At 46.3% G+C, this 57,671-nt stretch carries 48 protein-coding genes and 5 tRNA genes (2 of these 53 cut by a window edge); 15 read left to right on the plus strand and 38 right to left on the minus strand.

What is annotated here, in order from left to right; genetic code table 11:
- The 12 genes from CSH92_RS04145 to CSH92_RS04200 all read right to left on the minus strand — a co-directional run.
- A protein-coding gene (locus tag CSH92_RS04145; RefSeq protein WP_100656368.1) for a PilC/PilY family type IV pilus protein crosses the window boundary here: on the minus strand, positions 1-3,854 show its 5' portion. 238 nt of this gene lie to the left of the window's left edge; 3,854 of the gene's 4,092 nt are visible here — the first part of the coding sequence; it begins with the start codon at positions 3,852-3,854; the stop codon falls past the left edge of the window.
- A 16-nt stretch (positions 3,855-3,870) separates the two neighbouring features.
- Positions 3,871-4,434 carry a PilX N-terminal domain-containing pilus assembly protein gene (locus CSH92_RS04150; protein ID WP_100656369.1) on the minus strand — a complete coding sequence of 188 codons (564 nt, stop codon included), beginning with the start codon at positions 4,432-4,434 and terminating at the stop codon, positions 3,871-3,873.
- Positions 4,431-5,288, minus strand: a complete 858-nt coding sequence (locus CSH92_RS04155) for a PilW family protein (protein WP_100656370.1) — start codon at positions 5,286-5,288, stop codon at positions 4,431-4,433. Before CSH92_RS04155 ends, CSH92_RS04150 begins: the two co-directional genes overlap by 4 nt.
- A complete protein-coding gene (pilV, locus tag CSH92_RS04160) occupies positions 5,285-5,920 on the minus strand; it encodes a type IV pilus modification protein PilV (RefSeq protein WP_240612731.1) in 636 nt (211 codons plus the stop codon). Before pilV ends, CSH92_RS04155 begins: the two co-directional genes overlap by 4 nt.
- A gap of 173 nt (positions 5,921-6,093) precedes the next feature.
- Entirely contained in the window at positions 6,094-7,038 is a 945-nt protein-coding gene (gene ispH, locus CSH92_RS04165; RefSeq protein ID WP_100656371.1) for a 4-hydroxy-3-methylbut-2-enyl diphosphate reductase, read from the minus strand.
- A 16-nt stretch (positions 7,039-7,054) separates the two neighbouring features.
- Entirely contained in the window at positions 7,055-7,516 is a 462-nt protein-coding gene (gene fkpB / locus CSH92_RS04170) for an FKBP-type peptidyl-prolyl cis-trans isomerase (protein ID WP_100656372.1), read from the minus strand.
- Positions 7,513-8,019 carry a signal peptidase II gene (gene lspA / locus CSH92_RS04175; protein ID WP_100656373.1) on the minus strand — a complete coding sequence of 169 codons (507 nt, stop codon included), beginning with the start codon at positions 8,017-8,019 and terminating at the stop codon, positions 7,513-7,515. Before lspA ends, fkpB begins: the two co-directional genes overlap by 4 nt.
- Positions 8,012-10,822 carry an isoleucine--tRNA ligase gene (gene ileS, locus CSH92_RS04180; RefSeq protein WP_100656374.1) on the minus strand — a complete coding sequence of 937 codons (2,811 nt, stop codon included), beginning with the start codon at positions 10,820-10,822 and terminating at the stop codon, positions 8,012-8,014. Before ileS ends, lspA begins: the two co-directional genes overlap by 8 nt.
- Before the next feature lie 23 nt (positions 10,823-10,845).
- On the minus strand, positions 10,846-11,775 hold the full coding sequence (ribF, locus tag CSH92_RS04185; RefSeq protein ID WP_100656375.1) for a bifunctional riboflavin kinase/FAD synthetase: 930 nt from the start codon (positions 11,773-11,775) through the stop codon (positions 10,846-10,848).
- A 215-nt stretch (positions 11,776-11,990) separates the two neighbouring features.
- Positions 11,991-13,544 carry a murein biosynthesis integral membrane protein MurJ gene (murJ, locus tag CSH92_RS04190; protein ID WP_100656376.1) on the minus strand — a complete coding sequence of 518 codons (1,554 nt, stop codon included), beginning with the start codon at positions 13,542-13,544 and terminating at the stop codon, positions 11,991-11,993.
- 42 nt (positions 13,545-13,586) lie between these two features.
- On the minus strand, positions 13,587-13,820 hold the full coding sequence (locus tag CSH92_RS04195; protein ID WP_124916915.1) for a CBS domain-containing protein: 234 nt from the start codon (positions 13,818-13,820) through the stop codon (positions 13,587-13,589).
- Positions 13,821-13,850: 30 nt separating this feature from the next.
- Entirely contained in the window at positions 13,851-14,009 is a 159-nt protein-coding gene (locus CSH92_RS04200; RefSeq protein ID WP_100656378.1) for a CBS domain-containing protein, read from the minus strand.
- Positions 14,010-14,207: 198 nt separating this feature from the next.
- Here CSH92_RS04200 and rpsT point away from each other — a divergent pair, with 198 nt between their 5' ends.
- Complete coding sequence (gene rpsT / locus CSH92_RS04205; protein ID WP_100643291.1) at positions 14,208-14,471, plus strand: 30S ribosomal protein S20; 264 nt, start codon at positions 14,208-14,210, stop codon at positions 14,469-14,471.
- A 189-nt stretch (positions 14,472-14,660) separates the two neighbouring features.
- On the plus strand, positions 14,661-16,064 hold the full coding sequence (locus CSH92_RS04210; protein WP_100656379.1) for a M20/M25/M40 family metallo-hydrolase: 1,404 nt from the start codon (positions 14,661-14,663) through the stop codon (positions 16,062-16,064).
- A 343-nt stretch (positions 16,065-16,407) separates the two neighbouring features.
- On the opposite strand, the gene CSH92_RS04220 is transcribed toward CSH92_RS04210, so the two are convergent.
- The 7 genes from CSH92_RS04220 to tig form a co-directional block, all read right to left on the minus strand.
- Positions 16,408-18,297 carry a SurA N-terminal domain-containing protein gene (locus tag CSH92_RS04220; protein WP_100656381.1) on the minus strand — a complete coding sequence of 630 codons (1,890 nt, stop codon included), beginning with the start codon at positions 18,295-18,297 and terminating at the stop codon, positions 16,408-16,410.
- Positions 18,298-18,477: 180 nt separating this feature from the next.
- Positions 18,478-20,865 carry a PilZ domain-containing protein gene (locus CSH92_RS04225; protein WP_100656382.1) on the minus strand — a complete coding sequence of 796 codons (2,388 nt, stop codon included), beginning with the start codon at positions 20,863-20,865 and terminating at the stop codon, positions 18,478-18,480.
- A 159-nt stretch (positions 20,866-21,024) separates the two neighbouring features.
- On the minus strand, positions 21,025-21,297 hold the full coding sequence (hupB, locus tag CSH92_RS04230) for a nucleoid-associated protein HU-beta (RefSeq protein WP_100643286.1): 273 nt from the start codon (positions 21,295-21,297) through the stop codon (positions 21,025-21,027).
- Between the two features lie 319 nt (positions 21,298-21,616).
- On the minus strand, positions 21,617-23,968 hold the full coding sequence (lon, locus tag CSH92_RS04235) for an endopeptidase La (RefSeq protein WP_100656383.1): 2,352 nt from the start codon (positions 23,966-23,968) through the stop codon (positions 21,617-21,619).
- A 125-nt stretch (positions 23,969-24,093) separates the two neighbouring features.
- Positions 24,094-25,368 carry an ATP-dependent protease ATP-binding subunit ClpX gene (gene clpX, locus CSH92_RS04240; RefSeq protein WP_100656384.1) on the minus strand — a complete coding sequence of 425 codons (1,275 nt, stop codon included), beginning with the start codon at positions 25,366-25,368 and terminating at the stop codon, positions 24,094-24,096.
- A gap of 59 nt (positions 25,369-25,427) precedes the next feature.
- The gene (clpP, locus tag CSH92_RS04245; RefSeq protein WP_100656385.1) at positions 25,428-26,051 is read right to left on the minus strand and encodes an ATP-dependent Clp endopeptidase proteolytic subunit ClpP; all 624 of its coding nucleotides are present in this window, start codon (positions 26,049-26,051) and stop codon (positions 25,428-25,430) included.
- A 100-nt stretch (positions 26,052-26,151) separates the two neighbouring features.
- On the minus strand, positions 26,152-27,456 hold the full coding sequence (tig, locus tag CSH92_RS04250; RefSeq protein ID WP_100656386.1) for a trigger factor: 1,305 nt from the start codon (positions 27,454-27,456) through the stop codon (positions 26,152-26,154).
- 205 nt (positions 27,457-27,661) lie between these two features.
- On the opposite strand from tig, the gene CSH92_RS04255 reads away from it, so the two are divergent.
- Positions 27,662-28,036, plus strand: a complete 375-nt coding sequence (locus CSH92_RS04255) for a tRNA-binding protein (protein ID WP_420807489.1) — start codon at positions 27,662-27,664, stop codon at positions 28,034-28,036.
- Positions 28,037-28,101: 65 nt separating this feature from the next.
- Here CSH92_RS04255 and CSH92_RS04260 read toward each other — a convergent pair.
- From CSH92_RS04260 to CSH92_RS04280, 5 genes are all read right to left on the minus strand, one after another.
- Positions 28,102-28,178, minus strand: a tRNA-Pro gene (locus CSH92_RS04260).
- Between the two features lie 16 nt (positions 28,179-28,194).
- A tRNA-Leu gene (locus CSH92_RS04265) sits at positions 28,195-28,279 on the minus strand.
- A gap of 5 nt (positions 28,280-28,284) precedes the next feature.
- Positions 28,285-28,360: transfer RNA gene (locus tag CSH92_RS04270), tRNA-His, on the minus strand.
- Positions 28,361-28,459: 99 nt separating this feature from the next.
- Positions 28,460-28,536 (minus strand) — tRNA-Arg (locus CSH92_RS04275).
- Between the two features lie 25 nt (positions 28,537-28,561).
- Positions 28,562-28,638 (minus strand) — tRNA-Pro (locus CSH92_RS04280).
- Positions 28,639-29,345: 707 nt separating this feature from the next.
- On the opposite strand from CSH92_RS04280, the gene folD reads away from it, so the two are divergent.
- Together folD and CSH92_RS04290 are read left to right on the plus strand one after the other, a co-directional pair.
- Positions 29,346-30,200, plus strand: coding sequence for a bifunctional methylenetetrahydrofolate dehydrogenase/methenyltetrahydrofolate cyclohydrolase FolD (folD, locus tag CSH92_RS04285; RefSeq protein ID WP_100656387.1), 855 nt, complete (start codon positions 29,346-29,348; stop codon positions 30,198-30,200).
- An 8-nt stretch (positions 30,201-30,208) separates the two neighbouring features.
- The gene (locus CSH92_RS04290) at positions 30,209-30,802 is read left to right on the plus strand and encodes a DUF1415 domain-containing protein (RefSeq protein ID WP_100656388.1); all 594 of its coding nucleotides are present in this window, start codon (positions 30,209-30,211) and stop codon (positions 30,800-30,802) included.
- Positions 30,803-30,829: 27 nt separating this feature from the next.
- Here CSH92_RS04290 and CSH92_RS04295 read toward each other — a convergent pair whose 3' ends face one another.
- From CSH92_RS04295 to CSH92_RS04310, 4 genes are read right to left on the minus strand one after another with little or no spacing between them, the layout of a single operon-like run.
- Positions 30,830-31,861, minus strand: a complete 1,032-nt coding sequence (locus tag CSH92_RS04295; protein ID WP_100656389.1) for a DUF4340 domain-containing protein — start codon at positions 31,859-31,861, stop codon at positions 30,830-30,832.
- Positions 31,862-31,871: 10 nt separating this feature from the next.
- Positions 31,872-33,710: a Gldg family protein gene (locus CSH92_RS04300; protein ID WP_100656390.1), complete on the minus strand. Its 1,839-nt coding sequence runs from the start codon at positions 33,708-33,710 to the stop codon at positions 31,872-31,874.
- 2 nt (positions 33,711-33,712) lie between these two features.
- The gene (locus CSH92_RS04305) at positions 33,713-34,447 is read right to left on the minus strand and encodes an ABC transporter permease subunit (protein ID WP_100656391.1); all 735 of its coding nucleotides are present in this window, start codon (positions 34,445-34,447) and stop codon (positions 33,713-33,715) included.
- On the minus strand, positions 34,444-35,367 hold the full coding sequence (locus CSH92_RS04310) for an ABC transporter ATP-binding protein (RefSeq protein WP_100656392.1): 924 nt from the start codon (positions 35,365-35,367) through the stop codon (positions 34,444-34,446). The genes CSH92_RS04305 and CSH92_RS04310 overlap by 4 nt, the downstream gene beginning before the upstream one ends.
- 305 nt (positions 35,368-35,672) lie before the next feature.
- Here CSH92_RS04310 and tsaA point away from each other — a divergent pair, with 305 nt between their 5' ends.
- The 4 genes from tsaA (at position 35,673) to CSH92_RS04330 (ending at position 39,995) form a co-directional block, all read left to right on the plus strand.
- Positions 35,673-36,386 carry a tRNA (N6-threonylcarbamoyladenosine(37)-N6)-methyltransferase TrmO gene (gene tsaA, locus CSH92_RS04315; RefSeq protein WP_100656714.1) on the plus strand — a complete coding sequence of 238 codons (714 nt, stop codon included), beginning with the start codon at positions 35,673-35,675 and terminating at the stop codon, positions 36,384-36,386.
- A 123-nt stretch (positions 36,387-36,509) separates the two neighbouring features.
- Positions 36,510-38,222, plus strand: coding sequence for a proline--tRNA ligase (locus tag CSH92_RS04320; RefSeq protein ID WP_100656393.1), 1,713 nt, complete (start codon positions 36,510-36,512; stop codon positions 38,220-38,222).
- A gap of 17 nt (positions 38,223-38,239) precedes the next feature.
- Entirely contained in the window at positions 38,240-39,076 is an 837-nt protein-coding gene (locus CSH92_RS04325; RefSeq protein WP_100656394.1) for an MBL fold metallo-hydrolase, read from the plus strand.
- Positions 39,077-39,152: 76 nt separating this feature from the next.
- The gene (locus CSH92_RS04330) at positions 39,153-39,995 is read left to right on the plus strand and encodes a phospholipase A (protein WP_240612745.1); all 843 of its coding nucleotides are present in this window, start codon (positions 39,153-39,155) and stop codon (positions 39,993-39,995) included.
- On the opposite strand, the gene CSH92_RS04335 is transcribed toward CSH92_RS04330, so the two are convergent.
- Entirely contained in the window at positions 39,981-40,904 is a 924-nt protein-coding gene (locus CSH92_RS04335) for a histone deacetylase family protein (protein WP_100656396.1), read from the minus strand. The genes CSH92_RS04330 and CSH92_RS04335 overlap by 15 nt on opposite strands.
- Positions 40,905-41,053: 149 nt before the next feature.
- The gene (locus CSH92_RS04340) at positions 41,054-42,682 is read right to left on the minus strand and encodes a methyl-accepting chemotaxis protein (protein WP_100656397.1); all 1,629 of its coding nucleotides are present in this window, start codon (positions 42,680-42,682) and stop codon (positions 41,054-41,056) included.
- A 165-nt stretch (positions 42,683-42,847) separates the two neighbouring features.
- On the opposite strand from CSH92_RS04340, the gene CSH92_RS04345 reads away from it, so the two are divergent.
- From CSH92_RS04345 to CSH92_RS04360, 4 genes are all read left to right on the plus strand, one after another.
- Positions 42,848-43,522 (plus strand): nitroreductase family protein, encoded by a 675-nt coding sequence (locus CSH92_RS04345; RefSeq protein WP_100656398.1) that lies wholly within the window; start codon positions 42,848-42,850, stop codon positions 43,520-43,522.
- Positions 43,523-43,651: 129 nt separating this feature from the next.
- Positions 43,652-44,086, plus strand: coding sequence for a hypothetical protein (locus CSH92_RS04350; RefSeq protein WP_100656399.1), 435 nt, complete (start codon positions 43,652-43,654; stop codon positions 44,084-44,086).
- 262 nt (positions 44,087-44,348) lie between these two features.
- On the plus strand, positions 44,349-45,287 hold the full coding sequence (locus CSH92_RS04355; RefSeq protein WP_100656715.1) for an SPFH domain-containing protein: 939 nt from the start codon (positions 44,349-44,351) through the stop codon (positions 45,285-45,287).
- 10 nt (positions 45,288-45,297) lie between these two features.
- Positions 45,298-45,747, plus strand: a complete 450-nt coding sequence (locus tag CSH92_RS04360; protein ID WP_100656400.1) for an NfeD family protein — start codon at positions 45,298-45,300, stop codon at positions 45,745-45,747.
- Between the two features lie 159 nt (positions 45,748-45,906).
- Here CSH92_RS04360 and guaA read toward each other — a convergent pair whose 3' ends face one another.
- Both guaA and guaB read right to left on the minus strand, forming a co-directional pair.
- Complete coding sequence (guaA, locus tag CSH92_RS04365) at positions 45,907-47,484, minus strand: glutamine-hydrolyzing GMP synthase (RefSeq protein WP_100656401.1); 1,578 nt, start codon at positions 47,482-47,484, stop codon at positions 45,907-45,909.
- Positions 47,485-47,549: 65 nt separating this feature from the next.
- On the minus strand, positions 47,550-49,019 hold the full coding sequence (gene guaB / locus CSH92_RS04370) for an IMP dehydrogenase (RefSeq protein WP_100656402.1): 1,470 nt from the start codon (positions 49,017-49,019) through the stop codon (positions 47,550-47,552).
- A gap of 104 nt (positions 49,020-49,123) precedes the next feature.
- Between guaB and xseA the strand changes: the two genes are divergently transcribed.
- Positions 49,124-50,470, plus strand: coding sequence for an exodeoxyribonuclease VII large subunit (gene xseA, locus CSH92_RS04375; RefSeq protein WP_100656716.1), 1,347 nt, complete (start codon positions 49,124-49,126; stop codon positions 50,468-50,470).
- Between the two features lie 141 nt (positions 50,471-50,611).
- Positions 50,612-51,667, plus strand: coding sequence for a hypothetical protein (locus CSH92_RS04380; RefSeq protein ID WP_100656403.1), 1,056 nt, complete (start codon positions 50,612-50,614; stop codon positions 51,665-51,667).
- Positions 51,668-51,669: 2 nt separating this feature from the next.
- On the opposite strand, the gene der is transcribed toward CSH92_RS04380, so the two are convergent.
- The 6 genes from der to CSH92_RS04410 all read right to left on the minus strand — a co-directional run.
- Complete coding sequence (gene der / locus CSH92_RS04385) at positions 51,670-53,115, minus strand: ribosome biogenesis GTPase Der (protein WP_100656404.1); 1,446 nt, start codon at positions 53,113-53,115, stop codon at positions 51,670-51,672.
- A 45-nt stretch (positions 53,116-53,160) separates the two neighbouring features.
- Positions 53,161-54,393: an outer membrane protein assembly factor BamB gene (gene bamB, locus CSH92_RS04390; RefSeq protein ID WP_240612733.1), complete on the minus strand. Its 1,233-nt coding sequence runs from the start codon at positions 54,391-54,393 to the stop codon at positions 53,161-53,163.
- A 10-nt stretch (positions 54,394-54,403) separates the two neighbouring features.
- Entirely contained in the window at positions 54,404-55,021 is a 618-nt protein-coding gene (locus CSH92_RS04395; RefSeq protein WP_100656405.1) for a YfgM family protein, read from the minus strand.
- A 55-nt stretch (positions 55,022-55,076) separates the two neighbouring features.
- Positions 55,077-56,357, minus strand: a complete 1,281-nt coding sequence (gene hisS, locus CSH92_RS04400; RefSeq protein ID WP_100656406.1) for a histidine--tRNA ligase — start codon at positions 56,355-56,357, stop codon at positions 55,077-55,079.
- 92 nt (positions 56,358-56,449) lie between these two features.
- On the minus strand, positions 56,450-57,583 hold the full coding sequence (gene ispG / locus CSH92_RS04405; RefSeq protein ID WP_100656407.1) for a flavodoxin-dependent (E)-4-hydroxy-3-methylbut-2-enyl-diphosphate synthase: 1,134 nt from the start codon (positions 57,581-57,583) through the stop codon (positions 56,450-56,452).
- A 7-nt stretch (positions 57,584-57,590) separates the two neighbouring features.
- Positions 57,591-57,671, minus strand: partial view of a RodZ domain-containing protein gene (locus CSH92_RS04410; protein ID WP_100656408.1) — the final stretch only. 930 nt of this gene lie beyond the right edge of the window; 81 of the gene's 1,011 nt are visible here — the last part of the coding sequence; its start codon lies off the right edge, out of view; its stop codon occupies positions 57,591-57,593.

The following is a 57,671-nucleotide window of genomic DNA, read 5'->3' on the forward strand; positions in this document are numbered from 1 at the left end:
TCACCTTTATCAAGGTCACCATTGAGATTAAGGTCATCTACAGCATTGGCATTAAATAAATTCACCAGATAAGCACGGCTATTCCCAGTGGGCGGAGCACAAGCACTGCTGCTTGCACTAGCAGGAACGTAAGTGGTGAAAAAGATCTTATAGTCCAGGATCAATGGTGAAGAAAGCACTTTTTCACCATCGGTAGTCAATCGCAGTAACCAACCTTTTTTGTTAGCCAGCACAGTATTGGCAATATCCCGGGTTGTTTTGTTTGCGTCAGTCAGCAAATGATCGGTAGCATCATAAAGATCAGATTCAACATAAGCCGTACTTGGCAAAACATAGTCACCATTCGCATTTACGTTGAAAATACCATCATCTTTAATCATGTAAAAGCGGTCGTCAATTTGAGTATCCAAAGGACCTGCTCTAAATCCACTGCCTACCGCTACGGCATAATATAAATCATCGCCTAAACTAATTTCTGATACGTCTGGACCATAATAAAAACGCCGATTATCCGCAGCAGAACTACCACCAAAGTCAGCCAGTAAGCCGCCTTTGATAAAGTTGGCACCAGCTTTGCCATTATAAATATCAAAGCGGAATAGTTGCCCGCCCATATCTGCAGCGTACATGTGATCAGCTAGACCATCATTATCGCGGTCAATCACCGAAATACGTGCAGGAATACTGTATTGCATCTCTGGCACATTCAAATTTGCCCCAGTCAAACTGGCTTTCCACAATAGTTGACCATTATCTGCGTCAACTATAAAAATAGCATTGCCTATCGCATCCGGCGAACGCACTGTTTTTACATCCTGCGCATCATCGTAGCCGCCACCAAAGATCATTACATTCTTGGTCGAGCCGCCAACATCCATTTTAGTGATCGTAGGTCGTGACCATGTTTGCCCTAGCTCTTCAAAGCCTGGCGATCCGCCGGTAATCTGAAATACTACTCGAGGTGAGTTTTTGCTGGTCACATCAAACACATAATAATTGTTGCCACCACGGCGCATGCCTAAATAAAGGTAGGTTTTTCCATTCGTGGTACGTAATACCATATCACCATCTAAGCCATAAATATGATTGAACGTGGATGTATCGCGATACAGCGGATGCAAGTTCGACAGCAAATCTTGTGGAATAATTGCGAAGTTTTCAGTCCCAGTCGCAGCATCGATCGAATGCAAGAAACCATGGTTGGTGGCTACAAAAATTGCACTATCGGTCGCTGAGTAATTGACAATTACCGGTTGACTATGGATTGGATCACCCATCTGTAGGCGAACATCAGTAGTATCACCATCACCGTCGTCGTCTCGAACATCAACACCTCGCGCCCACTTAAGGACATTATCTCTGACTAACACCGGATTGGTTTCTGCTTGCACACCCAACATAGTCGTAGTGATGTTATTATTTGACTCATGTAAGGCATTACTGCTGGTCGCGATGTTGCCGGCGCCCGAAAAGGCATAAATATTTCGACTTAACGACACCTTACTGGCGGCTCCGCCTTCGCGTACATCATTGCCATCTGCCAGTGTTGACCAGAATGAATGGCTGTTTTCAGCAAAGAAACCGGTGACCGTATCGACGGCATCCAAGCCATTTTTATCCAGCACTTTATCACCATCAATTTTGTATTTTTTCAAGTTACCGGGCCAAAGCGTTCCCTCTGACGGTTTGAAGAGTGCAAAGTACAGCTCATCACGGTGCGTCAAACGATTTAACTGATTCACAGCAACCCCTGGTGAAACAAAGGTCGCGTTTACATCTTTAACTGAACGCAGAATGGTTTGGAAGGCGTCAACTAATTGCTGACTATTGTTGGCAGTATAAAAACCACCACCACTTTGCAAAGCTAAGTTATTCAAGAACGCGTTTGCCTTGCTGTTTGCAGCGAACCCGATGGTATGCGTAATAATTCGCGCGTCAATGGCTGATTGATTGGCTTTACTTAAATTACTCACTAAATCGATACCGCATTTCTCACCACCTGAACCACTACAGGTTTGTCCTAGCAAGGTTTCAATTTCGTCTACACTGTGATTGTTATTGGCCTCACCATCTGAAAGCAGCACAATGTGATTATTCGTTTGGCACTGCAAATCAACAATCGGTGATATGTAAGTTGAGTTGGATGGGATGTATTCATTAATACAATTAGAACTGCTCAAGTTGTCATCCGTGCAGCCGCTCGGGCGCACGGCGTCTGGCCCGAGATATGAGGCACGGTGACTTACTCGCGTATTTCTGCGCACGGTGCTACTAACGGAACTATCACCACGACGTAAGCCATAGTAAACATCACGACCACCATAATATTGGGTCGCTTCATACAAGGTGTCGACGATAGGCGTAAAACCACTCGCACTCAAGTCATCCACTTGACTAATTAAGTGTTGTCGTACTGTCGAAGTCGTTCCAGGTACGGCACTGCCCTGATACTTAATAACCAATACTGGTGAACTAGAAGGTTTACCACGATACGTATACGCACCACGTTTACCGGAAAAATTTGAGAAGATAAACATCATGTCATTGTTTGGCTGCCAGCCACCTCGATTAACAATCTGTTGTACGACGGAGGCCAACGATGGTGTTTTGTACACCGAATTTTTATAAAATGCAGGGATATTGGACCAGGTAACACCCGCAGTTTTAGGTTTGTCGCGCAAGATATAGCGCTTATAATTATTGAAACTTCCGGGGTCATCCTCGTTCGCGGCCTGAATTACCATTGATGCACCGCCGCTAGTATCAGTTTGGTATGCAGTAAACTCGATGTAGGCATCAGAGATCGTCGCGCCTTGAGGTAAATTTACATTGCGGAATCGTGCGCCAATATAGGCGTTACTGTTGCTATTAAAGGTTAACTCACTGCCGGTAGATTGGTAACCATCGTTACGCTCTTCCGCATTATTTCGATTCGAGCTTACCTGATAGGCTAATTGCCCCGTTACACAGCCTGTTGCTGTCGTATCATCGTAAGTTACAACGAGTTGCGGCGAACGTCCTGTGCCCTCCTCCGTCGCAAGTACTTGCCGTGCACTTGAGGCGTCGCTGCTAGTACCTTCTATGATCAAGTTAAGCGCACTGCCACCACACCATGAACCTTGATCAACCACCTCTTGGATTACACCAATCAAACTCGGAGTATTAACGGTTTCGCCGGAAACTGGAAAGTCGTTACCGACTGACCATACAACACTATCAGTTGTAACCGCACGATTGCTAATATCGTTGGTTGTGCCGCTAAATGCAGAAGCATTACCATTCAGTTCGCCACGAATAGTAAGGGTTGAAGCGGCGGTATTTAGTTGACCTGAGGTCAAGCGTAAAAAGGCATTAGTGATTATTGCACCGCGAGGAATATTTAACTTGGTAAAGCGTAAGCCCGTTGTCACCGTATTGGTGCCTTGGGTAAGTATCAATTGATTGTTCGTTAGATTAACCGAGCCATTGATTTCATAGGCATCATTATCACCTGCGCTGGTTGATGTAATGATTTCTGGTTGAACCGGCTCATCAATATCGCGGATCGGATATAACACCGGACCACCAAGATCTGAAAAACGCATCAGGCCCGCGTTAATATTAGTGGCAGAGCTCAACGCATCTTTGAGTGCGTTTTGTACCCGCAACATACGTGACTCTGTTGTGCCATCCATTCCGGTCATACTTCCGGATGTATCCATAATAAATAATACGTTGGGATTGTAAGTCACAGCACGGGTGCCAGAGCCGAGATAAATATCGAGATCATCACCCATAGCAGTTGCACTGATAAATACACTAAGTAGGAAACTTGCTAAAGATAATCCCGCTGATTTGAAAAGACCGGATTGCATAAATATCTCCTCTCGCTTATTGCGAGGCTGGCGCAAATACAGAAGCGGTTAAGCTATTTGCGACCGCGAAGGGTTTGCCGTTGACCTGACCACAGCCACGAACGATAAAGACATGGCAATTTATATTACTGCCACCAATGACATTGCTTGACCCACGACATGCCTGTTCACGTACAAATGCAGTACGCGACCAACTATCAGTCGCTGGGCGGTCATCGAAATTCCCAACACCAGTGTGGTTAGTCCCTGTGATAAGCCCACCTTGCGTGACTGAGCGATTGGTCCATGAGGCATTATCAAAGCAACTAAGGGTCTGTATATTGGGGTCGAGAACGTTACCTTGTCGAGCATCTGAGAGAGGGTCACTTAAATTTGGATCGGTTAACAAAACTTCATCTTCTGACTCAAAAAGTACACCCGCAATCGCGGCTTCAGCAGCGTCAAAGGCAACCGAAGAGGTTTCCATTGATGTGGCCATTTTACTCTGCATAAGACTACTCGAAACTGACGCTACGCCGAGAATGGTCAGCGATAACAAGATCAGAAGTGCGAACACTAAAACCAAGCCTTGCTGTTTCATATTCCTACACTCCTGACAAAGTTTTTCATGTTACGTAAGGCAATAGTCACTTCAAACGGTTTATAAATATGCTCGTCACCGAGCGTAATTGGTGCCTCGTCTAGCAATACAAAAGACGGAGATTTACCAAGCTGAACACGGCCATCGCCTTTTACCAAAACAGCTAAGCGTACAGCCACTACTTGGCCACCGTTTGCAATGGCTGCAGCTAAATTGTCTGCCGAAATAAACTGCACAGGCCGTGCTGATGTATCGCCAGCTAAGTCAGCATCAGCAATCCCATACAGAGCCTGGAAACTTTCTACATCATCTAAGAGGGTGAGCGCTGTATGCCCGTTATGCCCTACTGCATTTTTTAAGCCTCGCAAAAAGCGCCCATCAAATCCGCGACACTTAAGTTCGTTGCCATCCAGAAAATATTCATTGACGACATGAAATTCGGCATTGTTATAACCTAGATTGTAGCCGCGACAATCGCGGTCGCTTTGCAGGCTGATAACCAAGGTGTCACTGTCGGTTGGTCCAGGTCCTTCCAACGCTCCTAAGGCTGGTCGGGAAACAAAATCGCCAGGTAATGGGATCGGATGGTTCTGCACAAAGGCCGCTTCGGTGACGATATCGACTGAGCGATCAAGCTGAGCTGATAGCGGGTCATAACGCCCCGCCATAATCACATCTGCACGAAATCGATTAACAATAAAGCGACCACTTTCTTGTGCAGAAGCGATGGCTCGATTGAGTCTGTCGGTCACCGAATTGCTAACCATAACTTGAATTATCGCACCCGAAATAATCAATCCCAGCGTCAGTGCGATCATGACTTCGATTAACGTGAAACCCTGTTGACGCTTCATAAGACAACCTCAACGATGACACAGTCATGGTCGCTTGTTTTGTTGACCATGCAATCAGGATTTAGCTCACGATTGTTACCCTGCCAACTCTCAACCGGCCATGACAACATTACGCTGTGCCTTGAGCCGACACTGCACGCATCAGTATCACCTAAATTGTTATCTAAACACGATAACTCGATCTCAATATGCGGATTGGAATTAACCGCAGCGCACGACATTTCATAAGCATCGAAGGCCGCTATTTGGGCTGCTGTACAACTGTTTTGGCGACAATCAGGAATAGCAGCAGGGAACGCTAAACAATGGCAATCATAGGGCCTTGCCGCAGTTGCACAACTTAAGTTGTTAAAATTATACAGTCCTGGATTAAAGTATTCGTTATGCACCACAAGACCATCACCTTGGTCCGAAGAGACGGCGCTGGCTCGTAAACGTTCACTCATTTGTTGTGCAACTAGGACTGCTTGTGTTCGATTAAGCGCATCTGCATTGGCAAATGAACCAATAAACTGTAGTGAGGCAACACCGAGAAGACCGACCGCAAGGATGAATAAAGTAATTAATACTTCAACCATACCCACCCCATACTGAGCAGCCAGTGAAGAAGTTTTATCCGGATAAGAAATCATACTATCATCCTTGAGTTCGTCTCGATAATTAAGACAGCAAACGAACACCAATACCAATACTGTCAAGGTCGACAATAGCGTATTAATGCTAACGATAGGTTATCTTGAGGGATTAAAAGGTATAATAATAGTTAACCTGTACCTAATCATTCCAACAGTACAGGTAACTGAGGCTAACCTACTTGCCTAATTCTAAGCTCCTTGGGGACCGCAAACTCCACATTTTCTTCCCTCCCCTGGCGCTCAGTAGCCGATGTCGCTCCAAGCGCTTGCAAGCGTTCAATTACCGCTTGCACTAAAACCTCTGGTGCTGAGGCTCCCGCCGTTACACCGATGTTGGTTACGCCGGCTAACCATTCGGTTTGAATACAATCCGCACCGTCAATTAAGTATGCCGTTGAACCTATTTTCGCGGCCAATTCACGTAATCGATTGGAATTTGAACTATTTTGCGCGCCAACCACCAATACGACCTCACATTCCGCTGCAAGTTCACGAACCGCATCTTGTCGATTCTGCGTCGCGTAGCAAATATCATCTTTACGCGGTCCTTCAATGGCGGGAAAACGATCACGTAAGGCATCAATAACTTCAGCAGTATCATCCACAGACAACGTCGTTTGACTGCAATAGTATAAGTTGTTTTCGTCTTTTACCTGTAAACGCGCGACATCTTCAATTGACTCAACTAAGTAAATACCACCTTTGGGATTGTGGTATTGCCCCATTGTACCCTCAACCTCAGGATGCCCAGCATGGCCAATAAGAATGCATTCGGTGCCGCGCTTACTTGCCCGCGTAACTTCCATGTGCACTTTGGTCACCAATGGGCAGGTCGCGTCGAATACTTTAAGTCCCCGTTCAGCAGCTTGCTGGCGGACTTTTTGTGAAACGCCGTGTGCACTAAAGATAACAATACTGTCGTCTGGCACTTCCGCTACTTCGTCAACAAATACTGCACCACGGGCCTTTAACCCATCAACGACAAAACGATTATGCACAACCTCATGGCGCACATAAATCGGCGGTTGAAACAACTCAAGCGCACGTTCAACAATAGTAATTGCGCGGTCAACACCGGCACAGAAGCCGCGTGGATTTGCCAGATGGATTTGCATAGTTACGTCCAAAAATTTAGTGCATCGATTTTGCTTCGGGATTACGCACGGCCAATATTTCCACATCAAAGATTACAGTTTGCCCAGCCAACGGGTGATTAAAATCAACCGTAACTGAATCACCGGCAACACTGCGGATAATGCCCGGCAACTCAGAACCATCGGGTTGTGCGAATCCAATAATCATACCTTCCTGAACCCCTTCTTCCAACTCGAATCTGCTGCGTTCGAGGTGGTAGATATTGTCTGGATTTGGCATCCCAAAGGCGTCATTCGCTGCCAACGTAAACGACTTGCGCTCGCCTTCATGCATCCCTAATAAACAAGCTTCAAAGTTGGGCGTTAAACTACCGTCGCCCATCACCAGCTTTGCCGGTTTATTATTCACTCGGGTACTGTCTGCCGCCGAACCATCTTCTAACTTTAAGTCAAAGTGCATTAACACTTCGCTTTTTTCATGAATGATATTGTTACTCATTTTGCGTTTTCTGATTCCTGATTGTCTTTGCTCAACAACATGTCAAGTATCAACAGCGCAGCACCAATAAATATTGCACTATCGGCAATATTGAAAGCTGGCCAATGCCACTGCTGATAATAAAAATCTAGAAAATCTATTACGTAACCGTGCATCAATCGATCATATACGTTACCCAGTGCCCCCCCAAGAATAAAGGTAAAAGCGACAGGTAGCCTTACCTGGTGCTTGGGAACTTGACGCAACCAATACAATAATAATGCACTCACACCTATGGCAATTGCAGTAAAGAACCAACGCTGCCAGCCTCCGGCATCATGCAAAAAGCTGAATGCAGCGCCATAGTTGTGCACGTAGGTCAGATTAAAAAATGGCATGACTTCGATTGACTGATACAGACGCATGTCTTGCACAACTGCCAATTTTGTCCATTGGTCAAGGATGAAGACCAAAACACTGAGCCATAAAAACCTTAATCCACTGTTTCTCAATGCGTTAAGCATAATGACGCGCCTCACCGGCACCCGCTACATTGGTCACACAACGCCCGCACAATTCAGGGTGTTCACTGTGCGTGCCAACATCATCGGTATAATGCCAGCAGCGCACGCATTTACTATCTTGCGTTTTGCTCACTTGGACTTGAAGCCCTTCAACGTCGGTTGCACTGGCATCATCATTGGTTCCAACCACAACGTTAACTTTCGAGCAAATCAGCACAAAACGCAGCTCATCTTCTAATTTAGCCAATACTTCTGCTAATGACTCACTCGCATATAAAGTCACATTTGCTTCCAAAGAACCGCCTAAACCGCCATCCTTTCGAGCATTCTCCAAACAACGGTTTACCGCAGTCTTTACCTTCATTACAGTTTGCCAGAAGCTATTATCGAGCACAGGGTTGACGCTTTCGAATCCAGTATAGAAGGTGTCAGTGAAAACGAACTCGCTGCGCTCGCCCGGTAACGCTTCCCAGACTTCTTGCGCAGTGAAACTCATCACCGGCGCCATCCAACGCACTAATGCCTCGGCAATATGGTATAGGGCCGTTTGACAAGAACGGCGGGCATGGCCATCCGCTTTGGCGGTGTACTGACGGTCTTTGATGATATCTAAGTAGAAACTACCCATTTCAATCGAGCAGAATTGCATCAATGCCTGGGTTACCTCCAACAGATCATAGCGGCTATAGGCTTCTTCGATTTGCGCCTGTACCTCTTGTGCTCGCTGCACCGCCCATTGATCCAGTGCCACCATATCGGCGCTGGCGACTTTATGTTGCGCAGGATCGAAGCCATTCAAATTGGCCAATAAGAATCGCGCTGTATTGCGAATTCTTCGATAGGCATCTGCCGAACGCTTCAAAATCTCATCCGATACGGCAATCTCACTACGGTAATCCGTAGAAGCTACCCACAAGCGTAAAATGTCAGCCCCCAGCTTGTTAGTAACATCTTGCGGCGACACTACATTACCCAGAGACTTGGACATTTTCTTGCCGTCAGCATCAACCGTGAAGCCATGGGTTAGCACTTGCTTATAAGGTGCATGACCGTGCATGGCGACCGACGTCATTAACGATGACATAAACCAACCACGATGTTGGTCAGAACCTTCTAGGTAAAGGTCGGGAGCAGCTGGCAAATCATCACGACAATCAACCACAAAATAGTGAGTTACGCCAGAATCAAACCATACATCTAGCGTATCTGTTACTTTCTCGTAATCTGCGCTGTCGGAACCAATCAACTCTTCATCGCTGAGATCCCACCAAGCCTGAATACCTTTTTGTTCCACCGCTTGCGCAACGCGCTCCATAATTGTGGTTGATTGCGGGTGAATGTCACCGCTCACTTTATGTATGAACAGCGGAATTGGCACGCCCCATGTACGTTGCCGTGAAATACACCAATCCGGGCGCCCTTCAACCATGCTTTCGATGCGGCTTTCACCCCATGCAGGGATCCATTGCGTCTTGTGAATTTCATCGATAGACGTCGAGCGCAGATTATTTTTGTCCATGCTAATAAACCACTGTGGAGTGGCACGAAAAATAATCGGCGTCTTGTGGCGCCAGCAATGAGGGTAACTGTGCTCATACTTAACATGCAGAACAAGGTTTCCAGTGTCTGCCAATGCAGCAATGATTGCATCATTAGCCTTAAATACATGCTGTCCTTCAAAGTGTGCTGTACCCGCTACGTATACACCATTACTGGCCACGGGATTGTAGACTTCGATGCCATAGCGCTTACCAACATTGAAGTCGTCTACACCATGGGCTGGCGCAGTGTGTACGCAACCAGTACCAGATTCTGTGGTTACGTGCTCGCCAAGAATAACTGGAACTTGAATTGGATCTAACGGGTGCTGAAGCATGAGTTTTTCAAGCGCCTGTCCGGGTACAGCCGCTAACTGCACTAAATCGCTAGCCGAATAGCGCGTTACACAACTAGACACCAAATCTTCAGCCAGAATTAAGGTTCTCGCTTGCCCCTCAATGGTCATCTGCACTAATGCATATTGCAGTTCCGGGTGTAATGACACCGCGCGGTTTGCCGGGATGGTCCAAGGAGTGGTTGTCCATATCACCATTGCTGCATTTTGCAACAGACCAACATCTACGTTGAACGCACTCGCGAAACCAGCTGGGTCAGCAACGGAAAATGCAACATCAATCGCTGGCGACACCTTGTCTTTATATTCAACTTCAGCCTCCGCTAACGCTGAACCACAATCCGTGCACCAATGAACAGGCTTAAACCCTTTCTCCACATGACCATTATCAACAATTTTGCTAAGTGCCCGAATAATGTTCGCTTCAGACTTATAATCCATGGTTTTGTAGGGGTTTTGCCAATCGCCAAAAACGCCAAGACGGACAAAGTCTGCAAGCTGACCATCGATTTGCTTTTGTGCATATTCACGACACTTTTGCCTAAACTCTGCAGTCGATACTTTGTGCCCAGGCTTGCCCACCTTTTTTTCTACCATCAATTCAATCGGTAGGCCATGACAGTCCCAGCCGGGCACATACGGAGCGTCAAAATCAGCTAAGGTTTTTGACTTAACGATAATATCTTTAAGGATTTTGTTAACCGCATGCCCAATGTGAATATTGCCATTCGCGTACGGAGGGCCATCATGCAATATAAACGGTTGCTTACCTGCTTTGGCTTCACGGATCTTGTTGTAAAGATCTTGCTGCTGCCATTGTTTGAGCATTTGCGGCTCGCGTTGAGCAAGATTTCCGCGCATGGGAAAGGCAGTATCAGGTAAGTTCAAGGTGGCTTTATAGTCACTCATGCGGTTGTCATTCCAGTCGTAAGTTAAATAGTCGATGCAATCACGCGTTTAGCGTGCTCAGCATCTTCAATAATTTGTTCTTTTAAATCTTCAAATGAGTCAAACTTTTGCTCATCACGCAATTTCGCCAAGGGTATTACTTCTATGCGCTGCCCATACAACTCTTCGTTAAATTGAAAAACATGGACTTCCAATTGCGCTCGTGTGCCGTTTACCGTCGGTCGATGACCGATATTAGCAACCCCAGCATAAACACGCTCCCCTAAAGTCACCTGCACAGCAAATACACCGGATATGGGAGCTTTTAAACGTTTTAACAACACGTTTGCGGTGGGGAAACCAATAGTGCGCCCACGTTTTTCACCATGCACAACTTTACCCGCAATGCTAAATGGGCGACCAAGCATCGCCGCAGCCGTGGTAAAATCTCCCCGCTCCAATGCTTCTCTGACTGCCGTGGAACTCACCCGGCAGTCTGCCATCAATAAACTCTGCGTATTAACGACAGAAAAACCGTTGGCGATTCCCGCTCTCTCCAACATTGCAAAATCACCTGCGCGCCCCTTCCCGAAACGAAAATCGTCACCGATGACCAAGAACTCCACCCCTAATTTGGCAACCAATAATTGTTGCGTAAAGGTTTCTGGAGATTGACTGGCAAAGGCAGAGTTAAATTTCACGCAAATTAGCCGGTCAATGCCAAGATCGCGCAACGCGAGATACTTATCCCGCAGAGTACTCAATCGAGCGGGCGCTGCATCGGGCATAAACACTTCTTCTGGTTGGGGTTCAAATACCATTACCGACGCAGGCAAGTTGCGCTTTCGAGCTTGTGCAATTAATTGCGTCAACACCGCTTTATGACCAAGATGCACGCCGTCAAATTTGCCAATGGTTAATACACACCCTTTGTGCCGTTCGCGCAAGTTGTGTAAACCGTGCACTAATTCCACGTAACACCCTCTGTAACTGCTAATTTAAGCGGAAGTTGAAACAAAGCTCGCGATTATAAACGACCTTGAATTGAATACCAATTGTTGCTCAATTTTTATTTGACCTAGACCTTAGCAATTAAAGCTATGCATTGATTTTGGCGGAGCGGCGAGTCCATACTGAGCAAACAAGCTGTGATTCGTTCTGGCGGGTAGAATGCCGGCAGCAAAAAACATTAAGCATTGTTGCGTAACTGTGTTGGTCGAATGCCAAACAGTAATGCACTAAAAGCAAACACCGCAAACGCAGATAAGATCAAAATTGCCAGTTCCATCACCCTTTCCAGTTCAGCGAGATCTGCCCAAACCGGCTTAGGATACCAAACGACAAACCCTGCCATAACGGCCACTGCTGCGACAACGCGCAACACAAACCAAAGCGTTTGCTGAGAAACTTTAAACACGCCCTGCTGAGCGAGCGCCCAATACAATAAGCCGGCATTTAATGTCGCCGACAAACTCGTTGCAATTGCCAAACCGATATAGCCGAAGGGTATGGCTAAAAGGATATTGAAGACCATGTTCGCGACCATGCTCCATATCCCAAATTTAACCGGGGTCTTAGTGTCGTGACGAGAGAAAAACCCTGGGGCCAATACCTTCACCACCATAAAACTCAGTAAGCCTACCGAGTACGCCTGCAAGCTCAACGAAGCCATATATGCCGTTTCAGCGGTAAAAGCACCACGCTCAAAAATAACCGTCAGGATCGGTTCAGCCAGCACGAACAAGCCGGTTGCTGCAGGTATCCCCAGCAAACATACCATCCTAAATGCCCAGTCCATGTTATTGGCAAACTGGCGACTATTCTTACTTACATGGTCACGGGACAAGGCGGGCAAGATAACCGTTGCAATTGCAATCCCAAATAACCCGAGTGGAAATTCCAATAGGCGGTCTGAGTAATACAACCAGCTGATCGAACCAGTAACCAAAAAGCTAGCGATCAAGGTGTCAAATAAGAGGTTAATCTGACTAACGCTCACACCGAAAAGGGCTGGGATCATTAGCCGCCTTACTTTAACGACTCCAGGATCATTCCACCCCCATCGTGGTTTGACCAAAAATCCAGCGCGATAAAGAAAGGGCAATTGAAACAATAACTGCACGATGCCACCGATAAACACGCCCCAAGCAAGTGCAAACGCGGGCTGCTCCAGATGCGGCGATAAGTACCAAGCGCAGGCGATAATACTAATATTGAGCAGAACAGGGGTAAACGCTGCGACAGCAAAACGATTCAATGTGTTAAGCACGGCGCCCGAGACCCCGACTAGGGAAATAAACGCAATGTAAGGAAAGGTGATTTTAAGCATTAGAGAAGCCAACTCAAATTTAGCTCCATCCGGTTGCTCATTGACATAATCAATGAACCAGCCCGTACCAAACACTGCTGCAAGTACCGGTGAACCGATAACCCCGATGACGGCAATAACAAACACAATCGCACCTAGGGTGCCAGAAACTTGGGCTACAAATTCACGTTGCCGAGCAACGGTTTCATTATGATTGACCTCGGTCAAGACCGGTACAAAGGCCTGAGAAAAAGCCCCTTCGGCAAATAAACGCCGTAAGAAGTTGGGGATTTTATTGGCAAAAAAGAATACGTCTGCCGCAGCGCCATCCCCCATCAACAGGGCAACAACAGCGTCACGAATAAGCCCTAGAACTCGAGAGATGAGAGTCATGGTACTGACGATAAGGCCTGATTTGAGTAATTTAGATGCCAAGAAAAGCGCCTTGAGTATGCGCGCACAGTCAGCGCGCAGTTATTATTCTAATAGTTTGATTGCGAGTTTAACAAAATCCGACGAGGTTAAAATCCCAATCACTCGAAATTCATCGTCAACAACAGGTAAACAGCCATGTTTGTTGTGCAAGAAAAACATGGCGACTTCACGTACATCATCGTTGCCATGAACAGTATCAAAATCGGTAAGTGCGACTTCCATAATGTTGGTACTCGCCTCACGCTCAGCCAGTGCTGCACCTCCATAGGTTGCCAAGAGACTAAACACTTTCGCTATTAGTGCTTTTTACGTAACGATCCCCAGCAACTTATCGGTTTCGGGGTCCACTACAGGTAAATGCCGAATCCCCTTATCCCGGGTTACGCTGTGCGCGTGATGTAATGAAGTATCTGGCGATAGTGAGAAAACCGGTGAAGTCATAACATCTGAAACACAGATTGCCATATTGCCTCCCAAGCTGAATCTTGCAAACGGTTTGAAAATGAGAACTACAAGGAGATTAACGCAACTTCTATCATCCTGTCATTGATGTAGCGCAAGTTAATAGGCCATATGTCAGAAAACGCAAAAAGAGTTGACTTTAGGTGGCGTTATAGGCACAATCCGCACCCTTAATTTTTACCTCTTTTTGGGAGTTACACCTTGGCTAACATTAAGTCTGCTAAGAAACGTGCCATTCAGGCCGAAAAGCGTCGCCAGCACAACGCCAGTCGTCGCTCCATGACTCGTACCAGCTTGAAGAAAGTTGTTGCGGCTATTGAAGCTGGCGATAAAGCCGCTGCTCAAACTGCGTTCGTTGCGGCACAGCCGATCTTAGACCGCATGGCAGCACGTGGTTTGATCCATAAGAATAAAGCAGCGCGTCACAAAAGCCGCCTTGCTGCACAAATTAAAGCGCTTGCTTAATAGCAACCTTATTTTGTTACAAAAAGCGCCTCTGGGCGCTTTTTTTATGTCTCACGCTCGTCGCACTCAAACTGCCATCTGCATTCACCCTAAGAATTAATCGATTAGGCGCGCGCGTCTACAGTAACTCTTCATCCAATCTTGGACTTCAGTTAGACTGATAAGAAATTATTCTACTGAGAACCCTTCATGCCCCTTACCTTACCGCGTACACTAGCTTTTTGTTTTGCTCTTACTTTGACCGCATGCGCCAATCAATCATTACATACGGATGCGGGTGTATCACAAGCTCCTGACTTGATAAAAACCGCAACAAACTCAACCCTAGCCTATGACATAGTCAAATCATTAACAGTGGAAGTGGGTCCGAGGATCCCGGGTAGTGACGGTGACAAAAGAGCAGTTGCATGGGCACAAGCAAAATTTGAATCTTTAGGCTTTGACCGCGTCACCACGCAACCTGTACGGGTTCGAAATTGGTCACGCGGTCTTGCCGACGCTAGAGTCGTCGCTCCCTTTGAACAGGCGTTGGTAATCACCGCATTAGGAGGTTCTGTCGCCACGCCGGAAGGGGGATTGCAAGCTGACATCGTCATGGTTGGCTCATTAGATGAGCTAAAAACACTGGCGCCTGAAGCTGCACAAGACAAGATCGTATTTATCAATCACCGCATGGAACGAGATCGCGCTGGACGAGGGTATGGTCCAGTTGTTAGCGGACGTGTACAAGGAGCTGTGGAGGCCGCAAAACTAGGAGCAAGCGCAGTACTTATCCGCTCGGTTGGAACTGATAATTCTCGCTTTGCGCACACGGGTATTATGCGTTACAACGATGAGGTCGAGAAAATACCTGCAGGCGCAGTTTCAAACGCTGACGCTGACACCCTTGAAGCTATGGTAAATGCGGGTCACACCGTGTCGTTAGACGTGCAACTGAAAGCCAAAGAGTTAGGCTGGCAAACCTCATATAACGTAATTGGTGAGTTTATTGGTAGCGAAAAGCCCGACGAAATTGTTCTCATTTCTGCTCATTTAGATTCATGGGATGAAGGCACAGGAGCACTCGATGATGGCGCAGGCGTTGGTATTGTTATGGCTGCTGCTAAGCTAGTAAAAGACGTTATTGGTCAACCGAAGCGGACCATAAGGGTAGTTTTGTATGCAGCTGAAGAAATTGGCCTAGTCGGCGCTTATGAATATACACGCTTGGAAAAAGATAATCTCAATAAGCTAATTGTTGCTGCTGAGAGTGATTTTGGGGCTGGCGCAATTTATCGGATGGATACTCGTTTTGACCCTTCTGCGTTACCAGCGACCGAAGCACTCTATACAAGCCTGGCAGAATTGGGTGTTAGCAAAGGTGATAATACTGCTACTGGCGGTCCTGATGTGTCTATGTTACCTAAATATGGAGTCCCCGTGGTGAACTTACGCCAAGATGGAACCTATTATTTTGATTATCATCACACGCCAAATGACACATTGGACAAAATTAATCCCGCCGATCTGCAGCAGAATTTGGCGGTCTGGAGTGTGTTTACGCACTTTATGGCAAATACACTAATCGAGACGCGTCCAGCACCTGAGCTGTGAGTTTAACAGAGATTATTGAGCCCGATTCTGGGCTCTTTGTTAATCGTTAGCGTATAGCTAAGAGAAATCGTTTACTGGAATAAAACTTAAGGAATTACCTGTGCTACGTCTTTTATTTCTTGTCCCATTAATTTTATGCGTTGCCTGGACCATGTACTTAAAATCTAAAGGCTATACGTTGCAACAAGGCAAACAAGGCTTCAAATATATATTGGTGTTCTCAGCCGCCATCGCGGTAGCTTACACCGCGCTCTTGTTTATAACACAATCGCAATATTGAAGAAGAATACAAAAAAGGCCCGGTGGAGTATCCAACCGGGCCTTTTTCTTTTGTTACGTTTGTCTAGCGGATCAAGATTTGTATATCAGCATCACTGCGTAAAGCATCGATAAAGGCCTGATAATTGGTTTGACTAGTTGTCGACAAGACACGCTGCTTAATCGCATCAGCCAATTCACTAGTATCAACTTCTGGCGCGTGGACTGCGGTCAATTTCACCAAAGCGACATTTCCATCAGCCTTTGCAACTGTAGTTAAGTTCTGCCCTTCACCCAAACCGAGAGTGAATGCCTGTTCAACTACGTTAATGCCAGGTGTCGCCATACCTCTTGTCAAATCAGGGTAAGTCTCCCAGCTTAGCTCACGTTGTGCCAAAGTTTCATCGATAGACTCTCCACTTTGCAATGCAGTCATTAAATCATTGGCGAAAGTCAAAGCCGCTTGTTGTGCGCGCTCTTGACGCAAACTTGTTTCGATGCCATCTCGAACTTCAGCAAGTGTTTTAGTGCGCTGCGGCTCATGTTCAGCCACCCGAACGACCATGACGTGATTTTCATCAATTTCAATAACATCAGAATTCACTCGGTCTTCAACTAATTCTGGTGTAAAGGCGATAGCCGTTACTTGAGGATAGTTAACACTAATCGGCGCACTCGACGCGCTAAACAATGCAGTTTCTTGCACTGGCACACCGGCCGCACCGGCCACATCATCAAGCGTATCAGGGATTTCAAAAGCTAACTGAGCCATATCTTGCTGCCGTGCATAGAACAACTCTGTAGCCTTATCGATTTGGACAACAGTACGAATGTCTGCAGCAACTTCTTCGAGTGGCGTTACTTGCTCAGCCTTAACATCTGTCAGCTTAATGATGTGAAAGCCAAATTCACTTTGTACTACTTCAGTTACATCACCCACTTCAGTTAGAGCAAAAGCTGCCTGCTCAAACGCTGGGTCCATGATGTCACGGCCAAAGAAGTCGAGGTCTCCGCCATTTTCAGCACTAAAGGTATCATCTGATTCAGCTTTTGCTACTTCAGCAAAATCTTCACCCGCATTGATCCGGGCTAGTAATGCTTCCGCTTCGGCTTGAGCAACAGCTTCATCATCACCGAACTCAATCAAAATATGCGATACTCTGCGCTCTTCTTCAGTAACATAAGAACGCTTGTTCAACGCATAGTATTCCGCAATCTCTTCTTCGGTAACAGTAACGTCGTCAATTAAATCGTCGACTTTGAGCTCTACATAACGCAATGCAACGCGCTCTTGAGTGTCGTACTGCTCTAAGTTTGACTCGTAGTAACCTTGTATATCTTGTTCAGTGATTTCGATATCACTGGCAAATGGAGTGGCGGCGATGCTGACCACATCAATGTCACGTTGTTGGCTCTGCAAGTTATTCAGCCGTTGCGCTTCAGAATCCAATACGAACTCACTGCCAGCGAGGGCTCGAGCAAGCTGGTCACGCGTCATTTCAGCACGCATGTAGTCCCGGAAAGTATTCGCTTTAAAGCCAGCTTGTTGAATGATCGCTTGGTAGCGCTCGTTATTAAATTGACCGCCCACTTGGAATTCAGGCATCGATAATAAGGTTTCACGAATCTGTTGGTCACTAACGCGCAAGCCCAACTCTTGAGCTTTCTGCTCCACTAGTTGTTCACCAATCAAGCGCTCAAGCACGCCTAAACGGAACTCTTGCAAGTAATCTGGATTGGCAAATAAAGCAGCTACGCCTTCACCAAACTGGCTTTCGATCCGAGCGCGTTCATTCTGATAGGCCCGCTCTAGCGTATTTTGCTGGATCTCTACGCCGTTGACTTTAGCCACAGCAGTCTCTGTAGAGCCCGTTAAATAGCTCCCAACTCCAGCAAAAACGAAGCTTAAAACGATAAGGGCTATGATAACCATTGCCCAAGGCCCCTGAGCCCCTTCTCTTATTTTTTCTAACATGGCTTAGCAACTCTCCATAACACCATTAGCTTTGTAGTCTTTTAGCGCAAAGCTCTTTTCATTTTAGGGCGCGAATTATACCGCATTGAGAAAATATCTCGACAGCTTATTTCGTAGAGTTTTAGCTGCTTTAGCGAAAAATTGGAGAAAATACGCTGAAACTTTGCTTTATCGCTCAAGTCAGTCTGATTTTTTGGCCACTTCAGTGGACGGGGTATCAGCAGCAGCCTTTTTCGGATTGATCCCAAACCTAAGCAAAACATTATGGAACGCGGAGACATTGGTTAGGTATAAAACGTGAGTGTAGCCGTTTTGCATGGCAATCAACTTTTCATACATCTCAATGTTGATTTTCGATAACTGTGCTAACCGTTTCGCGGTCAGTGGCGTTTGGGCAGTAGGACAGCGGATTGCACTGATGTGAGTAACGCAAGCTTGAGCCAATTTTTCCGCCACAAACCGGCATAATTGATGCCGTACTTTACCGAACAAGAAATCGCCTAAATCAATATAAATAATCTGTTTATCTTTTATTTTTATGGCATGCACAACATGCACATCACGCAGATTAGTCTTGAGCATCTTCTCCAACAATTCTGAACGCGGAGTGGGTGATTCTTTGTCAGCAAAGAAGCCATGTAACGGCACTTTATTCATGGCCGCGTTGAAGGGTTTTAAATCATAGCAATTCTGTTTGTGGTACACCGTCTTAAGGCGATCGATAGCAAACCTATTATTAGTAATAAGGACTGATGCACAGGGCATATTGCGAATACACAGCTCCCACAAGAACCGGTGCGTATGCAACTGTATTACAGCAAGGTTACGTTGCGAGAAATACTCTGCATTGTTGCTAAACAACCGCTGTAAACGTCCGCCTTCCTGCTTAACCGTTTGTTCGTCTAAGCAAAGTCGCAATACACCCGTTTCTGGCTCAAATACAACCACCCGATATTTCTGATTGGTTAATTGCAAGTCACTCACAGACACTTTGACTTCGTCACCAATCTCGACATTCTCTGGCTGCAGCAACGTCAGCTTTAATCCATTTTCCGATAAATCATCTAATGTCGCTTTGAGCTGAGAGAAGAACCCTAGCTTAATCGTTGCCGCTTCGTTCATCGCATACCGCGGCTGCGCTCGTCGATCGGCAGCAGACTCCATGACGATATCGCAATGACTAGGCCGGTCTTGATTTATTATGGACTTAGGGAAGGGCTTGAAAGGCTCTGGCTGTGCAACCTCTAACTCGCCAATCCATTCAGTCACATCTTTACAATACAGAACATGACTGATTTGCGTTAATTCAGGATAATCATGCGCAATTAGATCGTGAATCGCGAAAGCCTGCTGCTTATGCTCGTCTTCAATCGGATTTAAGCGGCATTGTAGTATCTTAAAATCTTCAATTTGCTCACCCTGTTCAATAAACTGCTTTATCATATTGTGGGCAGCTAACTCCCTATGGGTGACAAAAACGACGACTGCTCCTGATTTCGTATTAAACCGCCCTTTCAGTAAAAACGTCTCTTCAAAGCGCTGCAACTCTTTGATTAAACGCTGTAAAATTGTTTCGCCTGGTAAATCTTTAGCAACATCAAAATCACCGTTGTATTCACTGTTGACCGGCGTTACAAGGTGATATGCCATCGAATAAACATCCTTTGAAGTACGGATAAAAACAGGCAACCATGGACTATGTGCTAGGATCCGATCGCGTTCCAAATCCTGCATTGCACGTTCAATTTCCAAATCAAATTGCAGCGGAAATTGATGCACAGCTCCCTTTATATAACTGTGCAAACGCTGTCGTAACTTTGCGGGCACCGGCTCTAAAAGTCTAAAACGAGATTCAAATACCGACAGTTGTTTATTAAAGTGACTTTCAATCAGTTCAAAATTCAGTTTTATGGCTTTCGGTGTAAATCCCGCCACTTGCGGGAAGGTAAATGCAAGAATCGATTCTTCAGTATCGATTTGCGGTGTTCGCTTTGTCTCTACCACCATCTCAGTAAATGATAGCGAGGCCAATGGACAATGCTTGCCTTTGTCAAACTCAGGGCAAGAAACGGTGAAATTTGGTCGGATAGCCAAATCATCGGCAAAATCGATATCTTCAAACGACTGCGATTCGGTACTAAAACTATCTGCAATTTTAGCTAATTGGTCCTCTCTTACCTTGGCCTGGTAGTGTTCCGAATTCATAACCGACTCAAACACACCAACGGTATACCGGTCTAGATACTTCGCAGTTTCTTGCTCAAGAATGTCCTTGCCGACCTTGTCTAAGCGCATGGGTATCCCAAAATGCTTAAACTTCATAACCGGGAAATTGGCAAACTCAGAATTATCGGCTGAGACATCGGTCAGCGACGTCAGTCTAATGACTTCATTTTTAATAATGTTGCGCACTCGGCTATTGAGACGGCCAGAAAACTTATTCAACCCTTCCAACAACCGATTTTCCTGTTGTAACGGAATGAGTTTATCTATAAGCGCCGTGTATTGTTTTATAACTAAGGCTTCGTCGCTGTTTTGTGGCTGCTTTCTGCCCGCAGGATTAGACATCCATGATTACCCTAACGATGGCGTCAATAGCGGCAAGCTCTTGTTGCAGGAAAAATTGTATGTTTAGCCATTGGTCTAGTCATTTTCATTCATGCAGATACAAAAAAACCCCTGACGAGGTCAGGGGTTTTTCACACTAATCATAATGACTAAATCAAATTAGTTACAAGCGTCTTTAAGTGCTTTACCAGCTTTGAAAGAAGGAACTTTCGCTGCTGCAATTTGAATTGTTTGGCCAGTTTGTGGGTTACGGCCGCTACGCGCTGCACGCTCGCGAACTGAGAAAGTACCAAAACCAACAAGTGCTACTTGATCACCATCTTTAAGAGCTGCAGTTACTGCGTCAGTGAAAGCGTCTAGAGCACGTCCAGCTGCTGCTTTAGAAATATCTGCGCTTGCAGCGATGGTATCAATGAGTTGAGACTTGTTCACAATAAGATCCCCTTCGGTTGTTATTATTTGTGTGGCAAAACCGTTTTTGCCAAGTGGTTATAGCAAGCTTGAATAATAACATCAAGCGTCCATTTACAATTTATTAACTTCTAGTGAATCGCTGCCACCCCTTTGGTGGCAAAGGCTTGAAGCGAATACCCATTAAAGGTATCACAACTATTTCCAGTTTGAAGCCATATTCGTTAAAAAAGTGAAAAAAAAAGTGATTATTTGCTCATTTTTTGAGCTATCGAGTAAATTCTAAGGCTGAAACCCACGCACTGCCTGCTTTTTCGTCGACAGTGCTGGTCTCCAGACGTTACTGTTTTTCTACTTTAAATGACTCTACCGGGTGCTCCAGAGCTAAATCCAAAACCTCATCAATCCACTTCACCGGGTGAATAGCCAAATCTTTCTTCACATTTTCAGGGATTTCTTCTAAATCCCGTTCATTCTCATGCGGAATAATCACGGTTTTAATTCCACCTCGGTGCGCGGCAAGTAACTTCTCTTTCAAACCACCGATGGCCAAAACCTCACCACGCAGCGTAATTTCACCTGTCATCGCTACATCACACTTCACCGGGTTTCCGGTGAGACACGACACTAAGGCAGTACACATACCAATACCCGCACTAGGGCCGTCTTTCGGTGTTGCGCCTTCTGGCACATGCACATGGATATCACGCTTCTCATGGAAATCACTGTTGATACGTAACTTCTCGGCACGGCTTCGTACGACAGTCATCGCCGTTTTAATCGACTCTTGCATCACGTCACCCAACGAGCCGGTGAAGGTCATTTTCCCTTTGCCAACCACCGCAGTCGTTTCGATGGTCAGTAAGTCTCCACCCACTTGTGTCCAAGCCAATCCAGTTACCTGACCGACTTGATTTTGCTTATCGGCTTTACCGTAATCAAACCGTTGCACGCCCAAGTAGTCTTTTAAATTGTCTTGTGTAACGACAACTTTCTCGGCCTTTGGTGTTAGCAATATATGTTTAACTGCCTTGCGACAAACCTTAGAAATCTCGCGTTCCAGGCTACGTACTCCAGCCTCTCTGGTGTAATAACGGATCATGCCGAGAACCGCTGAATCAGTGATTTCCAGTTCTTCATCTTTGAGCCCATTGCGTTCAATCTGCTTTGAGATCAAGTGGCGCTGAGCGATATTTAGCTTTTCGTCCTCGGTGTAGCCGGATAGGCGGATCACTTCCATCCGATCCAACAATGGCCCAGGAATATTCATGCTGTTAGAAGTCGCGACGAACATAACGTCTGATAGGTCGTAGTCCACTTCTAAGTAATGGTCGCTAAAAGTACTATTTTGCTCTGGGTCAAGTACCTCTAATAATGCCGAAGATGGATCGCCACGCATATCAGATGACATTTTGTCGATCTCATCGAGCAGAAACAGTGGATTTTTGACCCCGACTTTAGACATTTTCTGAATCAATTTACCTGGCATTGAACCAATATAGGTGCGGCGATGGCCTCGGATTTCAGCCTCATCACGCACTCCCCCCAACGCCATCCGCACATATTTGCGGCCTGTTGCTTTGGCTATTGACTGCCCGAGAGACGTTTTACCTACACCCGGCGGCCCTACTAAACAAAGTATCGGTCCTTTGAGTTTCTTTACTCGTTGTTGCACAGCTAAATACTCAATGATCCGCTCTTTGACTTTTTCTAAGCCATAATGGTCAGCATTCAGAATTTTTTCGGCTTTGGCTAGATCCTTCTTCACTGCCGAACGTTTATGCCAAGGCACGCCGGCCAACCAATCGATATAACTTCTAACCACAGTCGCTTCTGCTGACATTGGCGACATCATTTTCAATTTTTTAAGCTCTGCAGAGGCTTTATCTTTCGCCTCTTGTGGCATTTTCGCTTCTTCGATTTTCTTCGTTAGAGCATCGAATTCGTCTGGCGCCTCATCCATCTCGCCGAGTTCTTTTTGAATTGCTTTCATTTGCTCATTCAAATAATACTCGCGCTGGCTTTTTTCCATTTGCTTTTTAACTCGCGTACGGATTTTTTTCTCTACTTGGAGAACATCAATTTCGCCTTCCATCAGCGCCATCAAGTATTCAACTCGTTCATTGACGCTGGCCATCTCGAGTACTTTTTGTTTTTCTGCCAGTTTTAACGGCATGTGTGCGGCCATTGTATCGGCGAGGCGCGCCGCGTCCTCGATGCCATTTAATGAGGTTAAAACTTCAGGTGGTATTTTTTTATTGAGTTTGACATAACCTTCGAACTGAGACACGGCTGAACGTGTAAGCACATCTTGCTCACTGTCACTGATTGGCACATCTTGGATACGTTCGACATCTGCAGCAAAGTATGGCTCTGTCTTGGAAAGAGCATCGACCTGACCACGAACATTACCTTCAACTAATACCTTAACAGTACCGTCAGGTAGCTTTAACAACTGTAAGATTGTGGCAATCGTACCAACATGATAAATGTCGTCCTGTTGCGGTTCATCAACGCCAGCATCTTTTTGAGCGACTAAAAAAATCTGCTTATCATTTGCCATCGCCGCATCTAGGCAGCGAATAGACTTTTCCCGCCCGACAAACAAAGGGATCACCATATGCGGATAAACAACAACATCTCGTAACGCCAGAACTGGCATTTCCACCCGTTGTGATTGGTCTTTAGACATGCTTTCTCTCTTCAACTACTTATCGGTCTTATATGGGGTTAGGGTCAGAAAGTTCAATCACTGTAACAAGATTCCTGTCACAATAGATATAAAAAAAGGCTCTTGAAAGAGCCTTTTTTAATTTTTTATTCAGATGCCGCTTTCTTATCCTGAGAATCATATATCAAAATAGGCTTTGATTCTCCGCGGATAACTGACTCATCGATGACTACTTTACTTACGTTATCCATCGAGGGTAACTCGTACATGGTATCCAGCAACACAGCTTCAACGATTGAGCGCAAACCACGCGCACCGGTTTTGCGTTGCATCGCTTTTTGCGCAATTGCTTGCAACGCGTCATCGCGAAACTCGAGCTCTGTCTCTTCAATCGCAAACAATGCACCATATTGTTTAGTTATGGCATTTTTAGGTTCGCGTAAGATTTGGATCAACGCTTCTTCATTCAACTCTTCAAGGCTGGTTACCACTGGTAATCGCCCAATGAATTCTGGAATAAGGCCGTATTTAACCAAATCTTCAGGCTCAACTTGACGGAATAGTTCTGTCAGTAACTTTTTGTTCTGCGAATCTTTAACCTTAGCACCGAACCCAATACCTGTGCCCGTGTGAGCGCGTTGTTCGATCACCTTATCCAAGCCTGCGAAGGCGCCACCGCAAATGAACAAGATTTTAGATGTGTCAACCTGCAAAAACTCTTGCTGTGGATGTTTGCGCCCACCTTGTGGTGGTACAGATGCAATAGTGCCTTCGATAAGTTTCAACAAGGCTTGTTGCACACCCTCACCAGAGACATCTCGAGTAATTGATGGGTTATCAGATTTACGAGAAATCTTGTCAATTTCATCAATATAGACAATCCCACGCTGAGCCTTTTCTACATCGTAATCGCATTTTTGTAGGAGCTTCTGAATGATATTCTCTACATCTTCGCCCACATAACCGGCTTCGGTAAGTGTAGTTGCGTCAGCCATAGTAAATGGAACATCCAGTAGCCGTGCCAACGTCTCCGCCAACAAGGTTTTACCACTGCCCGTTGGACCAATCAGCAAAATATTACTCTTGCCTAATTCTACACCGTCATGCACATCGCCATTTCGTAGGCGCTTATAATGATTATAAACTGCAACTGAGAGCACTTTCTTAGCATGCTCTTGACCGATCACATAATCGTCTAGATGAGCGTGGATTTCATGCGGTTTAGGCAATGAGTCCTGTTGCTGCTTCGGAGCAATTTCTTTTATTTCTTCACGAATGATGTCATTACATAACTCAACACATTCGTCACATATGAACACTGAGGGACCCGCAATCAACTTGCGCACTTCATGTTGGCTTTTCCCACAGAATGAGCAGTACAGTAATTTATTATCACCATCACCGTTTTGCTTGTCTGTCATGTATCGATTGCCTCTATTTTTTCATTAAGCAGCGTACTGCTGTTAATTAGTCTAGTCGATTATGCGTTTAATGCATCCGCACGATTAGACAATACTTTGTCAATTAAACCATATTCCTGAGCTTCCGTCGCACTCAAAAAGTTATCACGGTCGGTATCTTGTGCCACTTTTTCATACGGCTGGCCAGTATGCCCTGCCATTAAGCGGTTCAGTTTTTCTTTAATAGACAGGATTTCTCTAGCATGAATTTCGAAATCCGATGCTTGCCCTTGGAAACCACCCAAAGGTTGGTGGATCATCACCCGTGAGTTAGGCAAACAGTAACGCTTACCCTTAGCCCCACCAGACAGCAAAAATGCGCCCATACTGGCCGCTTGACCAACGCAAACTGTGCTCACATCGGGCTTAATGAAATTCATGGTGTCATATATCGCCATACCTGCGGTGACCGAACCACCAGGAGAATTAATATATAAGAAAATATCTTTTTCTGGATTTTCAGCTTCTAGAAATAACATCTGAGCCACGATCAAATTCGCCATGTGGTCTTCAACCTGACCAACCAAGAAAATGACGTTTTCTTTTAATAAACGGGAATAGATATCGTAGGAGCGTTCACCCTTGGACGTTTGTTCAACAACCATTGGAACCAACGCATTGGCGGGGTCAAAAACATTCTGCATGAAAAAATGGCCTTTTTAAAAACTAGATAAAAAAATGCTCGGTGGTTACCGAGCATTTAATCAGTTGCAGACTATAAAAGTCAATCACAGCCAGTGCAGATTACGCCTGTTTGTTCATGATCTCGTCAAAGTCTTTCTTAACTTCTTTGGTCTTGGCGTTATCTGCAATCCATTCGATGGCTTGCTCTTCAAGCGCAACGTTTTGCATTTGCTGCATTAACTCGTCGTTAGACTTGTAATACTCAATAACTTCAGTCGGATCTTCATACGCTGAAGCCATTGATTCGATCAGACTGTCAACGCGAGCGCTATCTACTTGCAATTCTTGCTTCTTGATAATTTCGCCTAACAATAAGCCAACCGAGACACGGCGCTTAGCGTTATCCATGAACAAATCAGCCGGTAACTCAGGTAAATTTTGACCTTGACCTTGCTGTTGGAAACGCTGTTTAGCTTGCTCACGAAGTGCGTTAACTTCTTGGTCAACAAGGGCTTGTGGTAAATCAAGCTCATTCTTGTCAAGCAACGCTGCAATCACATTTTCTTTCAATTGTGATTTCAACGTTTGATCCAATTCACGCTGCATATTTTTCTTAACTTCTTCGCGCAACGCTTCAACACCGCCTTCTTCAACACCGAATAGCTTAGCAAATTCGTCATCTACTTTTGGCAATGCTTGACCTTCAACCTTCTTCACAGTGATCGCAAAGCTTGCAGCTTTACCTTTCAAGGCTTCAGCATGATAGTCTTCAGGGAATGTCACTTCAGTAACAAACTCTTCGCCTTTCTTTGCACCAACTAAATCTTTTTCAAAACCTGGGATCATGCGATCTTTGCCAAGCTCTAAAGTAAAGTCTTCTGCTTTACCACCGGCGAATTCTTCACCGTCGATAGAGCCAACAAAATCAATAACCACACGGTCATCTTTCTTAGCTTTACGTTTAACTTCTTTCCACTCAGCGTGCTGCTTCTGCAACGTGACCATCATGTTGTCTAAATCTTTTTCTGAGATTTCCACAACAGGCTTTTCAATTTTAAGTTTATCGACGTCTTTAACTTCAATCTCAGGATAAACTTCAAAAGACGCAACAAATTCGAAGTCTTCTCCGTCTTTGTCATTCTTCAGTTCGAATGAAGGATAGCCAGCTGGCGTGATTTTTTCTTGTACAATGGCTTCATAAAAGTTGCGTTGCATAACATCACCTGCAACTTCCTGACGAACCGCAGTACCATAACGCTTCTTAAGTACAGAAACTGGCACCTTGCCTGGACGGAAACCATTAATACGCTGTGTTTTAGCCAACTGCTGTAGGCGTGATTTAACTGCACTGTCAATCGCATCAGCAGGAACAGTGATAGTAAGACGGCGTTGTAAACCTTCAGTCGTCTCAACAGAAACTTGCATTGTAATACCTCAACTTTGCGCCGGATGACGCGCTTACAAATCAGATGTTTTAAAACAGCCAATGCCGCCCGTAACACCTTTTCTTATGTGGCGCTTTGTTTGGCGTCGGTTAAAAAAAGACGCGGTAGTATACAGGCTGGATTTTTCAGAGTCGAGATGTAAAAGCCATTTTCGTCAGTTATGCTAGCGATATTAATGTAAATTTATGAGTTTTCATTTAATTCAGTTGGGCGTAACTATGGAAAACAGTATTAATTGGCAAGATTTTGTCAAGGTAGAGCTTCGGGCTGGCACTATTATCAGCGTAGAAGAGTTCCCTGAAGCGATCAAACCTGCCTACAAATTAACCATCGATTTTGGCCACAAAATTGGTATCAAACGTTCGAGCGCACAGATCACCGCACATTATGCGCCGGAGGACTTAATCAATAAGCAGATCCTTGCAGTTATCAACTTCCCTCCCAAACAAATAGGGCCATTCATGTCTGAATGTTTAGTCACAGGGTTCTACGATATGGACAATCAAGTTGTATTGCTAAGTCCGGATATGCCCGTCGAGAATGGCGCTAAATTAGGCTAGCGGAATTAATCATTAGAAATGAAACGATAAAGAATGTTTTCGTTGTGGATAATCAAACAAAAAAGTGGTCGGTGAGATAGGATTCGAACCTACGACCCCTTGGACCCAAACCAAGTGCGCTACCAAGCTGCGCCACTCACCGACAATGTACAAATAGATGGTGCGGAAGGAGAGACTTGAACTCTCACGCCGTGAAGCACTGGAACCTAAATCCAGCGTGTCTACCAATTCCACCACTTCCGCAAAAATGGGGTGGACGATGGGATTTGAACCCACGACAACCGGAATCACAATCCGGGGCTCTACCAACTGAGCTACGCCCACCATAATGACTTGTTGCGACCATTATAGTCTACTTAACCTTGCTTGCCATCGATACTGATTAAGTTTCGACAAGATTCTTCGAATCTCCCGGCGGCCTAATGGCGCGTCCGGCAGGATTCGAACCTGCGACCCACGGCTTAGAAGGCCGTTGCTCTATCCAGCTGAGCTACGGACGCGTAGCGAATCTGTGCAAGATTAAAGTGGTCGGTGAGATAGGATTCGAACCTACGACCCCTTGGACCCAAACCAAGTGCGCTACCAAGCTGCGCCACTCACCGAACCAAGTAGAAGCACCATTCAGCACCTCTACGGGGGGCGCATATTACCGACTTGCCTTAATCTCGTCAAACACTTTTAAGATTAATTTTGCAGTTGTTCAAATTGCGTTCAAGTTGGGTACTTTGCGGACAAAAATCGCGCGTGAAACTCTTGAGGCGGGATCAATTTCAGCGCATAAGTACAGTTTCTAAAACAGTAGAATTTAGCTAAGGTAAATCGGCGCTTTGGAAGGCGCAATGGGTGGGCTTTTAGCGGAGGCGTTGGCGCTCTGGCAGGCGCTGTAATCGGTGGTTTGGTTGGAGCTAGTAATTATTACTAGCGGCAAGCTGACCAGCCCAAAGTTGCTGACTGGTTTTGCGCAGCCCCAAATACCGGGGAGTAGCTCAATATACATAGGAGGGAGACAGCTCCCTCACTCAAACAGTAGAGAATTTAACAGTGATTAACAATCTTAAGTTTTGGCTTTACTACTTTGCAACTCGTGGTTGCTTCGCCATGTTATTACTCTGGGGAGTCACCCTAATCCCTGAATTTGAGATTAAATGGCCACTGGGGCTAATTTTACTGGTTGGAATGGTTATCGCTACAACAACATTTCTATTCGAAAATAGGCGAGGAAATAAATCCCCACGTAGCGATTGAATCCAACCCGCGATCCATGGGATCATGCACTGGTTTGATTTAATCCTTAAAGAGTAGTTTCCACATGCCAGCTCATCGCATCGACGGTAAAGTTATCGCTAAACAAGTGCGCGACGATGTCGCTAATTATGTTGCCTCGTTGAATGAGGCACAAAAGCGCGTCCCCGGACTCGCAGTAGTCTTGGTCGGTTCTGACCCCGCATCGCAAGTTTATGTGAATAATAAAACCAAAGCCTGCGAAGAAGTTGGTTTCGTCTCAAAGTCGTATGATTTACCGGCGACGACGAAACAGCAAGACTTGCTGAACTTGGTTGATGAGCTAAACGCAGACGACAGCATCGATGGCATATTAGTGCAACTTCCATTGCCTGCAGGTCTTGACGCCGAGGCTATCCTGGAACGGATCCACCCGCATAAGGATGTGGATGGCTTTCATCCCTACAATATAGGCCGTTTGGCACAACGTATTCCAGCACTTCGACCTTGCACTCCCAAAGGTATTATGACCATGATTGGCGCAACTAAGCGTCCAATTAAAGGACTCGATGCGGTGATTGTTGGCGCTTCAAATATCGTTGGCCGCCCGATGTCTTTAGAGCTTTTATTGGCGGGTTGCACGGTTACCACTTGCCATAAATTTACTAAAGACCTTCATGCACACGTGAGTCGTGCAGACTTGCTAGTCGTCGCTGTGGGAAAAGCCAACTTTATTCCCGGCGAATGGATAAAGCCCGGAGCCATCGTTATTGATGTGGGTATAAATCGACTGGACGATGGTCGGCTGGTGGGCGATGTCGAGTATGACAAAGCTGCAGAAGTTGCCGGGTGGATCACGCCGGTGCCCGGTGGTGTTGGTCCTATGACAGTTGCCAGTCTGATCGAAAACACACTCGAAGCCTATATTAAATTTCATTCATAGAGACTAGCTTGGAACAGTTGACAATTGAGACCGCACTAGCAGCAACCCGCTTCTGGCTGCAAAACGTCGTGATCGGCGAAAACTTCTGTCCTTTTGCCAAACGGGAGTTCGAACGTCAAACCATTCGCTACGTTAGCTGTGACATGCATAGCATAGATCAGCAAGCAGAGATGGTACTGCAAGAATGTGCCTACTTAGAAAATAATTCAGCGGTTGAAACGACCTTAATTATATACCACCCCGCACACCGTGAAGTCGCTCAAGCGCAACACAATATTTATAACTTCGACGATTACCTAGTGCTTGCCGAATTGGCTCAATCAACCAAGACTCGTGCGGGCTATGACGGGCTATTCCAGCTCGCGACTTTTCATCCTGATTACTGTTTTGCCGGTGAACCTGCGCATGACGCATCCAACTTTACCAATCGCTCTCCTTTGCCTACGTTGCATATTATTCGCGAGGCAAGCATTGATCGAGCGCTGAAAACGTACAAAAATCCAGAGCAGATCCCCGCAGTGAATATCGAGCGTGCACGCGCACTGGGAACTGGTTACTTTGAAAATTGGTTAGCCAAGGCATTCAGGGCGAGTTCGCAGTAAACTCGCCCTGCATTAAAAACAATTGGGTTATTGCACTGGTGCAGATTCAGTCAGCGGAGGTTCCTGCATTTCAGGTGGTTCGACCAAATCACTGCGGCCTTTATTTAATTGATCATAATTAAAGCTGCTTAGAGCAAATAGCCAATGTTCGAGCCAGGGTTTGCTCGCTAGCACGTATCCAACATAGAAGTTGTCACCGTCTTGATACAATTGCACTAGCAGTTGTTCGTCGAACTTAGTCTTTATTACAATCTCGCTTTGGGGATTGAATTCCGCAGCCAGAGTCTCACGGGCGATGGCCCGATCAAATCGCGTACTAATTAAGCTATTCACGGTAGTCCGTAAAATACCCGGAAACACCAGTTGCTCATCCTCAGCCAGGTCAACCAGTTGCCATTGTGCCTGCGCTGTTTCATCTCCATTACCAGGGTTTGCTGAACTGACGATTTGATATCTATCATCCGTATCTCGGGTGACTGATGCAATCGCGTCAAGCTCAATCAGTGGGATTGGATTAACTAACCAAGCAGACGCTGTTTCTGGCAGCGCAATTGTCTGATCAATCAACCAGCTCTGTGCTGCATTAGGTATGCGCACAAAGCTTCCAAAGCCACTGGTCGATTGACGACCGACTAGCACCTCAAAGCTTCGTTCAGCGCTATGCAGGGATATAAGTTTTGAGGTCGATTCTGCCTGGGCAAGTGGTTCTACGCCCAAACGCGAGTATTGTTCAGCATTCTGCGTTTTTGCTTCGATTTTATTTGCACTGCGTAAACCATCAATGAGTCCAGCTAAAGTATCCATGTCCACTGGTAACGAGTGATCACTGTGCAGATGCTTTGCCCGCCACTCATTCTCGACTTTCTCGGCCAACAGCACTGTACCATTGGCATCAGCGATCTCGATTTGAGTCAGTGTTGGTAAGAGATCAACGAATTCAGCAAGTAATGGCTGCTCGACCGGTTCAGGAATACTGTTATCCTGTTTAAGCAACCAGATACTCGTTCCTACCGTTAGTAAAAATGCGGTCAATAAACTAATTAATGTAGACGTTTTCATAGCCGCTCTCCTATCCTTGCTGTTGTCGCGTGGCTTTTGTGCGTAGTAAGCGCGCAAGCCCAAACAGCAAGAACGCTAGCAATAACGGCGTTACCGCAACATTGATAAGTTTTAACCAATTCCCCAACTTGTCGATATCGCGGTCCAGTTGGAAGCGTACTTCGCGTAACTCCTTACGAATTTCAATGCGCTTATCGACAAATTCATCGATTGCGGCCTGCTGTTCAGGAGAGACCACCAATGCTCCGCTATCGCCTTGTACACTCTGCAATTGAGCCAACTGAGATTCAGTCTCGGCCAATTGCTGCTGCAGGCGTTCCTCCTGCTCGCGAAACTTCGCTTCAGCGGCTATTTCTAGCGCTTCAACACGCGTAAATGGGCGCGCGAACGTGCCCCGGCTGCGAACACTGATAAGCGCATCACTGCCGCTTAAATTTTCTACAGCATTGGTAAACATGTCGCCATTATTGGCAAATGGGGTGAAAATTGTTTGCCCGAAGAAGTTGCTTTGCTGCACCCAAAAACGATCCGCCAATAAGTCTGCATCGGCAACCACAATCAGATTCAAGCGGTCAGTTTGCTTGAGCCAGTTAGTATCGTCTTGTTTCTCTTCGGCAAACGCTGACAAAGCCTTACCGGTTATTCGTGCGACAACCACATGCTCACTATCATCTGTGACGAAAGCTCTGGAGAACTCTTGTGGGTCTTGCGTTGACGCATAAGTCATGGCTGCATACATCTGACTGTTGCTCGAGCTACGCACCAGCGGCTGCATGTTGAGTTCACTATTCTCAGACAGGGTTAACGCCCCAACCGACGCAGCATTGATACTTTCTAAGTTGGCAGTAACGACGTCTTCAGCATCAAGACTACTCGCGTCAAAACCCAAAATACCCAAATGCCGGGCAACGCCTCCTTGTGGCGTACGCACTTCTAAACCCAAATTAGCATCCAAGACAACGGCGTCTTTTGCTAGTTCTATGCCCCACGCCGATAATAGCGGGAAGTCAGATGCGTTAGCTCCCATAGCCCCCATCATTGCCATCGGATCAGATTCGTAATGGGGGTCGGCAAATAACAATATACGCCCGCCTTGCATAGCAAACTGGTCAATGGCCTGCAGCAATGCATCCGACAAATTCTGTGGATGTGCAAGCAGCAGAATATCTGTTCCCACCGGAATTTCTGTGGCACCAGTGGTAAGCAGGTTGACCTCATAAAGTTGTTCTAGTTGGCTGTAAATTGCCATAGGGGGATCAAACTGCCCTGTCATCGGGTTTTGCCCACCACTGAACGCCAAGTCCGAGATAATGGTTAACGCAACGTCTGCCGAATCACTTAATTGATAGAGCAACTTACTCACGTCATATTCCAAAAAGCTTTCTTTTTGTGGATCAAAAAACCCGATAACGTGCTGCTCATCCACGGCATTAGTACCAGCCAAACCAAAATAGACGGATTCACCAATTTGCCCAATTGCTGCGGCGGTTAAGCCATATTGTGCGGCCTGGTCTTCAGCCTCTGAAAAAGGGACGGGATCAATAACCTGCAGCCGAATTTTGCCATTTGAAGCACTTTCATATTCGCGCAACAAGCTTTCGACCCGGTTGGCGTAATTACGCAAACCTGTCATACCCTTAGTCGCGGTATCCGAATAAAAAAAGTATAGATTGATCGGTTCGTCAATATCAGCGAGCACCGCCTTGCTGCCTTCTGACAAGGAATAAACTTGATTTTCTGTCAAATCTATTCTGACGTTATTGAGCACTTGATTGTTGACGATCACTAAAGAGAAAAACAAACCTGCAAGTAGCGCCAACCCTAAGCTAAAAGAAAATATCCTGTTCATGCTTAATCTGCCTTTTTCTGTTCAATAATCATGAAGTTAGCAATCAGAAAAATCACTATCACAATTAAAAAGTAACCCACATCATTGAGTGCGAGGACCCCTTTCGCCATAGCTTCAAAGTGCGTTAAGAAACTAAACGAAGCAATAGTATCCAGTACCCAAGCTGGTGCCCAACCTTGAAAAGCGTCTAACACCACGTTGCTGCCACTTAATACGAAGAGAAAACAAATCACAATCGCGAGGATAAAAGCGATAACTTGATTCTTGGTTAATGCCGACATACACAGACTAATGGCAAGAAAACCACCCGCCATAAACCAGCTGCCGAGATAGGCTGCCAGTATGATTCCGTTATCCGGCGCGCCCAAATAATTGACCGTTAACCACAACGGGAACGTTAGTGCCAAGGCCAAACCTAACACCGCCCATGCGGCAAGAAATTTACCCACCACTGCTTGTGTTACGGTAATTGGCAACGTCATCAACAGCTCTATCGTGCCTGACTTTCGCTCCTCCGCCCAACTGCGCATAGCAATTGCTGGTACCAGAAACAAATACAACCAGGGATGGAAGTTGAAAAACGGCAATAAATCCGCTTGACCGCGTTCATAAAACTGACCGATAAAGAACGTAAATACCCCGCTCAGCATGAGGAAGATAGTGATGAAAACATAGGCAACAGGGGTTGCAAAGAAGCTGGAAAACTCACGTCGAAAAATAATGCCTACCGCGCTCATGCTACTTGCTCCTGTGTGATCTGGCGAAACACCTCGTCCAATCGCCCTTGCTCAATAAACAGCGTATCTACGGGTAATTTCCGTACCTGAATATAATCTGTAACCAGGTGCAAAATGTGCGCGTCGGCCTCCGGGAATAATGTCACGCGACCAGTTGCTTTATCTATTTGCATGTCAGCGACACCATCTAATTCCAACAAACCCGAAATATCGGCTTGATAGCTCAAATGTAGAGTTATCGCCTTGTGATATTTAGACTGCTTGAGCAACGCCTCAGGAGTGTCATCAAACTTCAACTTTCCTTGAGCAATAACCATTACCCGATTACAGACAGCTGTCACTTCTTCGAGAATATGCGTCGAGACAATCACTAGCTTATCTTTTGAAAGGTGCTGGATGAGCTCACGCACTTGATGTTTCTGATTGGGATCAAGGCCGTCAGTAGGCTCATCTAAAATCAGAATTTGTGGATCATGAATAATCGCCTGCGCCAGACCAACGCGTCGTTTATAACCTTTGGATAAATTCTCTATTGGCTTATCCAAAACTGAACTCAGCGCTAATTGCTGAATTACCGCAGCCAGGCGTTCGTCTTTATATGCCCCTTTCAGCTTGCGGATATTGGCAATGAAATGTAGAAATTGAATGACGGTCATATCGCCATAGGCTGGGGCACCCTCAGGCAAATACCCAATCCGTGCTTGAATGGCTTTACTGTCTTCGAGAACCGACAATCCGTCGACAGTTATTTCGCCCTTGCTTGGGCGTAAAAAACCGGTCAACATTTTCATGGTTGTGGACTTGCCAGCACCATTTGGGCCTAAAAAGCCGACAATATCACCAGGCTCCAAAGAAAAAGAGAGATTGTCGACAGCGGTAAAGTCGTCAAATGTTTTACTGAGTTGGCTTACTGAGATCATAGTCTTCCTATTCTTGACTCATCGACAAGTTAGCTGTGGGAATACTATCGATGCGGTGATAGCATCAACAGCCTCGCACGCGAGAAATTGGGGCGAATGCGGGATTTTCAATAGACCATTTGATAAAAAAAGACCTGCACAATGGCAGGTCATAAAGTTGGGATCCGTGAAACATACAGGTCATATCCGGCGATATGACAGTGACACTATAAACAATAGATGTGAATAGAATATGTCGACATTAAGGTTAAATGTTGCTGTTTGTGTCCAACTCTCGATAAATGGATGAACAGGAACTCGCTAGCATGCTAACGCAGAACATCACTCCTATTGGATATATCTCGACACCTTTTACCGAAAAATTCGGTATCCCGCGCCAACCTGCGGTAGCTGAGGATATTGAAGGAACCATTCAATTTACTCCCGAATACTGTAACCCTGATTTTTTGCGCGGCATTGAACAGTTTTCCCACTTGTGGCTGATTTTTAGCTTCCATCAACACTTAGCGCATGCCCCAACACCATTGGTTCGCCCGCCTCGTCTCGGTGGCAATAAAAAGATTGGCGTGTTTGCCAGTCGAAGTTCATTTCGCCCAAATCACATAGGGTTGTCTCTGGTGCGCTACGCCAGTCATACCTATGCAAATGGACAATTGCGCTTGACGGTAAAAGATATTGATTTGCTCAATCAAACACCTATCTTAGACATCAAACCCTACGTTGCCTATTCAGATAAGCCAACTACAGCATATTCAGGCTATGCGGAGACTCCCCCACCTCAGCCGCTTAACATTACGTATACGCTTGCAGCGCAACACCAGTTGAACCAAAGGCGAGAGCAATACCCACAATTAGCGTTTATTTTAGCCAAAGTGCTACCTGCTGATCCGCGCCCCGCATATAAGAGAGAGCATTCTGATGAGAAACAATATGCCCTGCGGTTATGGGATCTGGATATCCTTTGGCATGTTCGCGACAGCGCAGTAGTAGTAGAACAAATCAAAAAATTCGAAGACTAATTCAAAGCCCGAAATGGCTAAGCGAGGGGAAAATCTGAACGCTTAAGCAAATTAGCTTTTGCCATCTAAAACCCGACTGCTAGAATAGCCGGATTTACACTTAACCACGAGAATTCAGACGGCATGCGCACTAGCCAATATTTGCTATCAACCCAAAAAGAAACCCCTGCAGATGCAGAAGTCATTAGTCATCAGTTGATGCTCCGCGCGGGCATGATCCGCAAGCTCGCATCTGGCCTTTATACCTGGCTACCCAGCGGGCTTAGGGTATTAAATAAGGTTGCAGATATTGTCAAATCAGAAATGAATAAGGCCGGGGCTATCGAGGTCCTTATGCCTGTGGTTCAACCGGCTGACCTGTGGCAAGAATCCGGGCGTTGGGAAGAATATGGTCCGGAACTCCTACGTATCAAAGATCGTCATCAGCGCGACTTTGTTTTGGGCCCAACACACGAGGAAGTGATCACCGCATTGGTGCGCAATGAAATTAGTAGCTACAAGCAGTTACCATTAAATCTATATCAAGTACAAACCAAGTTTCGTGATGAAGTGCGCCCGCGGTTTGGTATCATGCGTGGCCGTGAATTTACCATGAAAGACGCCTATTCGTTTCACATGGATCACGCTTGTCTGCAACAAACCTATGACAAGATGCATGAAGCCTACTGCAATATCTTTACTCGCTGTGGCCTAGAATATCGCCCGGTAGTGGCAGACTCTGGTGCGATTGGTGGCAGCGTAAGTCATGAGTTTCATGTCCTTGCTGAATCTGGCGAAGACGATATTGTATTTAGCGACCAGTCCGATTACGCGGCGAACATTGAAACCGCTGAAGCGTTAGCTATTGGTGAGCAACAGACAGCCTTTGCGCAACAAGAGAAAGTTGCAACACCTGGCGTTGGTTCCATTGAAGAGGTCTGTAATCACTTAAATGTAGACGCTACCCAAACGGTGAAAACTATCATCGTGGTTGGGGCCGAAGCAGACGATCCAAATGCGCAAGATGCGCCTCTGGTTGCGCTAGTCGTGCGTGGTGACCATAGTCTTAATGAAGTAAAAGCTGAAAAGTTACCACAAGTTCTAGCCCCGCTTACCTTTGCCAATGACGCACAGCTTAAGCATTCCTTGCGTTGTGGTGCTGGAAGCGTTGGTCCTTTGGCACTGAGTATCCCTGTTGTGGTTGATCGCAGTGCTCAGTTACTGGCTGATTTCGTGTGCGGAGCGAATGAAGATGGGTTTCATTTAACCGGTGCTAATTGGCCGTCGGAAATCAATGTGGCGGATATCCGCAATGTTGTAAAAGGCGACCCTTCACCGGATGGCAATGGCGTATTGGATATTCGTCGAGGAATTGAAGTTGGCCACATATTCCAACTCGGCGACAAATATTCAAAAGCCATGAACTGTGGCGTCCTGAGCGAAACCGGCAAGCATGAAACTTTACAAATGGGTTGCTATGGCATTGGTGTTTCGCGGATTGTAGCCGCAGCAATTGAACAAAATCACGATAAGTACGGAATTATTTGGCCCGATGCTATCGCCCCATTTAAAGTCGTTTTGATCCCCATGAATATGCACAAGAGCCACCGTGTTAAGGAAGCCGCCGAAGCGATTTATCAGGAGCTCTGTGAGTTAGGTATCGAAGTATTATTTGATGACCGCAAGGAACGCCCCGGCGTTATGTTCGCCGATATGGAGCTGATAGGTATACCTCATCATATCGTTGTAGGTGAACGTAACCTTGACAATCAAGAAGTGGAATACAAGAATCGCCGTAGTGGTGAAAAACAACTGATGGCTATATCTGCGATTAGCGAGTATATCGCACAGCTATAATTCTGGATGGGGATAGTATGCAATTAACATTCTACGGTGTCAGAGGCTCTATCCCCACGCCCGGCGAGGAATTTGTTCGCTACGGCGGAAATACTGCCTGTGTAGATATTAAGTTATCTAATGGACAACACATCGTGTTGGACGCCGGAACCGGGATCCGTTTGTTAGGTAAAAAATTGATCGCCGAACAAACGCCGATCACGGTACTGCTCTCCCATAATCATTGGGACCACATTCAAGGATTTCCGTTTTTTGCTCCAATTTATCAACCAGGGCGCGAAATAACAGTGATCCCGGGTAAGGTTAACGACGGTAATGCGAACGCCGTGATCGAACAGATGCAAGGCTCATTGTTTCCCGTGCCTTTCTCTGCATTACAATCTAAAATTTCAGTGACTCCAGCGACAGAAGATGAGTGGCAATGCGCGACTGCTACGATTCAGCGTATGCCGATTAACCACCCGGGTGGCGGCTGTGCCTACGCTATATCTGAAGGTAATAGCAAAGTGGTCTACCTGACCGACAACGAGTTGTATCCGCCGTACAAAAAAAGCAGCGACTTTCTAGAATTTGTTGAGTTTTGTCGCGATGCCGACTTACTGATCCATGACGCCCAATACATGCTTAGTGATATGCCTGCGAAATCAGGGTGGGGACACTCTGTTGCGGAAGAGGCAGTCAAGCTCGCGATGGCCAGTAACAGTAAACAACTCGCGTTGTACAGCCATGATCCAGAGCGCACCGATGATGATGTCGATGCAATTATTGCCCATTGTCGCAAGTTTATTCAGGCCGCTGGGGCTCCATTACACCTTTTTGCTTCGTATGAAGGTCAAACACTAGACTTTGAGTGATCACAAGGAACAGTTTATGCGCTACAGGATCGTCGCACTTCTATGCTTTTTGCAATGCCCTTCAGTTCTGGCACAAATGTCAGATTCCGCTGATGGTCAGGAATCACCAGCTCCTTCAATATTGGATAAACGCGTGTCAGCTGACAAGCAAGCCATTAAAAATCCGTTTGCGATTAGCCAGCATCGACGCAATTACATTTTACCATTCACCCATATCAGCAACCCCAATGGTATTGGCAATCAAGCCTTAACTGAAGAAACTATCGATAATGTCGAAGCCAAATTTCAGATCAGTATGAAGATACCGCTGTATCAACCTACAGAAGCCATAGATGGGTTGTTTTTTGGATTTACCGCTGTGTCCTTTTGGCAAGTATACAATGATGAAGCCTCTAAACCCTTTCGTGAAACCAATTACGAGCCAGAGATTTTTTATCAGTGGCAAGCTGATTTGTCATTACTGGGTTATCGCTTTAACGCCGTCCAAGTGGGTCTGAATCACCAAAGTAACGGTCAAAGTGGGTTGCGTTCACGCAGCTGGAACCGAATAACTGCAACCGCATTATTTAGCGATTATGACTCGGTATACTACATTCGTAGCTGGGTTCGCCTGCCCGAAGATGACAAAATTGATGCTGACGACCCCACTGGCGATGACAATCCCGATATTCACGATTATTACGGCCGCATGGAACTCGGCTATGGTGCGGTGTTTGGGGAAATTGAATTTCTGATGAAATGGCGCAACAACCTGCAATTCGATGACAATCGAGGCAGTATTGAGCTTAACCTCACCTACCCCATCAGCGAACGTTATCACCTAATGATGCAATACTTTAATGGCTATGGAGATTCGCTGATCGACTATAATCGTCAGCAGCAACGCTTTGGTCTCGGCATTCAACTACGTTTTCTGTAATGGTGCTCTGCGCGGGCATACGCCCGCCGCATAGAATAGTTGCATGTGCACATCTACCAACTTATCGATATTACGTTGATAACCACCGCCAATCACGGCTGCAACCGGCAAATTCATTGCTTTACACGTCTCTAGTACAAGACTGTCACGTGCAAACACGCCGTCTGTAGTAATGGCTAAATGCCCCAAATCATCGTCGCAATGAATATCGACACCCGCATCGTAAATAACTGCATCTGGTGTCGCAGTGCGAAGTGCCAACTGCAGCGCATTTTCTACAACCTCTAGATATTCTTCGTCACCTGTTCCTTTGGCAAGTGGAAAATCAAAATCAGAGACTTGTTTACGATAAGGAAAGTTCTTTTCGCCGTGCAGCGAGACGGTAAAAACCCGCGGGTTGTTTTCCGCCAGTTTAGCGGTACCGTCACCTTGATGAACATCACAATCAAAAATCAGAACTTTGTCAATGCCCGGCTTTTCCAACATCTGTAAAGCAGCTAAATAAAGATCATTCACCATGCAAAAGCCACTACCATAGTTGGCGAACGCATGATGATACCCCCCCGTTAGGTTAAGGGCTATGCCATGCTGCAAGGCAAATTGTGCAGTTGTGACTGTGCCCGCAGCGGCCGTCAATGTTCGTTCAACCAATTGCTTAGACCAGGGAAAACCTATCCGACGCATGGCCTTTGGGTCGAGAGTACCGGCAACCAATGCATCAATATACTTGGGCTCTAAGACTCTTTTAATTTGCTGTGGAGACAATGCCTCTGGCTGATGGAAACACTTCGCATCAACCCCTTCGCGTCCGAGGCGATCACGGATCCCCTGATACTTTTCAATCGGAAAGCGATGCCGCTCGGGCAAATCCAATTGGCTGTAAATTGGGTGAAAGACTAAAGGCACCATATTGAAAATTGGTTATTCACTATTATCACTACTAATCCAACTGACAAACTGGGAAAAGTCAGACCTTGCAGCATGTTACTGTTAAGTTGCTCAATAATACGCGGGAACGCAGTATTTGGTGCACCCGCGCACAAACGTTGGCGGTATAATTATCTATGGGGGTGCAGTAGCGCTACAATCGAGTCAACTTGTTGCGTCGCCTTTTGCATGTGTTCAGTAACATCTTTACGTGCCGCAACCCCCTTATACTGTTCTGACAGTGTCGCGATATGGGTCGCCACACTGCGGATCGTGGACGCTACGTTGTGCTGCTGCTCAGTAATGTGCGACAGTTGCTTAGCCTCTTTCTCTGTTTGTTCGACACCCGCCACGGCAGAAGAAAGCATACTCAAAGCATGACTCGCTTCCGCCGCGTTATCATCTGACAAAGCCTTGCCTGACTGCATAGCACGAACTGCGCCTTGCGCCTCTTGTTCAAAGCTGCTTAAAATTGCATTGATTTCTTTGGTCGAATGCTGCGTTTTTGCGGCTAATGCTCTTACTTCGTCTGCCACAACCGCAAAGCCTCGCCCTTGTTCGCCTGCTCTGGCAGCTTCAATGGCGGCGTTTAACGCTAATAGATTGGTTTGATCGGCAATTTCGTTGATCACATTAACCACTCCAAGAATATCACGACTGCGATGCTGCAATGCTTCAACGATTTCACCTGACGCGGTAACGGTTTTAGCCAATGCAGCAAACCCTTCATTGGCCTTTTCAAATGTTTGGTAACAGACTCCCATGCTACTATTGGAATCCCTCGCCACCTCATCCATGCGCTGAGCAATACTTATTAGCTCGTCTACATGTTGGTCAAACTGCGCCGTCACACCATTGAGCTTTGCTGACTCTTGCGATTGACTCTGCGCTCCCGCATGGATATCTCGCGATACATCAGCCAATGTATGGCTTGCCTTTTGCACGTGAATTTCGGTTTGCGACAAAACTTGCACCGTTTGTGCAAGCTTCTCTTGCAATGTCCGCGTGGAGTCGGCTAGCACGCCAAGTTCATTAGCGCTTCGGTAGTGAAGCGTTTGCTCATATTCACCTTCAGCAATCGATTGTAGTTGTGTGGCTACCAATTTAACTGGCTTGATCACTTCGGAGCGCAAGCGACGAATAACGTAAAACACGGTCAGAATACTTATTGCCATGATTGCCAGCACCAATAACAACAATGTTGAACGGGTTTGACTTTGCAACTCTGCAACGTCAGCACCTGCTCGTGAAGCAATTTTACTTTTTAGGTCGGAAAGCAGTTTTGCCGGCTCGCGATCAATTCCTCTGACGGCAGCATCGCCCACTTTAGAGTCATAGCCAGAATCAATAAACTTCTGATAACCACGGCGATATTCCGTCGCCATAGTCGCATGCGCGGTTAAAAATTTAGCTATCGTTTGCTTAGATTCTTCACTGATTGCTGCAGAGCCTTGCATCCGCTGCAACGCAGCTTGAATGTTGCTTTCTTTTTGCTTAAATCGGGCCCAGTACTTTTCACGATCCTCAGTTTTGTAGCCGCGCAATAGCACGTTTTTCCATTCCTGCACTTGAGTCTTAAAGTCGCTTAGCACAGAGGCTGCATCTCTTTCTGCCTGAATAACCGTACGCTCAAGCTGATCGAAACTGGATAATACAGTGGTCGTTTTGTACACACTGATCCCAGACAAGACTAACAACACAAACAAACTGATCAGTACGGGTAGGATGACCAAGGTGCTGATACTTTTATACTGAGGCATGTGATGCTCCGCCGAAAAATGGGCAATATAACCGTAAAACTGTGACAAAACTGTGACACTTAGCGCGGCGACTGCGCGATAGGAGGATATTTAACCAGGCAGCGATTGAACCACTTTACTGATCTATGCCACTATTCAGTTTTAATCTTTACTTTTTGCCACGCCATGCAATCACACGACGCCACACCATTGACTGACTTTATTGAATACCCGCCCGAGGAAATGCTATCTCGTTCAGAATCTTTCTACGCTGAGATTAAACGCAGGCATAGCATTCGTAAGTTCAGTGACCGCAAAGTGCCTAGAGCAATTATCGAAAACTGCATAAAGGCGGCAGGAACAGCTCCCAATGGGGCCAATCATCAGCCGTGGCACTTTGTGGCGATCCATTCCAGTGAGGTTAAGCGACAAGTTCGTGAGCAAGCTGAGGCGCATGAGCGCGGATTTTATGAGGGGCGCGCCGGTGAAGAATGGTTGCATGCTTTAAAGCCTCTAGGCACTGATGCAGATAAACCCTACCTAGAACATGCGCCTTGGTTGATCGCTATCTTTAGTCAGAAAAAAGGGGGATTGGATACTTCGCAGAAGCAAACCAATTATTACGTGCACGAATCTGTTGGCATAGCGACGGGTATGTTGATAACAGCGTTACACCATAGTGGTCTCGCGACGCTAACGCACACGCCCAAGCCAATGACCTTTTTATCCAAGATTTGCCAGCGTCCGGATGATGAAAGACCCTACATGTTGCTAGTAACTGGTTATCCCGCCGACGATGCGACGGTACCACTGCATGCCCAACAAAAGAAGCCATTGGCGGACATTGCGACATTTCTGTAGCCGCACCACACACTCCTCTGCATCATTGAAACGGTTGAAATCGCCTATGCCATTGTTTTTATCGCAAAACGTGGCACTTCTGGCCATTATGAGCTTAGCTTAACAGGCGAGGTCGCATGCGGAGGGCACATGATCAAAGAACCTATTCACGGACGATACCAACTTCACCTTAGTGGAGTTCGGCTTATCTGTGATTATGCCGAGGGTTTTAATTTACCCGGTGTGAAACGTATCACCAATGACATGCTGCAGGCGACTACTCATCTATCCTCTTGGGTTTTATTGCAACGCCCCGAAGCGAGCGCCGGCATTACTCAAGAAGCGATTCCTGCCATGATGCAAGGCTACGTTCAGTTGCAAAATGCTGGATGTAAGGCCGTTGCAATTGTCGATCGCAGTATCTTTGTGCATGCAGGGATCCCCTATCATCCACGAGAATTAATCATCCCCATCCGGATCGAACAGAATGAAACAAAATTAATCCAATGGCTCGATGAAATTGAAGTAGGCATTGCTACCACTGCCCAACCATCTAATGACCCCAAGCTGTATTCTTCACGTTAGCAAACGATAAGGCATAAACAGTTAACTATGATATTAGTTATCCTTCCTGCAAATACTGTTTCCATACCGAGGTGAATGAACCGTTTTTTGCGACTCTACACGGATATGCAGCACAACGCATGCCCGCGTCAAGGAAAGGTTCAATAAAGGCGCAAAAGAATGCTATATTCAAATTTGCACGGACGCGTTAATGACTCGATAGACTTATCCAGACTAACGCTAACTGTGCGTTAACGCATAATAACAAGGAGCGCCCACAGTGCTGGAAGAAATACTTAACTATCTGCTGTCATTCCAAACCATCTTACTGATCTTTGTCATCATCTTACTCAAAGCATCGATAAAGTTCGTGCCGCAGAACCGAGCGTTTATTATTGAGCGATTTGGGAAATACACTCGCACCTTAGAAGCAGGACTCAATTTTATCGTCCCGTTTATCGATACGGTTGGTGCTGACCGCTCACTGAAAGAGCAGGCCGTTGACGTACCAGAACAATCGGCGATAACCAAAGACAACATTACGCTTTCAGTTGATGGCGTCTTGTATTTTCGTGTTATAGACCCTTACAAAGCGACATATGGCGTCGAAAACTATACTTTTGCCGTCACCCAATTAGCGCAAACCACGATGCGTAGCGAGTTAGGCAAAATGGAATTGGATAAAACCTTTGAAGAACGCGATGCGTTAAATAGCTCAATCGTCGGTGCTCTAAATGAAGCAGCAAACCCTTGGGGTATTCAAGTATTACGTTATGAACTTAAAGACATCAATCCGCCGAATTCAGTACTCGATGCGATGGAGCAGCAGATGAAGGCTGAGCGTTTAAAGCGTGCCCAAATCCTTGAGTCTGAAGGTGACCGCCAAGCAGCCATTAACCGCGCAGAAGGTGATAAAGCAGCCATTGTACTTGCCGCCGAGGCCGACCGCGAAGAACAAATATTGAAAGCAGATGGTGAAGCCCAAGCCATTATTCGGGTTGCGCAAGCTGAAGCTGAAGCATTAGAAACCGTGGGTAAAGCTGCGGCCACTGCTGAAGGACAAAAAGCGGTTCAACTTGACTTAGCAAAAGGTGCGATTGCTGCCAAAGAAAAAATCGCCAAGGAATCTTCAGTGGTGCTGTTGCCTGATAACGCCACAGAAATTGGTGGCGTAGTCGCACAGGCGATGACGATTATCAATAAATTAGGTTCAACCAACTAGGTGGTTATCTATGGACAATATGCTGACTAACATGCCTCACCTGTTGTTAGGTGTGGGCTTGATTTTCTTGATTTTAGAAGTGATTTTAGGGTTTACCACGGTGCTTTTGTTAACCTTGGGGTTATCCCTCATCATCACTTCTGGTTTAATGTATGGTGAGTTCCTTGACGAAGACTTGCTGCATGCGTTCATCGCGATTGCGGTCATTGACACCGTCCTTTTAGCCTTGCTCTACCGGCCGATGAAAAAGCTGCAACAAGACAAAAAACCCAATGCTGTTAAGTCGGATTTAATCGGTGACACCTTTGAGTTAGATGCCGATATCGGCCCTGGCATTAAAGCGACGCAGCGCTTTTCTGGCATTAATTGGCAAGTTAAATCGTTCCAGCCAATAGCCAGAGGTACAACGGTCAAGATCACGCAAGTCGAGGTAGGATTACTCCATGTTGAACCGGTGTAAGCCCAAGTTTTAATATCGCCTTTGCATGCCCACAGAGCTTAATTGGCAAATGAGACGATATTGCAGGAATTCGCTACGTCTGTGACATCATCGAAGCTAACAAAAAAGGCTATTTCAAGATTTGAAATAGCCTTTCTTAATTACATCAATATAGCGTATTTATTCCCACTCAATCGTAGCTGGCGGTTTACCTGATATGTCATACACCACACGCGATATACCATCAATTTCATTGATAATACGATTCGACACATGGCCGAGGAAATCATAAGGTAAATGTGCCCAATGCGCCGTCATAAAATCGATCGTTTCAACGGCCCGTAAAGACACGACCCAATCATATTTGCGGGCATCACCCATTACACCAACCGATCGGACAGGTAAAAATACGGTAAAGGCCTGGCTCACTTTGTGATAAAGCTCAGCACGATGCAATTCTTCAATAAATATGGCATCAGCACGTCTTAACAGGTCACAGTACTCTTTTTTAATCTCACCCAGTACCCGCACACCAAGGCCTGGTCCAGGGAATGGATGACGGTAAAGCATGTCATAAGGCAGGCCCAATTCGAGTCCGATCTTGCGCACCTCGTCTTTGAACAATTCGCGCAGCGGCTCTACTAGCCCTAATTTCATATCTTTTGGCAGACCACCCACATTGTGGTGCGACTTGATCACATGAGCTTTACCCGTTGCAGAGCCCGCTGATTCGATAACATCAGGATAAATGGTGCCCTGCGCCAGCCATTTTGCGTCGATGATATTTGCCGCTTGCTCATCAAACACTTTGACAAACTCACCACCGATGATTTTACGTTTTGCTTCGGGATCAGCTTTACCCGCAAGAGCATTAAGAAAACGCTCCTCAGCATCCACCTTTATAATGTTTAGACCAAAGTGGTTACCGAACATATCCATTACTTGTTGCCCTTCATTTAAGCGCAACAAACCGTTATCAACAAACACACAGGTAAGATTCTCACCAATGGCACGGTGCAATAACATCGCTGTAACTGACGAATCAACGCCACCTGATAGTCCCAGAATGACTTTATCTGAACCCACTTGCTGTTTGATCCGCTCTACCGCATCGTCAATGATCGCAGCTGGTGTCCACAACTTCTCACAACCACAAATCGTCATCACGAAGTGTTGTAAGATCCGCTGACCTTGGCGAGTATGGGTAACCTCTGGGTGAAATTGCACGCCGTAGAATTGTTTCTCAACATTGACCATCGCTGCATGTGGGCAACTGGTTGTTTTCGCGATAGTAGTGAACCCCGAAGGAATATCTGCCACTTTGTCACCGTGACTCATCCATACATCAATCAGAGCATTCCCATTCTCGCCAATATGATCTTCAATGTGTTCAAACAATTGCGTGCTGTCGAGTAATTCGACCTGCGCATAACCAAACTCACGGATGTTAGAGCCTTGTACGCGCCCCCCTAATTGTTCCGCCATGGTCTGCATGCCATAACAAATGCCAAGCACTGGAACACCCGCAGTAAACACATATTCTGGCGCGCGTGGCGAGCCAGACTCGGTGACCGACTCAGGACCGCCAGAGAGAATAATTCCATCCGGATTAAAATCACGAATTTGTGCTTCACTCACATCCCAGGCCCATAATTCACAGTACACGCCAATTTCGCGCACTCGGCGTGCGATTAATTGCGTATACTGCGAGCCAAAATCGAGAATTAAGATGCGTTGATCATGGATATTCGTTGTCATTGCTGGTTTCCTGCAAATAGAGAACGCGCGACACCAATGGCCGCGCGCAGAAAGTGGCGTATAAATTAACCTAAACGGTAGTTTGGCGCTTCTTTAGTAATACTCACGTCATGTACATGGGACTCTCCCATCCCAGCTGCGGTGACTTTGACAAACTGTGGCTTAGTGCGCAGCTCATCGATTGTCGCACAGCCAGTAAGGCCCATTGCAGAGCGGAGTCCGCCCATTTGTTGATGGATGATATTAGCAATCGGACCTTTATAAGCGACGCGTCCTTCTATTCCCTCTGGCACGAGTTTTTCAGCATTATTACTGTCCTGGAAGTAGCGGTCTGAAGAACCATGACTCTGATTCATCGCGCCTAGCGATCCCATACCACGATAAGATTTGTAGTAGCGGCCCTGATAAAGTTCGACTTCACCAGGAGCTTCTTCCGTGCCGGCTAGCATGCTGCCCACCATAACGCAGCTAGCACCAGCCGCAATGGCTTTAGCAATGTCACCAGAGAATCGAATGCCACCGTCAGCAATCACCGGAATATCGCTATCTTTAAGCGCTTCCACAGCATCACTCACTGCTGTAATTTGTGGCACACCGCAACCGGTCACAATACGTGTAGTACAAATCGAACCTGGACCAATACCCACTTTTACCGCGTCTACGCCTGCGTCAGCCAGTGCTTTTGCTCCCTCGCCGGTAGCAACATTACCGGCAATCAATTGAACGCCTGGATAAGCTGAGCGAATGGCCTTAACACGGTCAATTACGCCTTGTGAGTGACCATGTGAGGTATCAATTAGCAATACATCAACATTCGCCTCTACTAACAACTTAATTCGCTCATCCGTGCCTGGACCAACGCCAACCGCGGCGCCAACACGTAGCCGACCCAATTCGTCTTTACACGCATTCGGCTTACTTTCGGCTTTTTGGAAATCTTTAACTGTGATCAGGCCACACAACTTGAAGTTGTCATCGACAACCAGAATTTTTTCGATGCGATGTTCGTGCATCAAATCTAATACTGTATCTGAAGGAGCACCTTCTTGAACCGTTACGAGACGATCTTTTGGTGTCATAACTTTGCTAATGGGTTGGTCAAAGCGGTTTTCGAAGCGTAAGTCACGTCCCGTTACAATACCGACTAAGTTATTGTCTGTATCAATGACCGGAAAACCTGAATAACCCAGTTTCTGACTCAACGCATTAACTTCACCAATAGTGGCTGTTGGCATTACCGTTACCGGATCAGATACCACACCACTCTCATATTTCTTCACTTCCCTAACGTGCTTAGCTTGTTGCTCTGCAGTCATGTTTTTATGAATAAAACCGATACCACCTTCTTGTGCAAGGGCGATAGCAAGTCGTGCTTCAGAAACAGTGTCCATGGCCGCAGAGACCATCGGAATGTTTAAACTCACAGCACGAGTTAAACGGGTTTTTAAACTAGCAGTATGAGGTAACACTTGAGAGTGACCAGGCACTAACAAGACGTCATCAAAGGTAAGAGCTTCTTTCGCGATTCGGAGCATGCAACAACACCTATATAATAAGGTTTTAATTGCGGCGCAATTGTAGTGTTTTTTGTATTTCAGGTAAACTGACTTTCGCACAAAAGCCAATAAAAATTATGACTATGATAAAACCACCTGCAGACCTGCGCCAAATTTACTCCGTAACCAAACTGAATCGCTATGTGAAATCCATACTGGAAGGCGAAATTGGTACGCTGTGGTTGTCTGCGGAAATATCCAATTTCACGGCAGCCGCAAGTGGGCACTGGTATTTTACGCTCAAAGACAGCAAGGCACAGATCAAGTGCGCGATGTTTAGAGGCGCCAATGCACGCATTAACTATCGTCCCAAGGAAGGTGATAAAGTGTTGGTACGCGGCAATCTATCACTCTATGAGCCGCGTGGTGATTATCAATTGATCACTGAGTACATGGAACTCGATGGCACGGGTAGCTTGCAAGCAGCCTTTGAGGCACTAAAACTCAAACTTAACGGGCTTGGCTTATTTAGTCAGCAGCGCAAGCGCCCGCTGCCCGATGTCATTCGCACCGTTGGAGTCGTAACCTCTGCATCTGGCGCTGCATTACACGATATTTTAACCGTACTCAAGCGTCGCTCTCCAGCTACCCGCGTGATCCTTTACCCAACTCAAGTGCAAGGTGAGCGAGCTCACCAGGAGATTATTAACGCCATTGACATTGCAAATCAGCGTGCTGAAGTTGATGTGTTGATTGTGGGCCGCGGTGGCGGTTCGCTTGAAGACTTGTGGTGCTTTAATCATGAACAACTGGCGCATTGTATCGCGGCTTCTGCGTTACCGATTATTAGTGCTGTAGGTCACGAAGTTGATATTACAATTGCCGACCTAGTTGCAGACTTGCGGGCTCCGACACCGAGCGCAGCGGCTGAATTGGTCAGTCAGGATCAACGCGAGCAGCGTCAGCTCTTAGAATCTTACCAGCGCCAGCTAGTCCACCACATTCAGCGTTATTTAAGCCAAGCTAAAGTTCACTTGAACATACAATGGCGGGGGGTACAACGTAATCACCCGAAGAGTAAGTTAAATACGCAACTACAACGCTTAGACGAGTTACAACAACGCCTCAATAATCAGGTTGTACGTCAAGTCCGGCAACAACGCCAACGCAGTGAACACTTGTCTCAACGTCTATTTAGGGTATCTCCACAGATTGCAATAAGACAACACCAAAGTGTCATCAATGCGATGCAGGAACGACTACAACGAGCGCTATCTGCTAGTCTTTTCCGCGCCGAACAGCAGCTCAATCAAAACGCCGGTAAACTGCATTCACTCAGTCCTTTGGCAACTCTCAGCCGTGGCTTTAGTATCACCTACAAAAATGGCAAACCACTGCATAGCGTTGCTGACGTAGCGGTAGGCGATACTCTTGAAACCCAACTCGAGAATGGCTCGATTAACAGCCAAGTCATGCAGATCGAACGATGAGGCAACTACTGCTTGGCAATCATTGCTTACACACTGATGATTTTATACACAATTTTTTGCTTGTAGTTCGAGCGCGAGTGCGTCATCATCGCGCAGCAAATTAAGGAGATCTGGCACTTGGTAACACCGCGCAAAACATTCATGGAAGTAGCATTGCCGCTTGCTTTGGGATTACTGTTGGCAGTACCAACGATAACTCATGCTCAGGCGACAAATGAACAAGTATTGCTACCTGCTGTATCTGTGTTTTCCTCGTACCCTAGTGCTTCAACTCAGCAGTCTTGCGTACCCGCAACAGACGACATGCAGTGTGCCGAAGATTATTTAGCACCGCACAGTTTTTTTACTGCTTTAACGAGTACCAACGCGTTTAGCAACACAGTTGCCAGTGAAAACGGCTACGACTACGAAGTGCTCATCGCGAACGTTCTAATTCCGTCACACAATACACAGACTGATACCCGTTTTTACACTATGGTAACTGAGTTTGATGTTACATGGCGCTCGATCCCTTTGGCCTCCTACACGTTTGAGTATGGTTTGTCAGCATTACTCAACGACGAGCAAAAAGAGCAATTCAGCCAGCGTTTAAGCCGCGCATTTATAGGCAAAGCTAAAGCCGAGCAAGTATTTAGTGCGGATTACCTGTTTGCACATCTAAACGCCAGCGATTACTTACAAGATTTGCAGTTACCGTCAGAAATAGCAACGTTCACATTGGATGATTTGCAGCTTTATCACGACCCATTGCGCGGCGCTGTGGCACGTTACACTCATCCCGATTATCCCAAAGATGTCATGGATATATTTGTCTATCCGGTATTCGATCCACAAGATCATATGAGCAGCAAGAGCGACCTCACTGAAGAGCTACAAAAAGACATCGATGACATAACTTTAATTGCCCAAAGTCGCGCTATTGAGGAAATAAAGATCAGCGATATTCAGGCCATTGACTGGAATATAGATAGCAACAATTTTCAGGGCAAATATTTTGATGTCGCTGCGGTCGATGATGGCGGAGAACCGCTGTTTACAACTACATACATCTTTCAATCCAAAGATAAGATTATAAAATTCAGTGCTAATTTTCCGGACCGGGTAGCGACAGAAATGGTTAAGCGGGCATTACCAAAGATTAACGTGCCCGAGCCATCAGCATTGATGCGTTCTTTACGCGAACAACCCAAAAGCTAAACTTACTTTTTCTTATGAAATGACATCATCCGGCGGCGTTTGCGTTGTTGTGCGAGGGTTAATTGATTCTTTTTGCCCTCAAACGGGTTCGAACCTTCCCTAAATTCAATTTTAATCGGCGTTCCCATCGTCTTCAGCGCCTTGCGGAAATAATTCATTAAGTAACGTTTGTATGCAGCCGGTAAATCCTGCACTTGGTTACCATGAATGACGATCACCGGTGGATTATAACCGCCCGCGTGAGCATATTTCATTTTCACCCGACGCCCACCGACTAACGGTGGTTTATGGTCTTCTTGAGCCATTTCCATAATTCGGGTCAACAGAGACGTATTGACCCGCTGCGTAGCAGAGGCATAAGCCTCTTGTACCGACTCAAATAAATGCCCCACACCAGTACCGTGTAATGCAGAAATAAAATGCAGGCGGGCAAAATCAATAAACCCTAAACGACGATCCAATTCACGCTTTATATCTTCCTTAACGTCGGTATCCAAACCATCCCACTTATTTACCGCTAACACTAATGAACGGCCAGAATTGAGCACAAAACCAAGCAGGCTGAGATCTTGATCACTGATCCCTTCGCGGGCATCTATGACCATCAATACCACGTTGGCGGCTTCAATCGCTTGCAACGTCTTTACGATAGAAAATTTTTCAATCGCATCACTGACTTTTTTGCGTTTACGCACGCCCGCGGTATCAATCAATATATACTCGCGGTCATCGCGCTGCATTGGGATGAAAACACTATCACGGGTTGTGCCTGGCAAATCATAGACCACCACCCGCTCCTCACCTAGGATCCGGTTAGTTAAGGTAGATTTACCCACATTCGGTTTACCCACGATTGCGAGCTTGATAGGCAAACCTTGCAAACGTTCGAGTTGAGCTTCAGCATCTTCGGCAGTTGTATCTTGGGGCGACTCTTCGAGTTTCATCTCAGGAAACTCAGACTCCAGTGGACGTACTGCTTCGTTCAGCAGTTGATTGATCCCTCGTCCATGTGCAGCTGCAATTTGATGAACATGGCCCAGCCCAAGCGCAAAAAAGTCAGCACTTTCGCTGTCGCCATCAATACCATCTACTTTGTTAGCAACCACATAGACCTGTTTGTCTGACTTGCGCAGATAATCAGCGATCCCTTGATCCGCGGGAGTTAGGCCTGCCCGCGCGTCAACCAAAAAGAAAACCACATCAGCTTCTACAATGGCGAGCAATGATTGCTCAGCCATCGCTGCATCAATACCTTCCTCGTCACCTGAGATCCCGCCCGTATCTACGACGATAAATTCAAGGCCATCGACTTTTGCTTGCCCATATTTACGATCCCGAGTTAAACCCGGAAAATCAGCGACCAGAGCATCGCGCGTTTTAGTCAGACGATTAAATAACGTCGATTTACCTACATTAGGTCGTCCGACTAAAGCAATTACAGGCAACATAAAAAACCTTGCATCCTCAAATTTATTGCAAACCGCTGCTGCGGCTTAACGTGCGACTTCGAGTGCCGCAACCACACCATCGCGGGTGGTGGCAAACAAACGGTTACCGCTAACTACTGGAGCGACAAAAACTGATTCATCTTCATCATCGTCACCCAGTGCATAGCGAGCCACTAAAGTACCTTCAGACTGACTTAACCAGTGCAAGAAACCATACTTATCACCAACCACGACAGTATCATTCATTACTGCCGGCGCTGATAAATCGCGCCCTTTTAAGCGCCCCTGAGACCATAGCTCAACCCCGTTGCGACGGTCGATAGCGTATACATGGCTGTTGTTATCTACGGCGAATAGGGTGTTCCCAGCTATCGCTAATGATTGATAAGCGGCATATTCACGTTTCCAAATAACTCGACCACTGCGTAACTCAACCGCTGCAAGAGTGCCACCAAAACTGATTGTGTAGATAGTCCCCGCGAATACTAAAGGTTTAGCGTCGATGTCAACGATCCGTTCAAGTTCAGTCGCGCCACTCGGAGCACTGATAACTTGTTCCCAAGCCATTAAACCCGACTCAAGAATATTGACTTGCAGTTTACCTGTCGGAGTACCAACGATGGCTCCACCGTTACTTGCCACCGGAGCAGACAAGCCGCGCAACGATAGTGGCGGCACTTCACTGTCAGTGCGCCACAATTCTCGACCATCGCTACTGTTCAGAGCCAGCATTGAGCCTGCGCCAGTATTAACTACCACGATACCGCTTTCTACTGCGGGTGCAGATAATACTTCACCGCGCACATCCACTTGCCACAGAGTCTCACCGGTCTGTGCATTTAGGGCATAAACTAAGCCATCTTCAGTACCAAAATAAATAGTATCTGCGACCACAGTGATGCCGCCGGAAATTTTCGCTGAGACCCCACTTGACCAAAGCGATGCAATGCCGCTGAAAAAGCCCTCATTCGGGTACGTGGCAAAATCACGCTGCCACACCGGTTTACCAGTGGCTTGTTCTAAGGCATACACGTCACCCTGACGATTAGCCACAAATATGTTGCCGTATGCTAAAGCCGGCTGGAGTCGGGAAAAATATTCATCAACGCCATGCCCAATGTCTCTGTCCCACACTTTCTTGGGCTGAAACTGAGCGTCAATCGGTGCTAAGCGTCGAACTTCTAATTCTTCTTCGTCTGCAAACCAATCTGAGATCGTCGCGCAGCCAGAGACCAATAGCGCTCCCAACACCAATAGAGAAGGTTTCAATAAATTCACAACCACTCCTTTAGCTTTCTGACGCAATGGCAAGGTTATCCAGCTTCATTTTTACCATCCGGTTTTCCGGTGCAGCGTCTACTGCATTGCTATAAGCTAAACGCGCTTGCACAAAGTCTTGCATTTGCACGTAGGCATCACCCTTTAGCTCTTCAACTTGTGCGTTAAACGCAGCATTTTTAACCTCACCGGCTTGCTGCAATGCACCTTGCGCATCATCTTGAGCCAACAACACACGCGCTAAACGCAAGTGAGCAACATCACGAACTGCCGCATCCTGAGCATTTGTCGCCGTTTGTAAATATTCATTGGCTTTAGCTAGGTCATTATCTTGAACCGCTTTAGCCGCCATTACTAAGGCTGTAATCGCCGCATAACCAGAATCATTGTATTCATTAAGAAATGCTTCAGCCTCAGCATTACCATTTTCAGCTTGCAAGTTTTGTACAACATTCTGGTATGCCACCGAGGCTTGTTCTTTAGCTGCGATTTGACTGTCAGAATAATAACGCCAGCCCCACAAGCCACCGAGACCGAGCACTGCGCCAATCACGATTGCCATACCGTTTTCTTTCCAGAATCGCTTGATTGCTTCTACTTGTTGTTCTTCAGTTGCGAACTGTTCCACTACATTTCCCTCATTACTTGCCGGACTTCATCCGGTTCACAAAATAAACTAAAAATTAATTTTCCAATAACTGCTGAACACGTGACGGAAGCACGGCCAGCTCAATCGTTTGCTGCGCGTCGTCTGTACGCAACGGTTTGAAACCAACAGTTTGCGTTTGCTTTTCCGTGTCGCCTATCACCAAGGCAACGGCAGCGCCGGTTTTATCCGCACGCTTAAATTGCTTTTTCATATTGCCACCACCGCAATGCAGCTGCACATTGGTATTGGGCAAACTCTCACGCAAAGACTCTGCCACTTGCATCGCATAGACAAATTCATCTTCTGACATCGGCATCACGTAGACGTCAGCTTGAGCAGTATTCACTTTGGCAACTTGTAACGTTTCGATTAATAACACTAAACGCTCCAGTCCCATGGCAAATCCAACGGCCGGGGTTGCGCGTCCACCAAGCTGTTCCACTAAACCATCATAGCGTCCACCTGCAAGCACAGTCCCCTGAGCTCCCAGTGCATCTGTAACCCATTCAAATACCGTTTGATTGTAATAATCTAAACCACGCACCAAGCGCGGATTAACCTCAAATGAGATGCCTAAATCGGTTAATCGTTCACACAGTTTTGAAAAATGTTGTGCTGATGCATCATCCAAATAATCCAACAAGCGCGGTGCGTCTTGCACGATGGCTTGGACCTCAGGGTTTTTGCTGTCTAGTACGCGCAACGGATTGGTTGTTAAACGCCGCTTGCTATCTTCGTCAAGCGCTGATTCGTGCTGACGCAAGAAAGCCACTAGTGCATCACGGTAATGAGCCCTAGCTTCTGGTGAACCCAATGAATTTATTTGTAATGACACAGAGTCCTGAATTCCAAACTCGCGCCACAAACGCGCACTCATCGCAATCACTTCGATATCGATATCTGGGCCAGAGAGGCCAAACGTTTCAACGCCGAACTGATGAAACTGACGATAACGCCCTTTCTGAGGACGTTCATGGCGAAACATCGGCCCCATGTACCACAGTCGCTGTTGCTGGTTATACAGCAAGCCATGTTGATTCCCTGCTCGAACGCAGCTGGCGGTGCCTTCTGGACGCAAGGTTAAACTGTCACCATTACGATCTTCAAAGGTATACATCTCTTTTTCAACGATATCAGTAACTTCACCGATAGAGCGTTTGAATAAATCAGTGCTTTCGACAATCGGGGTACGGATTTCCTGGTACCCATAGCTGGCGACAACGCGACGCAAACGCGCTTCCACCCACTGCCAAAGCTTCAGTTGGTCGGGCAATCCATCATTCATACCACGGATGGCTTGGAGTTGTTTAGACACGGCTTAACTCAAATCTGACTGGTTAATAAAAAGCCCCGTATTATAGGGGCTATGCAACAAAACAACAAACCACTTATGCGCTTTTATTGCGCTTAGGCTGGCCTATCGCTATCAAGGTTTTTTACCGCAATTTTATTGCGTTCATCCAATGCAGCCGCTTTGGCTCGGATACGCTGCTCCAATTGCGCCACTAAGTCATCATTGCTGAGACGTTCCTTCTGGCGTTTACCATCCAAATAGAAACCACTCATGTTGCGCGCGCCGGTCAGGCCTAAATCTGAAACTTCAGCTTCTCCCGGGCCATTAACCACACAACCAATAATCGATACGTCCATGGGCGTCAGGATGTCATCTAAGCGTTCTTCAAGCGCATTGACGGTCCCGATTACATCAAACTCTTGCCTCGAACAACTTGGGCACGCAATAAAGTTAATCCCGCGTGAACGAATACGCAGCGATTTTAGGATATCAAAGCCTACCTTGATTTCTTCCACTGGATCAGCTGCCAGTGAAATCCGAATCGTATCGCCTATCCCTTCGGCTAATAACATGCCTAGTCCCACAGCGCTTTTCACCGCGCCAGAACGGAAACCACCTGCTTCTGTTATCCCAAGGTGCAATGGATTATTAATTTGCTTGGCCAACAACCGATAAGCCCCGACCGCTAAAAACACATCAGAAGCTTTAACGCTCACTTTAAACTGATCGAAATTGAGTTGATCGAGGATGTCCACATGTCGCATAGCCGACTCAACTAATGCTTCTGGGGTTGGCTCGCCGTACTTTTCCTGCAAGTCTTTTTCGAGTGAACCACCATTCACACCGATGCGAATGGGAATGTTCTTGTCTGCGGCGCAATCCACTACTGCACGAACACGGTCCATTTTACCAATATTCCCCGGATTAATGCGCAAACAATCAGCCCCATACTCAGCCACTTTGAGCGCAATCCGGTAATCAAAATGAATATCCGCCACTAACGGAACAGAGACTTGCTGTTTAATTTGTTTGAACGCTTCTGCCGCGTCCATGGTTGGCACTGAAACGCGCACAATCTCACCACCCACCGCCTGTATGCGTTTGATCTGCGCTACAGTTGCTGCAACATCTGTGGTTGGAGTGTTGGTCATGGACTGCACGGCAATGGGTGCACCATCACCAATGGGTACATTGCCGACATAAATTCGTGACGACTGACGTCGAATTATTGGAGACTCAGCAAACATGGATTTCCTACTGTCGCGGTAAACTAAATCGGGCACTTCGACCGGCGGGTATATCACTCATATCAACAGGTTCTCCCGCATAGGATAT

This window comes from Neoalteromonas flava (assembly GCF_002807685.1).
Taxonomy (GTDB): Bacteria; Pseudomonadota; Gammaproteobacteria; order Enterobacterales; family Alteromonadaceae; genus Alteromonas_E; species Alteromonas_E flava.

Bases quoted from the DNA above. Each gene is read 5' to 3' on its own strand.
- folD (WP_100656387.1), top strand. From the start codon at position 29,346: ATGCCAGCTCATCGCATCGACGGTAAAGTTATCGCTAAACAAGTGCGC.
- guaA (WP_100656401.1), bottom strand. From the start codon at position 47,484: ATGACAACGAATATCCATGATCAACGCATCTTAATTCTCGATTTTGGC.
- ispH (WP_100656371.1), bottom strand. From the start codon at position 7,038: ATGCAAATCCATCTGGCAAATCCACGCGGCTTCTGTGCCGGTGTTGAC.
- clpP (WP_100656385.1), bottom strand. From the start codon at position 26,051: ATGCAGAATGTTTTTGACCCCGCCAATGCGTTGGTTCCAATGGTTGTT.
- ileS (WP_100656374.1), bottom strand. From the start codon at position 10,822: ATGAGTGACTATAAAGCCACCTTGAACTTACCTGATACTGCCTTTCCC.
- CSH92_RS04295 (WP_100656389.1), bottom strand. From the start codon at position 31,861: ATGAAAACGTCTACATTAATTAGTTTATTGACCGCATTTTTACTAACG.
- CSH92_RS04220 (WP_100656381.1), bottom strand. From the start codon at position 18,297: ATGTTAGAAAAAATAAGAGAAGGGGCTCAGGGGCCTTGGGCAATGGTT.
- tig (WP_100656386.1), bottom strand. From the start codon at position 27,456: ATGCAAGTTTCTGTTGAGACGACTGAAGGTTTACAACGCCGTCTTACT.
- ispG (WP_100656407.1), bottom strand. From the start codon at position 57,583: ATGTTTGCTGAGTCTCCAATAATTCGACGTCAGTCGTCACGAATTTAT.
- CSH92_RS04360 (WP_100656400.1), top strand. From the start codon at position 45,298: ATGGACAATATGCTGACTAACATGCCTCACCTGTTGTTAGGTGTGGGC.
- clpX (WP_100656384.1), bottom strand. From the start codon at position 25,368: ATGACAGACAAGCAAAACGGTGATGGTGATAATAAATTACTGTACTGC.
- lspA (WP_100656373.1), bottom strand. From the start codon at position 8,019: ATGCTTAACGCATTGAGAAACAGTGGATTAAGGTTTTTATGGCTCAGT.
- CSH92_RS04340 (WP_100656397.1), bottom strand. From the start codon at position 42,682: ATGCCTCAGTATAAAAGTATCAGCACCTTGGTCATCCTACCCGTACTG.
- tsaA (WP_100656714.1), top strand. From the start codon at position 35,673: ATGCTAACGCAGAACATCACTCCTATTGGATATATCTCGACACCTTTT.
- CSH92_RS04335 (WP_100656396.1), bottom strand. From the start codon at position 40,904: ATGGTGCCTTTAGTCTTTCACCCAATTTACAGCCAATTGGATTTGCCC.
- CSH92_RS04300 (WP_100656390.1), bottom strand. From the start codon at position 33,710: ATGAACAGGATATTTTCTTTTAGCTTAGGGTTGGCGCTACTTGCAGGT.
- CSH92_RS04325 (WP_100656394.1), top strand. From the start codon at position 38,240: ATGCAATTAACATTCTACGGTGTCAGAGGCTCTATCCCCACGCCCGGC.
- CSH92_RS04155 (WP_100656370.1), bottom strand. From the start codon at position 5,288: ATGAAGCGTCAACAGGGTTTCACGTTAATCGAAGTCATGATCGCACTG.
- CSH92_RS04320 (WP_100656393.1), top strand. From the start codon at position 36,510: ATGCGCACTAGCCAATATTTGCTATCAACCCAAAAAGAAACCCCTGCA.
- CSH92_RS04255 (WP_420807489.1), top strand. From the start codon at position 27,662: ATGAGTTTTCATTTAATTCAGTTGGGCGTAACTATGGAAAACAGTATT.
- CSH92_RS04150 (WP_100656369.1), bottom strand. From the start codon at position 4,434: ATGAAACAGCAAGGCTTGGTTTTAGTGTTCGCACTTCTGATCTTGTTA.
- fkpB (WP_100656372.1), bottom strand. From the start codon at position 7,516: ATGAGTAACAATATCATTCATGAAAAAAGCGAAGTGTTAATGCACTTT.
- xseA (WP_100656716.1), top strand. From the start codon at position 49,124: ATGATAAAACCACCTGCAGACCTGCGCCAAATTTACTCCGTAACCAAA.
- CSH92_RS04350 (WP_100656399.1), top strand. From the start codon at position 43,652: ATGATCAAAGAACCTATTCACGGACGATACCAACTTCACCTTAGTGGA.
- CSH92_RS04380 (WP_100656403.1), top strand. From the start codon at position 50,612: ATGGAAGTAGCATTGCCGCTTGCTTTGGGATTACTGTTGGCAGTACCA.
- CSH92_RS04310 (WP_100656392.1), bottom strand. From the start codon at position 35,367: ATGATCTCAGTAAGCCAACTCAGTAAAACATTTGACGACTTTACCGCT.
- CSH92_RS04210 (WP_100656379.1), top strand. From the start codon at position 14,661: ATGCCCCTTACCTTACCGCGTACACTAGCTTTTTGTTTTGCTCTTACT.
- CSH92_RS04200 (WP_100656378.1), bottom strand. From the start codon at position 14,009: ATGGCAATCTGTGTTTCAGATGTTATGACTTCACCGGTTTTCTCACTA.
- guaB (WP_100656402.1), bottom strand. From the start codon at position 49,019: ATGCTCCGAATCGCGAAAGAAGCTCTTACCTTTGATGACGTCTTGTTA.
- lon (WP_100656383.1), bottom strand. From the start codon at position 23,968: ATGTCTAAAGACCAATCACAACGGGTGGAAATGCCAGTTCTGGCGTTA.
- CSH92_RS04330 (WP_240612745.1), top strand. From the start codon at position 39,153: ATGTCAGATTCCGCTGATGGTCAGGAATCACCAGCTCCTTCAATATTG.
- CSH92_RS04305 (WP_100656391.1), bottom strand. From the start codon at position 34,447: ATGAGCGCGGTAGGCATTATTTTTCGACGTGAGTTTTCCAGCTTCTTT.
- CSH92_RS04225 (WP_100656382.1), bottom strand. From the start codon at position 20,865: ATGTCTAATCCTGCGGGCAGAAAGCAGCCACAAAACAGCGACGAAGCC.
- pilV (WP_240612731.1), bottom strand. From the start codon at position 5,920: ATGATTTCTTATCCGGATAAAACTTCTTCACTGGCTGCTCAGTATGGG.
- CSH92_RS04345 (WP_100656398.1), top strand. From the start codon at position 42,848: ATGCAATCACACGACGCCACACCATTGACTGACTTTATTGAATACCCG.
- der (WP_100656404.1), bottom strand. From the start codon at position 53,115: ATGTTGCCTGTAATTGCTTTAGTCGGACGACCTAATGTAGGTAAATCG.